General features: G+C 54.1%; 49 protein-coding genes and 1 riboswitch (2 of these 50 cut by a window edge). Of the genes, 36 read left to right on the plus strand and 13 right to left on the minus strand.

The window, feature by feature from the left end; translation table 11 throughout:
- From yidD to ACK2JC_RS13340, 7 genes are all read left to right on the plus strand, one after another.
- On the plus strand, positions 1-146 hold the 3' portion of the coding sequence (gene yidD / locus ACK2JC_RS13310) for a membrane protein insertion efficiency factor YidD (protein ID WP_007705129.1). It extends 70 nt beyond the left edge of the window; only the last 146 of its 216 coding nucleotides appear in the window; its start codon lies off the left edge, out of view; its stop codon occupies positions 144-146.
- A 44-nt stretch (positions 147-190) separates the two neighbouring features.
- Positions 191-1510, plus strand: a complete 1320-nt coding sequence (locus ACK2JC_RS13315) for a YidC/Oxa1 family membrane protein insertase (RefSeq protein ID WP_107436348.1) — start codon at positions 191-193, stop codon at positions 1508-1510.
- Positions 1511-1525: 15 nt separating this feature from the next.
- On the plus strand, positions 1526-2338 hold the full coding sequence (gene jag / locus ACK2JC_RS13320) for an RNA-binding cell elongation regulator Jag/EloR (RefSeq protein ID WP_320938172.1): 813 nt from the start codon (positions 1526-1528) through the stop codon (positions 2336-2338).
- A gap of 87 nt (positions 2339-2425) precedes the next feature.
- Positions 2426-3823: a tRNA uridine-5-carboxymethylaminomethyl(34) synthesis GTPase MnmE gene (mnmE, locus tag ACK2JC_RS13325; protein WP_320938171.1), complete on the plus strand. Its 1398-nt coding sequence runs from the start codon at positions 2426-2428 to the stop codon at positions 3821-3823.
- A gap of 67 nt (positions 3824-3890) precedes the next feature.
- Entirely contained in the window at positions 3891-5789 is a 1899-nt protein-coding gene (gene mnmG, locus ACK2JC_RS13330) for a tRNA uridine-5-carboxymethylaminomethyl(34) synthesis enzyme MnmG (protein WP_320938170.1), read from the plus strand.
- Complete coding sequence (gene rsmG, locus ACK2JC_RS13335) at positions 5786-6517, plus strand: 16S rRNA (guanine(527)-N(7))-methyltransferase RsmG (RefSeq protein ID WP_320938169.1); 732 nt, start codon at positions 5786-5788, stop codon at positions 6515-6517. Before mnmG ends, rsmG begins: the two co-directional genes overlap by 4 nt.
- 115 nt (positions 6518-6632) lie before the next feature.
- On the plus strand, positions 6633-7598 hold the full coding sequence (locus ACK2JC_RS13340) for a YeiH family protein (protein WP_411338498.1): 966 nt from the start codon (positions 6633-6635) through the stop codon (positions 7596-7598).
- Positions 7599-7895: 297 nt separating this feature from the next.
- Here the strand turns inward: ACK2JC_RS13340 and ACK2JC_RS13345 are convergent, their stop codons facing one another.
- Together ACK2JC_RS13345 and ACK2JC_RS13350 are read right to left on the minus strand one after the other, a co-directional pair.
- Positions 7896-8729 (minus strand): deoxyribonuclease IV, encoded by an 834-nt coding sequence (locus tag ACK2JC_RS13345; RefSeq protein ID WP_411338499.1) that lies wholly within the window; start codon positions 8727-8729, stop codon positions 7896-7898.
- Between the two features lie 104 nt (positions 8730-8833).
- On the minus strand, positions 8834-9784 hold the full coding sequence (locus tag ACK2JC_RS13350; protein WP_368271164.1) for an alpha/beta fold hydrolase: 951 nt from the start codon (positions 9782-9784) through the stop codon (positions 8834-8836).
- A 299-nt stretch (positions 9785-10083) separates the two neighbouring features.
- On the opposite strand from ACK2JC_RS13350, the gene ACK2JC_RS13355 reads away from it, so the two are divergent.
- From ACK2JC_RS13355 to ACK2JC_RS13365, 3 genes are all read left to right on the plus strand, one after another.
- Entirely contained in the window at positions 10084-10854 is a 771-nt protein-coding gene (locus tag ACK2JC_RS13355) for a ParA family protein (RefSeq protein ID WP_007705154.1), read from the plus strand.
- Positions 10854-11801: a ParB/RepB/Spo0J family partition protein gene (locus ACK2JC_RS13360; protein ID WP_107436337.1), complete on the plus strand. Its 948-nt coding sequence runs from the start codon at positions 10854-10856 to the stop codon at positions 11799-11801. Before ACK2JC_RS13355 ends, ACK2JC_RS13360 begins: the two co-directional genes overlap by 1 nt.
- Positions 11802-11941: 140 nt before the next feature.
- Complete coding sequence (locus ACK2JC_RS13365; protein WP_092362424.1) at positions 11942-12454, plus strand: DUF4446 family protein; 513 nt, start codon at positions 11942-11944, stop codon at positions 12452-12454.
- A gap of 1742 nt (positions 12455-14196) precedes the next feature.
- Here ACK2JC_RS13365 and ACK2JC_RS13370 read toward each other — a convergent pair.
- Positions 14197-14703 (minus strand): hypothetical protein, encoded by a 507-nt coding sequence (locus ACK2JC_RS13370; RefSeq protein ID WP_411338500.1) that lies wholly within the window; start codon positions 14701-14703, stop codon positions 14197-14199.
- Positions 14704-15043: 340 nt separating this feature from the next.
- On the opposite strand from ACK2JC_RS13370, the gene ACK2JC_RS13375 reads away from it, so the two are divergent.
- From ACK2JC_RS13375 to ACK2JC_RS13395, 5 genes are all read left to right on the plus strand, one after another.
- A complete protein-coding gene (locus ACK2JC_RS13375) occupies positions 15044-17518 on the plus strand; it encodes a hypothetical protein (protein WP_368271166.1) in 2475 nt (824 codons plus the stop codon).
- A gap of 258 nt (positions 17519-17776) precedes the next feature.
- Positions 17777-19069 carry a UDP-N-acetylglucosamine 1-carboxyvinyltransferase gene (locus tag ACK2JC_RS13380; protein WP_092362428.1) on the plus strand — a complete coding sequence of 431 codons (1293 nt, stop codon included), beginning with the start codon at positions 17777-17779 and terminating at the stop codon, positions 19067-19069.
- A 115-nt stretch (positions 19070-19184) separates the two neighbouring features.
- On the plus strand, positions 19185-20117 hold the full coding sequence (locus tag ACK2JC_RS13385; RefSeq protein ID WP_368271167.1) for a hypothetical protein: 933 nt from the start codon (positions 19185-19187) through the stop codon (positions 20115-20117).
- Positions 20107-21072 (plus strand): anthrax toxin lethal factor-related metalloendopeptidase, encoded by a 966-nt coding sequence (locus tag ACK2JC_RS13390; protein ID WP_320937661.1) that lies wholly within the window; start codon positions 20107-20109, stop codon positions 21070-21072. The genes ACK2JC_RS13385 and ACK2JC_RS13390 overlap by 11 nt, the downstream gene beginning before the upstream one ends.
- 144 nt (positions 21073-21216) lie before the next feature.
- A complete protein-coding gene (locus tag ACK2JC_RS13395) occupies positions 21217-23043 on the plus strand; it encodes a bifunctional UDP-sugar hydrolase/5'-nucleotidase (RefSeq protein WP_320937660.1) in 1827 nt (608 codons plus the stop codon).
- A gap of 160 nt (positions 23044-23203) precedes the next feature.
- On the opposite strand, the gene ACK2JC_RS13400 is transcribed toward ACK2JC_RS13395, so the two are convergent.
- Complete coding sequence (locus ACK2JC_RS13400) at positions 23204-24151, minus strand: LysR family transcriptional regulator (RefSeq protein WP_320937659.1); 948 nt, start codon at positions 24149-24151, stop codon at positions 23204-23206.
- A gap of 280 nt (positions 24152-24431) precedes the next feature.
- Between ACK2JC_RS13400 and ACK2JC_RS13405 the strand changes: the two genes are divergently transcribed.
- From ACK2JC_RS13405 to metK, 9 genes are all read left to right on the plus strand, one after another.
- Positions 24432-25265 carry an ABC transporter permease gene (locus tag ACK2JC_RS13405; RefSeq protein ID WP_007705675.1) on the plus strand — a complete coding sequence of 278 codons (834 nt, stop codon included), beginning with the start codon at positions 24432-24434 and terminating at the stop codon, positions 25263-25265.
- Entirely contained in the window at positions 25258-26040 is a 783-nt protein-coding gene (locus ACK2JC_RS13410; RefSeq protein WP_007705678.1) for an ABC transporter permease, read from the plus strand. The genes ACK2JC_RS13405 and ACK2JC_RS13410 overlap by 8 nt, the downstream gene beginning before the upstream one ends.
- A 15-nt stretch (positions 26041-26055) precedes the next feature.
- Positions 26056-27096, plus strand: coding sequence for an ABC transporter ATP-binding protein (locus tag ACK2JC_RS13415; protein WP_107435933.1), 1041 nt, complete (start codon positions 26056-26058; stop codon positions 27094-27096).
- 121 nt (positions 27097-27217) lie between these two features.
- Entirely contained in the window at positions 27218-28276 is a 1059-nt protein-coding gene (locus tag ACK2JC_RS13420; protein WP_320937658.1) for a PotD/PotF family extracellular solute-binding protein, read from the plus strand.
- Between the two features lie 12 nt (positions 28277-28288).
- Positions 28289-30163 (plus strand): adenine deaminase C-terminal domain-containing protein, encoded by a 1875-nt coding sequence (locus ACK2JC_RS13425; protein ID WP_320937657.1) that lies wholly within the window; start codon positions 28289-28291, stop codon positions 30161-30163.
- 18 nt (positions 30164-30181) lie between these two features.
- Complete coding sequence (locus tag ACK2JC_RS13430; protein WP_368271168.1) at positions 30182-31534, plus strand: amidohydrolase; 1353 nt, start codon at positions 30182-30184, stop codon at positions 31532-31534.
- An 87-nt stretch (positions 31535-31621) separates the two neighbouring features.
- Positions 31622-32500, plus strand: a complete 879-nt coding sequence (locus tag ACK2JC_RS13435) for an AraC family transcriptional regulator (RefSeq protein ID WP_320937655.1) — start codon at positions 31622-31624, stop codon at positions 32498-32500.
- A gap of 492 nt (positions 32501-32992) precedes the next feature.
- Positions 32993-33967 carry a transposase gene (locus tag ACK2JC_RS13440; RefSeq protein ID WP_320937654.1) on the plus strand — a complete coding sequence of 325 codons (975 nt, stop codon included), beginning with the start codon at positions 32993-32995 and terminating at the stop codon, positions 33965-33967.
- Between the two features lie 124 nt (positions 33968-34091).
- Positions 34092-34237: riboswitch (SAM riboswitch) on the plus strand.
- Positions 34238-34341: 104 nt separating this feature from the next.
- A complete protein-coding gene (gene metK, locus ACK2JC_RS13445) occupies positions 34342-35538 on the plus strand; it encodes a methionine adenosyltransferase (protein ID WP_092362448.1) in 1197 nt (398 codons plus the stop codon).
- A gap of 197 nt (positions 35539-35735) precedes the next feature.
- Here the strand turns inward: metK and ACK2JC_RS13450 are convergent, their stop codons facing one another.
- The 7 genes from ACK2JC_RS13450 to ACK2JC_RS13480 form a co-directional block, all read right to left on the minus strand.
- On the minus strand, positions 35736-36152 hold the full coding sequence (locus ACK2JC_RS13450) for a PTS sugar transporter subunit IIA (RefSeq protein WP_092362450.1): 417 nt from the start codon (positions 36150-36152) through the stop codon (positions 35736-35738).
- Between the two features lies 1 nt (position 36153).
- Positions 36154-36942 (minus strand): ChbG/HpnK family deacetylase, encoded by a 789-nt coding sequence (locus ACK2JC_RS13455; protein WP_107435937.1) that lies wholly within the window; start codon positions 36940-36942, stop codon positions 36154-36156.
- 14 nt (positions 36943-36956) lie between these two features.
- Positions 36957-37454 (minus strand): PTS system mannose/fructose/N-acetylgalactosamine-transporter subunit IIB, encoded by a 498-nt coding sequence (locus ACK2JC_RS13460; RefSeq protein WP_092362454.1) that lies wholly within the window; start codon positions 37452-37454, stop codon positions 36957-36959.
- 28 nt (positions 37455-37482) lie between these two features.
- Complete coding sequence (locus tag ACK2JC_RS13465; protein ID WP_092362456.1) at positions 37483-38673, minus strand: N-acetylglucosamine-6-phosphate deacetylase; 1191 nt, start codon at positions 38671-38673, stop codon at positions 37483-37485.
- A 17-nt stretch (positions 38674-38690) separates the two neighbouring features.
- Positions 38691-39506, minus strand: coding sequence for a PTS system mannose/fructose/sorbose family transporter subunit IID (locus ACK2JC_RS13470; protein WP_092362459.1), 816 nt, complete (start codon positions 39504-39506; stop codon positions 38691-38693).
- Positions 39506-40300 (minus strand): PTS mannose/fructose/sorbose/N-acetylgalactosamine transporter subunit IIC, encoded by a 795-nt coding sequence (locus ACK2JC_RS13475; RefSeq protein WP_092362461.1) that lies wholly within the window; start codon positions 40298-40300, stop codon positions 39506-39508. Before ACK2JC_RS13475 ends, ACK2JC_RS13470 begins: the two co-directional genes overlap by 1 nt.
- Before the next feature lie 135 nt (positions 40301-40435).
- A complete protein-coding gene (locus ACK2JC_RS13480; protein WP_411338501.1) occupies positions 40436-42436 on the minus strand; it encodes a BglG family transcription antiterminator in 2001 nt (666 codons plus the stop codon).
- 253 nt (positions 42437-42689) lie between these two features.
- On the opposite strand from ACK2JC_RS13480, the gene adhE reads away from it, so the two are divergent.
- The 10 genes from adhE (at position 42690) to ACK2JC_RS13530 (ending at position 53614) form a co-directional block, all read left to right on the plus strand.
- Positions 42690-45302 carry a bifunctional acetaldehyde-CoA/alcohol dehydrogenase gene (gene adhE / locus ACK2JC_RS13485; RefSeq protein ID WP_320937652.1) on the plus strand — a complete coding sequence of 871 codons (2613 nt, stop codon included), beginning with the start codon at positions 42690-42692 and terminating at the stop codon, positions 45300-45302.
- Positions 45303-45736: 434 nt separating this feature from the next.
- The gene (gene ulaG / locus ACK2JC_RS13490) at positions 45737-46795 is read left to right on the plus strand and encodes an L-ascorbate 6-phosphate lactonase (protein ID WP_368271170.1); all 1059 of its coding nucleotides are present in this window, start codon (positions 45737-45739) and stop codon (positions 46793-46795) included.
- A 27-nt stretch (positions 46796-46822) separates the two neighbouring features.
- Entirely contained in the window at positions 46823-47278 is a 456-nt protein-coding gene (locus ACK2JC_RS13495; protein WP_107435940.1) for a PTS sugar transporter subunit IIA, read from the plus strand.
- A gap of 78 nt (positions 47279-47356) precedes the next feature.
- A complete protein-coding gene (locus ACK2JC_RS13500) occupies positions 47357-48832 on the plus strand; it encodes a PTS ascorbate transporter subunit IIC (RefSeq protein WP_118754244.1) in 1476 nt (491 codons plus the stop codon).
- Positions 48833-48862: 30 nt separating this feature from the next.
- Positions 48863-49153 carry a PTS sugar transporter subunit IIB gene (locus tag ACK2JC_RS13505; protein WP_267903017.1) on the plus strand — a complete coding sequence of 97 codons (291 nt, stop codon included), beginning with the start codon at positions 48863-48865 and terminating at the stop codon, positions 49151-49153.
- 141 nt (positions 49154-49294) lie between these two features.
- Positions 49295-50083, plus strand: a complete 789-nt coding sequence (locus tag ACK2JC_RS13510) for a DeoR/GlpR family DNA-binding transcription regulator (protein ID WP_007705742.1) — start codon at positions 49295-49297, stop codon at positions 50081-50083.
- Positions 50084-50105: 22 nt separating this feature from the next.
- On the plus strand, positions 50106-51155 hold the full coding sequence (locus ACK2JC_RS13515; RefSeq protein ID WP_227169519.1) for a hypothetical protein: 1050 nt from the start codon (positions 50106-50108) through the stop codon (positions 51153-51155).
- Positions 51152-52045, plus strand: coding sequence for an HAD-IA family hydrolase (locus ACK2JC_RS13520; RefSeq protein ID WP_320937651.1), 894 nt, complete (start codon positions 51152-51154; stop codon positions 52043-52045). The genes ACK2JC_RS13515 and ACK2JC_RS13520 overlap by 4 nt, the downstream gene beginning before the upstream one ends.
- Before the next feature lie 15 nt (positions 52046-52060).
- The gene (locus ACK2JC_RS13525) at positions 52061-52909 is read left to right on the plus strand and encodes an L-ribulose-5-phosphate 3-epimerase (protein WP_320937650.1); all 849 of its coding nucleotides are present in this window, start codon (positions 52061-52063) and stop codon (positions 52907-52909) included.
- 15 nt (positions 52910-52924) lie between these two features.
- Positions 52925-53614: an L-ribulose-5-phosphate 4-epimerase gene (locus ACK2JC_RS13530; protein WP_320937649.1), complete on the plus strand. Its 690-nt coding sequence runs from the start codon at positions 52925-52927 to the stop codon at positions 53612-53614.
- 173 nt (positions 53615-53787) lie between these two features.
- Here the strand turns inward: ACK2JC_RS13530 and ACK2JC_RS13535 are convergent, their stop codons facing one another.
- A complete protein-coding gene (locus ACK2JC_RS13535; RefSeq protein ID WP_092362478.1) occupies positions 53788-54381 on the minus strand; it encodes a biotin transporter BioY in 594 nt (197 codons plus the stop codon).
- A gap of 433 nt (positions 54382-54814) precedes the next feature.
- Here ACK2JC_RS13535 and gdhA point away from each other — a divergent pair, with 433 nt between their 5' ends.
- Both gdhA and ACK2JC_RS13545 read left to right on the plus strand, forming a co-directional pair.
- Positions 54815-56149 carry an NADP-specific glutamate dehydrogenase gene (gene gdhA / locus ACK2JC_RS13540; RefSeq protein WP_092362480.1) on the plus strand — a complete coding sequence of 445 codons (1335 nt, stop codon included), beginning with the start codon at positions 54815-54817 and terminating at the stop codon, positions 56147-56149.
- Between the two features lie 251 nt (positions 56150-56400).
- Positions 56401-57036, plus strand: a complete 636-nt coding sequence (locus ACK2JC_RS13545; RefSeq protein WP_092362482.1) for a hypothetical protein — start codon at positions 56401-56403, stop codon at positions 57034-57036.
- Between the two features lie 10 nt (positions 57037-57046).
- Here the strand turns inward: ACK2JC_RS13545 and ACK2JC_RS13550 are convergent, their stop codons facing one another.
- On the minus strand, positions 57047-57671 hold the end of the coding sequence (locus ACK2JC_RS13550) for an MATE family efflux transporter (RefSeq protein ID WP_320937648.1). Its footprint extends 758 nt past the window's final position; 625 of the gene's 1383 nt are visible here — the last part of the coding sequence; its start codon lies beyond the right edge, outside the window; its stop codon occupies positions 57047-57049.

Below are 57671 nucleotides of genomic sequence, written 5' to 3' on the forward strand. Positions count from 1 at the left end.
CTCACTGTATTTACACACCGACATGCTCTCAATACGCCGTTGAGGCATTACAAAAGTACGGTGCGTTAAAGGGTACATGGTTGGCCTGCAAACGGATTTTGCGCTGTCATCCCTTTGCAGAAGGCGGTTATGATCCAGTTCCGTAGAAAAAGGGAGCCGCAAACAGGCGCGCTCGTAAGGAGGTAGCTCATTGAATAGTTTAGTTGGCGCAGTATTGTTGACAAAAACAGGTGGGGTTTTGGGACCGATTGGTGACATACTGGGGTGGATTATGGATTTGCTGTTCCGGTTCACCAGTATGTTTGGGATTGTGAATATCGGTCTGTGTATTATTTTATTTACGTTGGTGACGAAGCTTCTGATGATTCCGCTCACCATCAAACAGCAGAAGTCGTCCAAGCTGATGGCGGTTATGCAGCCGGAGCTGACGGCGATCCAGAAGAAGTATAAGGGCAAAGAGGGCGACCAGAAGGCCATGATGATGATGCAGACGGAGACTAAGGCCGTTTATGAGAAGTACGGTACTTCCATGACGGGCGGCTGCCTTCCGATGCTGATCCAGCTGCCGATCATCTTCGCGCTGTACCGCGTGATCTACAATATTCCCGCGTACGTGCATTCCGTGCGGGGCTATTATGAGATGGTGATCGCCAATCTTCCGGCAGGTTTCCAGACCAACCAGACCTTTATGGATCTGGCCAGCAGCAGTAAAATGCTGTCCGGAGCTGATTTTACGGATTTGAACAAGGTAATTGATTTATTATATACGTTTACCGGAAAACAGTGGGAGGTGCTGGTTGGCGCTTTCCCGCAGGTGGGACAGGCTGTTACCGAGTCCGGGGACAGCGTGGTAAGCGCCATTGAGCGGATGCAGACCTTCTTTGGCCTGAACATTGCATACACACCCATGCAGGTAATCGGCAATTTCTTCAGCCATGTGGACGGAACCACCGTGTTCGCGCTGATCGCGGCACTGGCGATCCCGCTGTTGGCAGGTGCCAGCCAGTGGTACAGCTCCAAGCTGATGATGGCGACCACCCAGAGCCCGCAGGGCGACGAGAACCCCGGCGCCAACATGATGAAATCCATGAACGTGATGATGCCCTTAATGTCCGTGTTTTTCTGCTTTACCTTTGCAACCGGTATCGGACTTTACTGGGTGGCGCAGAGTGTGTTTACCATTATCCAGCAGGTTGGAATCAACTCTTACTTAAAGAAGGTTGACATTGACGATCTGGTTCAGAAGAACGTTGAGAAGACCAACAAAAAGCGCGCTAAGCGCGGACTGCCTCCCACCCGCGTGGGCAACGTGGATGAGATGATGCAGAAGATGCAGGAAAAAGAGAGCCGCGAAGAGAATAAGAGAATGGAAAAAATTGCCAAAACCAAAGCGCTGGTGGAGGAGAACAAGAACTACTATAACGCGGATGCGAAAGCAGGCAGCCTGGCTTCCAAGGCGAACATGGTAGCGAAGTACAATGAGAAGCATGAAAAGGGCGGCAAAAAATAAGAGGGGGTTCTGAATATGGATATGTTAACATTTTCGGCTAAGACTGTAGACGAAGCGGTCACGAAAGCATTGATTGATCTTGGAACCACCAGTGATAAACTGGAATATGAGGTAATTGAGAAGGGAAGCGCCGGATTTTTAGGCATTGGCGCCAAGCCCGCGATTATCAGAGCCAGGAAGAAAGAGTCCATTCAGGACAACGCCGTCGATTTTCTCGCGCAGATCTTCGATGCGATGAACATGGAAGTGACCATCGCAGCAGCGTTCAACGAGGAAGAGAAGGAACTGTCCATCACCCTGGAGGGCGATGACATGGGGATCCTGATCGGCAAGAGAGGACAGACCCTGGATTCCTTACAGTATCTGGTCAGCCTGATTGTGAACAAGAACAGCGACGGTTACCTGAGAGTGAAGCTGGATACTGAGAATTACCGTGAGAAGCGCAAAAAAACGCTGGAGACGCTGGCAAAGAATATCGCATACAAGGTAAAGCGGACCAAACGTCCGGTGTCCCTGGAGCCGATGAATCCTTACGAGCGCAGAATCATCCACGCGGCTCTGCAGAACGACAAGTACGTTCTGACCAGAAGCGAGGGCGAGGAGCCTTTCCGCCATGTGGTGATCGCGCTGAAGAAGGAAGTTCCGGTAAAGCGCGAGCGCTATGACAAGGGCCGGACAAGCCGTTACGGCAAGAGCGGCGGCGGATACCGTTCCGAGCGGGAACACCGCTATGACCGCACCGAGAGTTATGGCAGGTCTGAGAACATGGCTGTGAAGGCGGCTGAGGTTTCCTCTGAGGAACCTGAGATTACGTCTGAGGAAGAGTAAGGTTTTAGATGATGGAAGAGGCTGTTGCAGAAGCGACGGCCTCTTTTGGGATAAACGGGCGTCTATTTTAGAGTGGGAGAGAAGATTATGAGGACGGATACCATAGCGGCCATCGCCACGGGCATGAGTAATTCCGGGATCGGGATTGTGCGGATCAGCGGCGGGGAGGCATTTGCGGTCATTGACCGCATCTTTCGGAATAAGGCCGGAAAACCGGTGAAGCTCAGCGATGAGCGGTCCCACACCGTACATTACGGGTTCATATACGATGGGGAACAGCGGGTGGACGAGGCACTGGTCGTTCTGATGAGGGGACCCAGGAGTTTTACGGCTGAGGATACCGTGGAGATCGACTGCCACGGAGGCGTGCTGATGGTGAAAAAGATTCTGGAAACCGTGATCCGCTATGGGGCCAGGACGGCAGAGCCGGGGGAATTTACGAAACGGGCGTTTTTGAACGGCCGCATCGATCTGTCCCAGGCGGAAGCGGTGGCGGATGTGATCAACGCGAAAAATGATTATGCGCTGAGAAATTCCGTGGGCCAGCTGAGCGGTTCGGTATCCAAAAAGATAAAGGAGCTGAGGGCCGGGATTCTCTACCAGATCGCGTTTATCGAGTCCGCGCTGGACGATCCGGAGCACATTTCCCTGGATGGATTTGCACAGAGGCTGTGCGCCCAGGTTGGGGAGATGACGGAGCAGGTGGAGAAGCTGATCCGCTCCGCAGACGACGGCAGGGTGATGACCGAGGGCGTGAAAACTGTGATTCTGGGCAAGCCCAACGCCGGAAAATCTTCTCTGATGAACGTGCTTATCGGGGAGGACCGGGCCATTGTGACGGAAATTGCCGGGACCACCAGGGATACGCTGGAAGAGCATATCTATCTTCAGGGAATCAGCCTGAACGTGGTGGACACCGCCGGAATCCGCGATACGGAGGACGTGGTGGAAAAGATCGGCGTGGACCGGGCCATGAAGGCGGCCAGGGAGGCGGATCTGCTGGTCTATGTGGTGGACGGCTCCACGCCGTTGGATGAAAATGACCGGGAGATCATGGATTTTATCCGGAGCAACAGCGGGCAGGGCGGGAAAAAGGCCATTGTGCTGTTGAATAAGACGGATCTTGAAACCTGCGTGGACGCGGATGTGCTGGAGCGGGAGACCGGATGTCCGGTGATTCCCATTTCCGCAAAGGAAGAGCAGGGGATCGGGGCTTTGGAGCAGGAGATCAAGCAGATGTTTTACCATGGCGCGCTTTCCTTTAACGACGAGGTGTATATCACCAGCGTTCGCCACAAGGAAGCGCTGGGGAAAGCAAGGGAAAGCCTGGAGATGGTAAAACGAAGCGTGGAGCAGGGGCTGCCTGAGGATTTTTACTCCATCGACCTGATGGACGCCTATGAACAGCTGGGGTTGATTATCGGGGAAGCGGTGGACGACGATGTGGTAAATGAGATATTTGCCAAATTTTGTATGGGAAAATAAATCCGGCGGGCTGCGGCGGGCAGAACGGCGCGGAATTTTTGGATCGAGAGTGAAAGAAGGACAGGTTATGCCATATTTGGAAGAGACGTATGATATTGTGGTGGTGGGAGCGGGCCACGCCGGATGCGAGGCGGCTTTGGCCTGCGCCAGGCTTGGAATGGAGACCATCATGTTTACGGTCAGCGTGGACAGCATCGCGCTGATGCCCTGCAATCCCAACGTGGGCGGCAGTTCCAAGGGCCATCTGGTGCGGGAGCTGGACGCTTTGGGCGGCGAGATGGGGAAGAACATCGACAAGACATTTATCCAGTCGAAGATGCTCAACGAGTCCAAGGGGCCCGCGGTTCATTCTCTGCGCGCGCAGGCGGACAAGCAGGAGTACAGCCGCCAGATGCGAAGAACCCTTGAAAATACGGAGCATCTGACGGTCCGGCAGGCGGAGGTGTCCGAACTTGTGGTGGAGGACGGGGGGATCCGAGGGGTGAAAACGTTCTCCGGGGCGGTGTACCGTGCCAAAGCGGTGGTGCTGTGTACCGGGACTTACCTGCGCGCCCGATGCATTTACGGGGATGTGAGCAATCCCACCGGGCCAAATGGGCTTCAGGCGGCCAATCATCTGACGGAGTCGCTGAGAGCCAACGGCGTCGAGATGTTCCGGTTCAAGACCGGAACCCCGGCCAGGGTGGACAAGCGGAGTATCGATTTTTCCAGGATGGAGGAGCAGTTCGGGGACAAGCGGGTGGTGCCGTTTTCATTTTCCACGGACCCGGAGAGCGTGCAGAAGGATCAGGTGTCCTGCTGGCTGACCTATACCAATGAGGAAACTCACCGGATTATCCGGGAGAACCTGGACCGTTCCCCGCTGTTTTCCGGGGCCATCGAGGGGACGGGACCCAGGTACTGTCCGTCCATTGAGGACAAAGTGGTTAAATTTCCCGACAAGGGGAGACATCAGGTGTTTGTGGAGCCGGAGGGCCTTTACACCAATGAGATGTATCTGGGCGGCATGAGCAGTTCTCTGCCGGAAGATGTGCAGTACGCCATGTACCGCACGGTTCCCGGGCTTGAGAAGGTGAAGATTGTGCGTAATGCCTACGCCATTGAGTACGATTGTATCAATTCCCTGCAACTAAAAGCCACGCTGGAGTTTAAGAAGATTGAAGGTTTGTTCTCAGGGGGACAGTTTAACGGCAGTTCTGGTTATGAGGAGGCCGCGGTTCAGGGATTTATGGCCGGTGTGAACGCGGCTATGAAGATTATGGGAAGGGAGCAGATCGTTCTGGACCGTTCCCAGGCGTATATCGGGGTCCTGATCGACGATCTGGTCACAAAGGAGAACCATGAACCCTACCGGATGATGACTTCCCGGGCGGAATACCGCCTGCTGCTGCGCCAGGATAACGCGGACCTGCGGCTGCGCGGGATCGGGCATGACATCGGCCTGGTGACCGATGAGGAGTATGAACGGCTGCTCACAAAGAGGCGGCAGATCGAGGAGGAGATCCGGCGGCTGGGGAAAGTGAATATCGGGGCAGGGGATGAGGTTCAGAAATTCCTTGAGGAGCATAACAGCACGCTGTTAAAGTCCGGAATTACCCTGGCCGAGCTGGTGAAGCGGCCGGAACTGAACTATGGGCTGTTAGTGTGTCTGGACCCGGACCGTCCGGAGCTTTCGGAGGATGTTCAGGAACAGGTGAATATTGAGATTAAATATGAGGGTTATATCAAGCGCCAGATGCAGCAGGTGGCCCAGTTTAAGAAGCTGGAGGGCAAAAAGCTGCCGGAAGCCTTTGATTATGGACAGGTGAAAAGCCTGCGCCGGGAGGCGGTTCAGAAGCTGAATCAGGTGCAGCCCGCCACAGTGGGACAGGCGTCCCGCATTTCCGGGGTTTCACCGGCGGATATCTCAGTGCTTCTGGTCCATTTGGAGCAGATGAAGGGAAAGGAATCGGGTAAGGAAGAATGACGGATCGTTTTGTAGATCAGATGAAGCGGGAGGCGGGAGAGCTAGGGATTGCCTTAAACGGGGGGCAGCTGGAGCAGTTTTTCCGCTATTACGAGCTTCTTGTGGAGCGGAACAAGGTGATGAATCTGACCGCGATCACAGAGGAGCAGGATGTGGTGACAAAGCATTTTACAGACAGCCTTTCCCTGGTGAAGCTGATGGGAACGGAGGCGCTTGCGGGTAAAACGCTGATGGATGTGGGAACCGGGGCCGGTTTTCCGGGGATTCCGTTAAAGATTGCGTTCCCGGAGCTGAAGGTGACGTTGCTGGACTCTCTGAATAAGCGGGTTCGGTTTCTGATGGATGTGTGCGAAGAATTGGGGTTGGAGAATATCACCGCAGTTCACGGCAGAGCGGAAGATTATGGAAGAAATTTACAATACAGGGAGCGATTCGACCTGTGCGTGTCCCGCGCGGTGGCGAATCTGGCTTCGCTGTCGGAATACTGCATGCCCTTTGTAAAGGTTGGGGGGGATTTTGTGCCCTACAAGTCCGGCGAGATCGAAGAGGAGCTGGAAGCGGGAAAGCGGGCGGTGAAAATTCTGGGCGGCGAGGTAGAACAGGTGGAGAAATTTACGCTTCCGGGGGCGGATGCGAGCCGATCCCTGATTCGCATCCGGAAAATGAAGGCTATTTCCGGTAGGTATCCGCGCAAAGCGGGGCTGCCCACAAAGGAACCGTTACGTTGATAATAAAATATTATAGATAAATAAAGAATAATAACTTTACGTTATCTACACTTCATGATATACTTGTCACCAGCTGAAACAGGCAAATTATGGTAAAAAAATGGAGGACAAGGAAATGGAACGAGTGAGAGAGCGTTGGCGAGGGGTGCTGCTGTGTTTTTGCATTGCAGTGCCCTGTTATTTTTTAGGCAAAGTTGTGCCGATTATTGGAGGACCGGTATTTGCAATTTTGGGTGCAATGGGACTGGGGACTTTGCTGCGGAGCAGGGGCAACCGGTTGGAGCGGGAACAGAGCGGCATTAAGTTTACCTCCAAGGTGATTTTGCAGGCTGCGGTAGTGCTGCTGGGATTTGGCATGAATCTGGGAAGCGTGCTGGAGACCGGAAAAGGATCGCTGCCGATTATAGTGAGTACAATTTCTATCTCGCTGATTGTGGCTTATGTTTTACAGAAGTTTTTGAAAGTCTCGCCTAAGATCGCAACATTGGTGGGTGTGGGATCATCCATCTGCGGCGGATCGGCGATTGCGGCGACTGCGCCGGTAATCGGTGCGGACGACGAGGAGATTGCCCAGGCAATATCCGTGATTTTCCTATTTAATGTGATTGCAGCCCTGGTATTTCCGGCACTTGGAAGCGCGCTGGGATTAAACGACGCACAATTTGGTATGTTTGCCGGAACGGCGATCAACGATACTTCCTCTGTGACAGCGGCGGCCGCGGCTTGGGATGGTATTCATGGAAGCAATACGCTGGATACGGCGGCTATCGTCAAGATGACCAGAACGCTGGCGATAATCCCCATCACCGTTGGGCTGGCTTTTGTGAGGGCGAAGAAAGAGGAGAGTGCGGAGAGCGTAAAATTGAGCAAGGTATTTCCGATGTTTGTGTTATACTTTGTGATCGCATCTGTGATTACCACGGTTTGCGGGCTTCCGGTTTGGCTGGTTGGGGGGCTGAAGGATGCCAGCAAGTTTTTAATCGTCATGGCGATGGCGGCCATCGGCGTGAATACAGACCTGGTGAAGTTGGTGACGACCGGGGGTGGGAATTTGTTGCTGGGGAGCAATTACCGGAGTTAGTTTATTGGGAATTTAATGATGGAATAGAATGTGGGAATGATAGAGAAATCCGATGGGTTTTCTCTATTTTTTTTGTGTTTGAGTGGGTGGGAGAGAAGAGTGGTGGGATGGGAGGATGTGTTTTTGGTGCATATTTAGGCTGGCCCGTTGAGGAGTGCTTTTCTTGATTTGAGGATTGGGGGTGGTGCTGATATTTGTCGGTGTATCTTAGGATGACAAATCAGGATTGGTATTGCTATGAATGACTCAAATCTGTATTGAAAACACGTTCTATCGGGCCAGCGTATGTTGAAGGGGTTATTCGATATAGGAGTCTCGCATCAGGGCAATTTCCGCTGCGTAGCCGTCCAGGTCATTTGGGGTTTCTAAATAGTAGGGAAGCTTGCGCAGAGCAGGGTGGTTGATGATGCGAATCAGAGCTTCTAAGGGAATATGGCCGGTAGTGAGGGTGGCGTGGCGGTCCTTGTGAGCGCCCAGTGGATTCTGGGTATTGTTCAGATGAATTGCCTTTAATCGGGAAAGGCCGATGGTTCGGTCAAATTCATCCAGCACTTCATCCAGATGGTTGGCAATATCATACCCGCCGTCCCAGATATGGCAGGTATCCAGGCAGACACCCATTTTCTGGTTGAGCTCCACGCGGTCCAGGATTTCGCGGAGTTCCTCAAAGCGTCCGCCTACCTCGCTTCCTTTTCCGGTCATTGTTTCCAGAAGAACCGTGGTGGTTTGGTCGGGGGTGAGAATCTCATTTAGCATCTGTGCGATATAGGTGATTCCCACTTCAACCCCCTGTTTTACATGGCTTCCCGGATGAAAGTTATACATATTTCCCGGAGTATACTCCATGCGGGCTAAATCGTCCGTCATGGTTCGTTTGGCAAAATCACGGATGTTTTCGTCTGCGGAACAGGCGTTTAGCGTGTAGGGGGCGTGGGCCAGGATCGGGGTGATGTCCTGGGCGTTTGCGGTGGCCTGGAATCGGGCCACATCCTGGGGATCAATGGCTTTTGCGTTGCCACCCCGCGGATTCCGGGTAAAAAATTGAAATGCGTTTGCCTTTATTTTCATCGCATCCTTGGCCATGGCTTCGTAGCCTTTGGAGGATGACAGATGGCAGCCAATTCTCAGCATAGGTTTGGTTCCTCGTCTTTCATTTGAGTTGATTTTCATTTAAAAATGGTTCGGATGAGAGATAGGTCAGCCGAACCATTGAATGTTTCACGTGAAACATTTTGTCAGGAAAAATAGGTTTGAATTGCCTTCAGTACCTCGCCCGGTTTTTCAAGTTGAGGTAAGTGTTTTGTGTTGGCGATCAGGGAATACTCGATAATTGGATTTATTTCCTTATATTCGTCAAAGCGTTCCTGAATCGATTCTTCCCCATCCCCACCCAAAAGGTAAATGCTGTTGTCAATTTTTTTCAGAGCATTGACAATGTTACATTTTGTGTAATGGCAGCGGACGCTGGCATAGACAGATTTGGGAGACTCACCTAAGTGAGCCGCTTCATGGTATGCGTCCAACATAGAAGTTCTGACCATGTAAGGATTGTAGAAACAGGTTGCCTTTAATTCTTCGGTCAACGACTTGCGGCTGGTGGCGATGTGATAGAGCAGTGTGCCGGCGATCGGCAAGTCAAGCATAAACTTGTAGAGCTTGGCATGTCTGCCCGAGACCTGACTGCATGCCAGAAGGCTGTCAGGATTGATAAACATCAGCCGGTCAAAGAGTTCGGGACTATTGCCGCAGGCCATGACCGCCAGAGCCGTAGAAGCGCCTGTTGCGATCACATCGGTACGGTGGCCGATTTCTGATTTGATAAAATCGGAGATCAGCTGTACGTAGAGGTAGTTGGTGTAAGTCAGGTTCGGTTTCTCCGAGCGGCCGCAGCCCAGCAGATCGATGGTGTACACCGTATAAGTTTCTGCCAGACGTCCGGCAATAGCCGTCCACTCGTAGCCGCTGCTGGAAGGGGTCAGGTCATGAACCAGCAAGAGAGGTTTTCCAGTTCCCGCTTTTGTATAATGAATATTTCCCAATCTCCATTTGTAGCAAAGAGATTCAGGATCACTGAGTACATTTTTAGATGTCGCACTGATTTTGACCGCTTTGTTGATCAGAGCGGTAGCAGTGGCAGCACCTGCGGAGAGTATGAGTAATGTAAGCAATTTATTTCTGGTTTTCATGTATCGACGCTCCTGACTGTTTATTCCGAAATACAGTGAATAAGTGTTCTTTCTTATTATAATACAAGCGGTTATTTTATACAACGGGGTAGTAAATTAATTTATTCTTAATGTTTCACGTGAAACATTTTTAAAAAATCCAACATTCTGCTATTTTCCAATAGGAAAATATGGTACGGTGTGTTATAATCACTGTTAGCGGAAAATATAGAGCAGTTCGCGGTTACTCTGTCCGCGTGTATAATCTGATCAATCGGCGATACATATTCTATATAGTCCTTTCAGAAAGGAAATCACAAATGGCAAGAATTATTGCAATTACGAATCAGAAGGGCGGGGTTGGTAAAACGACCACGGCTATTAATCTTTCGGCCTGTCTTGCGGAAGCCGGACAGCATGTTCTTTTGGTGGATTTTGATCCCCAGGGAAATGCCAGCAGTGGGCTGGGGCTGGAGCGTGAAGATATTGAAAATACAGTGTATGATCTGTTGACGGAGGAGGTCACGTTTGAGGAGTGCCGCATCGCGGAAATTCAGAAAAATCTGGATATTCTTCCTTCGGATATGAATCTGGCGGGAGCTGAGATTGAATTTCAGGAGATCGAGGACAAGGAAAAACTGTTGCGCAGTTATTTGGAGAAGATCAAGGATGATTACGACTTTATTCTGATTGATTGTCCTCCGTCCCTGAATATTCTGACCATCAACGCGCTAACGGCGGCTGATACGGTGTTGGTTCCCATCCAATGTGAGTATTATGCGCTGGAAGGGCTGGGACAGGTTTTAAAGACAGTGGATCTGGTGAAACGCAAACTGAATCCCGGCCTGGAATTGGAGGGGGTTGTGTTTACCATGTATGATGCGCGGACAAACCTTTCACTGGAGGTTGTTGAGAATGTTAAGAGCAATCTGAACAGGACAATTTATAAGACAATTATCCCGCGAAATGTCCGTCTGGCCGAAGCGCCCAGTCATGGAATGTCGATCAATCAGTATGATACAAGGTCTACTGGGGCGGAGAGCTACCGGATGTTGGCGGCGGAAGTTATGAGTAGAGGAGAAGATTTGTGATGGCAAAAAAGGGTTTAGGGAAAGGTCTTGGCGCCATTTTTGGTGAAGATATCATCAAGGAAAGTGAGAATGAAGCGGTTAAGGCCGCGGTCAGAAGAAAGAAAGCGGCAGCTGCGGAGGAAGGATCCGCCGAAACGGTGGAGGAGAATCCTACCGGCAGATTGATGGTCAAGGTTGCGCTGATCGAACCAAACAAGGAGCAGCCCCGCGTGGATTTCAATGAGGAACAGATGGCGGAACTGGCGGAATCAATCAAAAAGCGCGGTGTTCTTCAGCCTTTATTGGTTCAGAAAAAGGGCGCTTTCTACGAGATTATTGCCGGAGAAAGGCGCTGGAGAGCTGCCAAGATGGCCGGATTGAAGGAAGTTCCTGTAGTGGTGGGAGAGTACAGCCGTCAGGAGAGTATGGAGATTGCTCTGATCGAAAACGTACAGCGGGCGGATTTGAATCCCATTGAAGAAGGAAGAGCTTACCAGCAGTTGATTCAGGAGTTTGGGCTGAAGCAGGAGGAGATCGCAGAGCGGGTGGCTAAAAACAGGACCACGGTGGCCAATGCTATGCGGCTTTTGAAGCTGGACGAGGCGATTCAGGATTTGGTGATTAACAATATGATTTCCAGCGGACACGCCAGAGCGCTGCTGGGGCTGGATGACAAGGAACTGCAGTTGAAGGCAGCCAAGATGATCGTGGATGGCGGCCTCAGCGTCCGGGAAACAGAACGGCTGGTCAAGAGAATGGTCCGGGAGGCTGGGGAAGAGGAAAAACCCAAGAAGGAAGAGAACAGCCTCAACCTGATCTACCAGAACCTGGAAGAGAGAATGAAAACCATAATGGGGACTAAGGTTACGATCCACAACAAGGACAAGAACAAAGGGAGAGTTGAGATTGAGTATTACTCAGAGGCGGAGTTGGAACGGATTGTGGAGATGATTGAGTCAATCCGGTAAACAACGCAGCTGTTCAGCGATTTCGTGCAGGAGTTGGGTTTGACAATAGGAAGCGGACATGAAAGCGGCTGGACAGTCATTTGTATACAATATATGGGGATGGGAAATGAGACAAAAGACATAAAGGAGATTTGCGTACAATGGAAAACAGCATTTTGAACCTATTTCCGATTGATCCGGCATATATTATCATTGCCCTTTTGGTTTTGGTAGTCGTACTGCTGATTTTGGTAATAGTTGCTCTTGCAAAAATCGGGACGTTAAACCGTAAGTATGACTATTTTATGCAGGGAAAAGACGCGGAGACGCTGGAGGATGTGATTTTAGACCTGATTGATGAAATCCGCAGCCTGAAGGCCGAGGACCGCGCGAACAAAGACTCGATGCGAACCTTGAACCGGAATTCGCGTGCGTCTCTGCAAAAAGTAGGAATTGTGAAGTATAATGCGTTTAAAGGGATGGGTGGAAATCTCAGCAGTGTGGTTGCGCTGTTGGATTACACCAACAGTGGTTTTATTTTGAACTGTGTGCACAGCCGGGAAGGATGTTACATCTATGTGAAGGTCGTGGATATGGGACAAACTGAAATTGTGCTCGGAAATGAGGAGCAGGAGGCCCTTGAACAGGCCATGGGATACATTAAAAGAGGATAGGAAGAGATTGAATTTGGAAACGGCTGACCGGGAAGGTTGGCCGTTTTTAGATTTAGAGAAGCAAGATGAGTTTAAAATGTGTTTCACGTGAAAAGGAGGAAAACAGGGCAGAAATATAAAAAAACAGGGGCGAAAGCGGGATGGCGGGCATATGATGTAATGAGAGCATAAAAAAGGAGCAAACGGAATGCAGGATATGGAATATCTGATGAGCATGTATCCGTCCGGTGTAAAAAAACTTCAACGGTATGTGTCGGAAGCATGCGACCGGATGGAATACAAGAATAGTCCTATGTACGACGAATTTCCGGACCACATTGTGGTCAATCAGATGTGTGACTCAATCTGTGATACCGTCATCTCGGAGGAAGGGCTGGCTCAGATTCAGAGCTTTTGGTCCATGGCTGAGAAGGACCGGTCCGACGTGGAAGGGCTGGAGCTGAAACAAGAGATGAGCCGCCTGGAAGCAATCAGTACATTGCCCGAACATTATACGGATGATGCGAAAAATTCGCAGCCGGCAAAAGCGGACACGGATTATATTGAAAAAACGGGCGAAAACAGCGAGGAATTGATGGCAGCTGAGAGGAGGCCGGACGGGGAGGACGAGGAGCAGTTTCAAACGCAGGAGCTGCGCTGGGATCAGCCTATGTCAGGAACTCCGGGGCAGATGCCACAAAACCCTGCTTACATTGGGTCTGTAAACCCTACGGATGGAAATTTTGTCCGAGCCGCAGCGGGTGGAACCATGGGGCAAACCATGGGAATGATGCAGCCTGCGCAGGGGATACCCGTTGGACCTGGGGGAACCATGCCGGGGGCACAGCCTGAGATTGACATGGGAAGGCAGTACCGGACAATGACACAGCCTGCAAACAACGATGGAAACGCCAAGAAGGTCTGGGATTCAGGCTCGGCGCAGCGTATGCCGGGCGGGACAGAGGCAGGTATGAACCCAGGATGGAATGCGGGTGTGCCGCAGCCAATGCAGGTTGGGCCTGGAAGCAGCTCTGGTCCGGAGTGGAGTATGGGAGCAGTATCACAAACTCCAAACAATCCGAATAATTTAAATAATTCAACTAATAGAACAAATTTACTGTGGCCAGTTCAGGGGCCGATGGGAATAGGCGGTGATCTGAATCAAGGAATTCCAGCGCAGACGCCGCAGGGAGCGGGACAGTACCCAGGAATGATGTTTCAGGGGAATCTGAATCCGGCGAATTCCGGCGCAATTCCTCAGGGATTGGCGGGTGTTGGAAACGGACAAAATCCCGCAATGCCGTTCCAGCCGCAAATGGGTCAGGAAAATAGGGGATATCCATCTAATCTAACCGTTCCTCAGAACTTTGGGCAGATTTATAATGGTGGAAATATGGGAATGATGCCGATGAATTCCAATATTGGCCTGGGACCTGAGCTGTTGTCGCAGTCTTCCATAGGGCAGGAAAAAAACGTAAGTGGAGTGGGCAAAGAGCTGGAATTAATGAAAAACAGCGAGAGCGATCCGATAATGGATGAAAGAGCGCGTTTGAACGAGGTCCCAGATAATGGAAATAATGACGGCGCGGAAGAAGGCTTTGAAAAAAGTCGTGAACGCAATGCGATGAAGCAGGTTCAGGAAGCGGATATTTCAGGTTTGAATTCGAACACCGCACTGCGGACGCCGACAGTTGCCGGGGTGGAGTTGAATGCAGTGGGACGGACGGAAACGAGTTATGGAGGGAATTCTGGACGTATGCGGGCTAATATGGGGGCAATGCGCCCGCCGCAGCCCGGCAGACCGGAGCCGCCGATGGGGCCCGGGCCGGTGAGGCCGCCGCAGCCTGGTAGGCCGGAGCCGCCGATGGGACCTGGGCCGGTGAGGCCGCCGCAGCCCGGCAGACCGGAGCCGCCGATGGGGCCCGGGCCGGTGAGACCGCCGCAGCCGCCGCGCCCCCCGCAGCCGCCGCGCCCCCCGCAGCCGCCGCGCCCCCCGCAGCCGCCACGTCCGCCACAGCCGCCGCGTCCGCAGCAGCCGCGTCCGCAGCAGCCGCCACGCCCGCCGCAGCCCCCGCGCCCACAGCCGCCGCGTCCGCCGCAGCCTCCGCGCCCCCCGCAGCCGCCGCGTCCGCCACAGCCGCCGCGTCCCCCGCAGCCGCCGCGTCCGCCGCAGCCGCCGCGTCCGCCGCAGCCCCCGCGCCCACAGCCCCCGCGCCCCCCACAGCCGCCGCGCCCGCCGCAGCCTCCGCGTCCCCCATATCCGCAGCCACCGCGTCCTCCGCATCCCCAGCCGGATCGGCCGTCGTGGCTTCGGGATATGATTAAGGTTTTGCTTTTAAATGAATTTTTTCACCGCAGGTGTAATACCAGGAACTGTCTGGTATAGCCGGAAGAGGCGGTTTTGTGGCTGGGAGCGCTGAAATGCGGAGAAATTGGGCAAAATACAGAAATTAAATAAAATTTCGAAAAGATTAAGTTGTAGTTTTTGCGGTTATTATATAAAATAGAAATAGCCCTCGGGGGTATTTGTAAAAATATGGTAGAATTAGAAATCATGGGGTTTTCGTTGAAAACCCCATGTCACACATAAAAAAGGACCGTGCACAAACTATGAAACGAACGTTGAAAAAAATCGGCATTCTGGCAGTTGTATTTCTCATTGCAGCTGTCATCTATTTTATTGCCGCTCAGAATACCATGGAAAAAGAGAATACTGTATACACAGCAATGAATGAACCCACGCTTCCCGTGATTTATCCGGAAGTGAACGGGAAAGAGATCAACGCTATGCACGGCTATTTGCAGGATATGGAGAATCAGGCGGCCCGTGAGTCCATCACGGTGCTGCCTGAGGATCGTGCCCTGAAGCTTCGCATCAGCACCTACGGGAACACCATTTCCGGGATCAGTTACGAGGTCCGAAGCCTTTCCATGGACCGCCTGGTGGAACAGACTAAGCTGGAATCCTGGGACAATGGGGAGGACAGCGTGTCGGTTACGCTGCCCATTCAGAATCTGCTGGCTAAAAACCAGCCCTATCTCCTGACGCTTTTTGTGAGCACAGGGGAGAAGAATATCCGGTACTATACCCGCATCGTGTGGACGGACAACCGGTACGCGGCGGACATGCTTCAGCTGGCGGAGGATTTTTCGCGCAAGTCCCTGGATTACAATGAGGCCCGGGATTTGACCTCCTACCTCGAGACAAACGATAAGGAGGACAACAGCTCCCTGGGCCATGTGACGATCCGGGCCAGCTTTAACCATTTGACCTGGGATGGTCTGGATGTGGAGATGCTTGGCGAGCCGCAGATCACCATGAAAGAGCTGGACGGCATCATGGGCCAGGTACGGGTGAATTACCAGGTTACGGTGACCGGTGAGGACGGGCACAGCGATATCCTGGACGTGGAGGATAATTACTGTATGCGCTGGAACGAACAGCGTATTTACATGATGGACTATGAACGCACCGCCAACCAGCGTTTTTCCGTGAGCAGCAGAAGCCTGAACGGCAAGCGGATTCTGCTGGGAATCACCAATGACGACAGCGTGCACACCAAAAAGAGTCCCAATGCCCGCTATATTGCGTTTAAGTCCGGTCAGGAGCTGTGGTGCTACGACCAGAACGAGCGCCAGATCGTGAAGGTTTTCAGCTTTGAGAGCGAGCGGGACGACGGGGTCAGAAGCCGGTACGACAGCCACGACATCCGCATTCTCTCCGCCGCGGACAGCGGAAACGTAACATTTTTGGTCTACGGCTATATGAACCGGGGCGCTCATGAGGGCCGTGTCGGTGTGGCGCTCTATACCTTTGACGCGGACGGGGACACGATTCATGAGAAATTTTTTATACCCGCGGTCCGCTCCTATGAGCAGGTCAAGGCGGATGTGGAGAAACTTTCCTATCTCAGCGACAGCGGTATGATGTATCTTTTGCTGGACGGCACGGTTTACGGCATCGACCTGCGCAGCAACGAGTCCATGGTGGTGGCTCAGGGATTGATCGAGGGCAGCTATGGGGTCAGTCAGGACGGCAGCCGCCTGGCCTGGCAGGAAGGCAGCGATATTTACCGGTCGCCCAGACTGCACCTGATGGATTTAAATACGTCCCAGAAGCAGGAGATCGCGGGCGCGGTGGACGATTATGTCCGCGTGCTGGGATTTGTGGGCAATGATTTGATCTATGGGCTGGGAAAGACGGAGGATCTCTGGACTGTGAACGGGAGAATCCGGGACCTGCCGATGTACGCTATGTATATTGTGGGCTCCGACATGCAGGTGGTGAGCCAGTATGAAAAGGACGGGATTTATATTTCCGGCGTGAATGTGGAGGACGGCCGGATTCACATGCGGCAGCTGGCAAAGGTGTCGGACTGGGACTATGTGTTCCAGAACAACGATACCATTGTGTGCAATGAAAAATTCGGTGTGGACCCCTTAAACGGAATCGGATGGTTCGCATCCCAGGGTAGGGGAAAGCTTTATTTCGTCCAGGCGGATCAGGAGCTGCAGGAGACCAAGGTGCAGGCCCGCGCGCCGAAAACATTTTCCTATGAAAATACAGGCGCTTTGGAGCCGGTGAAGATGAGTCAGGCGGACACGCAGATGACGTTTAACGCTTATGCCCTGGGACATTATATCGGCTCCTCCCGGAATTTCAAGGAAGCGGTGGATATGGCCTATGAGCACATGGGAGTGGTGACGGATCAGGACCAGAATCTTGTCTGGGACCGCGTAAACCGGCAGCCGATTGTGAATATCAAGGATCCCATGGCAAAGGCCGGCAAATTGCTGCGCTATCTGAATGATTTTACGGTCAGCCAGGAGTATGAGGGCGGGCTTCTGATGGTGGACGCCAGGGAGTGCAGCCTGAGCCAGATGCTGTATTTTATTGACAAGGGGACGCCGGTGATCGCCTACACGGGGCCTGGCACCTATATACTGCTGTCCGGTTACGACCAGTACAATGTATCGCTCTATGACCCGGAAACCCAGGAGAGCTGGAAGATGGGAATGAACGATGCAACCGCATATTTTGAGTCTCTGCAGAATGATTTCATCTGTGGAAAGATTGTCCAATAATCGACAAAAACGGCCTGAAAACGAGGTTTGGCGGCCCATGGGGCGGTTAAAAACAAGCCTTTTGCTTTACAAATGGGATTCTTATGGTATAATCATAGGGAGATGTAAATAAAATATGAATATTTTTTGAAGAATTTCTTTAGATGATGGAACGGTTCATGTGATAAGTGTGAACGGTTACCAGACGATTTGGCGTGACCCGGGCAGACGGTGCGGGACTTTGGGCCGGATTGGATAATTGAGTATAGAGGTGTATCGATGGAACAATATGTGATCAAAGGCGGGAATCCGCTGGTGGGCGATGTGACCATAAGCGGAGCCAAGAATGCCGCGCTGGGGATTCTTGCGGCGTCCATAATGACAGATGACGATGTGTTGATTGACAATCTTCCGGACGTGAGAGATATCAATGTGCTTTTGGAGGCGATTGAGGAGATCGGAGCCAGGGTGGAGCGGATCGACCGCCACACGGTGAGGATCAACGGCAGCAATATTAAAGAGGTGGCGGTGGATGACGAGTACATCCGCAGAATCCGCGCATCCTATTATTTCATCGGAGCTCTGCTGGGCAAGTACAAGAGCGCTCAGGTGCCCCTTCCCGGGGGCTGCAACATCGGCAGCAGACCCATTGACCAGCATCTGAAGGGCTTCCGCGCTCTTGGCGCCGAGGTGAACATCGAGCGCGGGGCCGTGATCGCCCACGCTATCGACCTGGTTGCCGCTCATATTTATCTGGACGTTGTCTCCGTGGGAGCGACCATCAATATTATGATGGCGGCCGCTCTGGCCGAGGGGCAGACCATACTGGAGAATGCGGCCAAGGAGCCCCACGTGGTGGATGTGGCCAACTTCTTAAACAGTATGGGCGCCAATATCAAGGGCGCCGGAACGGATACCATTCGCATCCGCGGTGTAAACCGGCTGCACGGAACGGAGTATTCCATTATTCCCGACCAGATCGAGGCGGGAACTTTTATGTGCGCCGCTGCGGTTACCAGGGGCGACGTGATGGTGAAGAATGTGATTCCCAAGCATCTGGAGGCCATTACCGCCAAGCTGATGGAGATGGGATGCGAGGTAATTGAGTTTGACGACGAGGTGCGCGTGGTGGGTAAGCCCACACAGCGCCACACGGATATCAAGACCCTTCCCTACCCGGGATTTCCAACGGATATGCAGCCTCAGATGAGCGTGGCTTTGGCTCTGGCTAAGGGGACCAGCATGGTGACCGAGAGCATTTTCGAGAACCGGTTCAAGTATGTGGATGAGTTGGCGCGCATGGGCACCAACATTAAGGTTGAGGGAAATGTGGCCGTGATCGACGGCGTGACCCAGTTGACGGGCGCTCAGGTCAACGCGCCGGATCTGCGGGCGGGAGCGGCACTTGTGATCGCCGGGCTGGCTGCGGATGGATATACGGTGGTGGATGAGATCGGATATATCCAGCGTGGATACGAATGTTTTGAGGAAAAACTCCAGGGTCTGGGGGCCATGATCGAAAAGGTGGATAATGACCGCGAGGTACAGAAGTTTAAGATGAAGGTCGGATGAGAGACGGACAACATGAACGGGAACAGCAGGCTAATCCAGTATGCGGTTCCCGTTTTTTTGTTTGAATGTAATGGGCCGTAAACGGCGGATTGTTCCGGCGGAAGGGAAAACAGATATGAAAAAGAGCGTGATTTCAACGGGGATTGCCCTGGTGGTGCTGACTGCAGGAATCCAGTTCTGGGGCTATCACCAGGTAAAGACCGGAAACTTATACCAGGATCAGCTGCATGCTGCACAAAAAGAGATAGGGGAGCTTGAGGACGAGATTCAAACGGAACAATTCAGGATTCAGGAAATTGAAAATGATCTGGGACGCATTGGGGATGAGCTTACATTACATGAAAACGCTGCAAAGCTTGGGAAAGAGAAGGTTATAGGCCTTTTTGAAAGCAATGATCTGGTCGGACAGAATGTTATGTTATATCAGTACACCTCATGGTTGACAAGCCCCTGGATTTTAGATGTCGAGAAAATGGAAGAATTTGACTTTGATGCACTTCCGGCTATGGATGGTAATGAGATGGCATTTTCCGGAGGAATCCGTTTTGTCAGTGAGAGCGGAGACAGGGGGATTCTAAAGCTGGCTGGATTCTATTATGCCAATTACGTTGAGGAATGCAAGGTATATCCCTTTTCAGAGCTGAAGGGCTGGAAGGTGGTTTTTACAGATTCAGGGCTGGAGCAGTTGGAAGGGGATCCCTGTATGGGCGAGGAACATAGTTACTGTGTGTTAAATGAGGAAACTCAGACCGTTTATCTTTCAGGCCAGTCGGATTTTAACAGAGAAGCTCTGTTTCATGGGATATGTCATATTGTTGTGAAGGCGCACTCAGACGAAAAAGATTTCCAGGAGATGGGGGCGCGCTTGTACGGCCGCAGGTATGAATACGCCGGTGGGCTGGTCTCGCCAACCCTTCATTTAGCGGATCAGGATGAATTTATGGCGGAAATGATCCAGGGGGCAATCAACGAAGATTTTGCGCAAGCGATATTTGACTCCGATATGGAGACGTATACGTTTTTTAGGGGGGGATTGGATGAGCAGTAAGAGGGCATGGATCGAGAGGTTGATATTGGTGCTGCTTGCTGTTGCTGCGGCCGGGTCCTTTGCAGTTCATATGAAGAATGCCCGATTCGCCTCCCAGGCAGAGCGGGAATTTACAGAGGCAGCTCGCATCAGACAGGAGGTCGAGGAACAACTGTCCACGGTGAAGGGGCAGCGTAAGGCAATGGAAGGGGAACAGCTTCAACTGGAAGAACAGAGCGCTTTGCGGGCGCAGGAGGAGTATCATTGGGACGATATACTGACCTTCTATCAGGATGCGAAGATGAAAATCGAACTGCATGGTGAGAGTGGAAATGATATTATGAAGGGTCTGTCCACAATCCAGGAATCTGAACGCATGCAGCATTTGGTTCTGAAAATGGATGATTATGAAATCCAGGATGGGAAGATTGTTCTGGATAATGGGCTTACCATTATAAATAAAGGTGTGGATGACCGTTACATGCCTCTCTGTGTTTTATATCTCAATTATGTGCCTCAGCGTATATTGGACAAGATGGTGTCACAGGGATGGAAGATTTATTTGATACCGGGCGTGGTGGGGACAGGGACCTATAACGGGGAGGAGGAGAGCTACGCGGGGATAACATATTATGATGATTACAAAATCGAGATCGGAATAGAGGATGAAGATTATTACCCTATCAGGGGGGTATTACTGCATGAGATTGGACATGTGTTGGACTTTATAGAGGGATTTCCTTCTGAAAAAAGAGTATTTGATTCATGCTATAAAAAAGAAAAGGAATTATTTAAGGGAGCTTTAGACATTGAAAGTGAGGAGTATGCGTCCCGAGAAAGCCGTGAGTATTTTGCTGAAGCGATTCAACTGTACTGGCTTCAGGATGAGTATCTAAAATACAACTGCCCGGACACATACAATTTTTTGGAGGAACTAAACGCCAAATGGGCGGATGAGCCGGTCAACCAAAATTAAACAGGAAACGCGGAAATTTGTGACGAATTACATACACAATTTCCGCGTTTTATATTATACTGTCTGTATAGGACTGGCTGCGGACGGATCGCGGTCGGGTGTATGTTTCAATCATTTAAACAGTCTTGAAGGAGGAAGCGAAGTATGAAGTGTATGAAGAAACGAAGAATTTTTTCACTGTGGCTGGCGCTTTTGATGGTCATGTCCCTTACCCTCGGCAGTTCCTTTGCCGCCTTTGCCGCAGATCATGACATTGTGGTTCTGTATACCAATGATGTGCACTGCGGGGTGGACGACAACATCGGTTATGCCGGGCTGGCGCTCTACAAACAGGAGATGCAGCAGCAGACGCCCTATGTGACCCTGGTGGACGCTGGGGATGCCATTCAGGGAGCGCCCATCGGCACGATCTCGGACGGCGGGTATATTATCGAGATTATGAATAAAGTGGGCTATGATTTCGCCATTCCCGGAAACCATGAGTACGACTACGGGATGGCGCGGTTTATGGAGCTGGCGGGACAGCTGAGATGCGGCTACACATCCTGCAACTTTATGAATCTGGCCTCCGGGACCACAGTGTTTGAGCCGTACCGGATGTTTACATACGGGGATACCAAAGTGGCGTTTGTGGGAGCGACCACTCCGGAGAGTTTTACCAAGTCCACGCCGGCTTATTTCCAGGATGCCAAGGGTAATTATATTTACGGTTTCTGCGAGGATGAGAGCGGGCAGAGCCTGTACAATCAGATTCAGAACACGGTAAATACGGCCAGGGACGCGGGCGCGGATTACGTGATTCTGGTTGGGCATCTGGGGGAGAACGGCGTCACGGACCGCTGGACCTCCGACAACATTATCCGCAATACCAGGGGAATCGACGTGGTGATCGACGGGCATTCCCATGAGACGGTTCCGGAAAAGTCCGTGAAAAATGCGGACGGCAGGGATGTGCTGCTGACCCAGACCGGCACCAAGTTGAAGGATATCGGCAAGCTGACCATCCGCACGGACGGCTCCATTACCACGGAGCTTGTGACCGAGGTTCCGGCGCAGGATACGGCACGGGATTATATTGTACAGAAAAACGATTCTCTCAGCAAAATCGCCGCCAGGGAACTGGGCGACCAGAACCGCTGGATTGATATTTACAACCACAATCTGAATAAGCTGAGGGATCCCAACGCGCTGCCCGTGGGTCTTAGCATTGTGATTCCCGGCAGCTGTGTGGTGGAGGACGGGAAGGCTCTGGACTATGGAACCAACCAGCTGATCAAGGGGATTCAGGCCAAGTACAACGAGACACTGAAGGCGGTGATCGGTCACACGGATGTGGAGTTGACGGTGAACAACGCGGCCACAGGGGAGCGAGCGGTCAGAAGCGCTGAGACGAACCTGGGCGATCTGTCGGCTGACGCTTACCGGGTGATGCTGGGCGCGGACGTGGGGCTGTCCAACGGCGGCGGCGTGCGCACCGGGATCAAGGCCGGAAATATTACCTTTAACGACGCGCTGGCAGTGTTCCCCTTCGGAAATATGGGCTGCGTGGTGGAAGTGACCGGTCAGCAGTTGAAGGACGCGCTGGAAATGGCCGCCAGGAACTGCCCGGAGGAGAACGGCGGATTCCTGCAGGTGTCCGGTATGACGTACACCATCGATACTTCCGTGAAGTCCGGCGTGACCCTGGACGACAAGGGAAATTTCACCGGAGTCAGCGGCGCTTACCGGGTGACCGATATCACAGTGGGCGGCGAACCTCTGGATTTGTCGAAAACCTATACCGTGGCATCCCACAATTATATGCTCAAGTCCGGAGGCGACGGGATGGCGATGTTTAAGGGAAGCAACGTGATAAAGGACGAGGTGATGGTGGACGTGGATATCCTGGCCGGGTACATCAAGCGGCTGGGCGGAAACGTGGGCGCGGAGTACGCGAATCCCGCGGGACAGGGACGGATTACCATCAAGTGACAAGCGCTCCGGGGTGACGGAGCGGAGAGGGACGGGCGGCTGAGGATAGCGGCCTGGAAATAGAGAATTATAGAAAGGTTTGGGAATTTTGACCCGCTGCCAGCGGAATGTACTGCTGGCAGCGGGTTGTTTTTTTGTGCAGTATACTACTCCCGGTGTATTACGCCCCGGAACTGCCCTCCAAGGCGGAAGCCGTGCAGAAATCGCGCAATATGCCGATGTAGTCCCGGACATACTGGGGCTGGTAACGGTTTTTCTGCCAGGCTGCGATGGTGGTGGTCAGCACCTGTTGTTTTCCCACGGACAGGCAGAGGGAGCCGCGTCCACGCTCCGAAGCCACCTGGCGGTAATAGCTCTCCGGCGCAAAGGCGGCGCCGAGTCCGTCCATAGCCAGCTTGATGGACATTTCGCTGTTGCGGGTGTGCAGCAGGACCGGAGGATTCATCCCATACTCCTGAAACAGGTTTAGGGCGATTCCGCCCGTGTTCTGGTCCGGATAGAGCAGAATAAAGTTTTCATCGCGAAACAGTTCCAGATCGATCCATGGGTGATGAAAACCGGGTATTATCTGCGCTTTTTGGGCCAGGGAATGACCGGAGGGGAGAATCAGCACAATTTCTTCCTCGCGAAGGACCTGATAGTCCAATAATTTGGGAAACTCATGGACATTATAAATGGTAAGGTCGATGGAATGACTTTTCAGGCTGGCCTCCGCTACAAAGCTGGCTTCCTCCTTTATGTTGAACGTCACATATGGATAGCGGTTGTGAAACTGCATCAGCGTGGGCTGGATCAGGGTGCTGCCCAGCATGAGAGGAATCGCAATGTTCAGGCGCCCCCGTTCCCGGTGGGTGATGTCATCGTGCTCCCGGTTCCACTCGTCGCCGTACGCCACGATACGCTTGGCATAGTGCAGATAGCGCTCTCCCAGATAAGTGGGATAGTAGCCGCCGTCCCTTCGGTTAAACAGGGGAGCGCCCAGGTGGTCCTCCAGATTTTTTAAATACTTACTCAGGGAGGGCTGGGAGATGAACAGGGACTCGGCGGCTTTGCCGATACTTTTGTGTTTGGCGATGGCAAGGATGTAGCGGGCTTCTTTCAGTTCCATGAAAATACTCCTTTCTGCCGGGGGGTGGAATGTGGGCCGGGGTGTGGGTTATGGGCCGTTGCGTTAGCTGTCGTCAGAGCGCAGTTTCCGAATCAGTCCCGATTTTACAAAAATCCCCTTAATTTTGCAGAAACTGTAAATAAACAGTCTTAAATAGCTTTACTGCATAAAAAATATAGAATTTATATATTTGACGTCTATTATATTACTTTTTATAATAATAGTAAACAGTTAAATAAGGAAGATTAATAAATATTTAACAGCATGGAGTGTGAAAATCATGAAAAAGAGCAGTGCATGGATCATGCTGGTGCCCGGCCTGGTTATTCTGCTGGTGTGCCTTGCCATCCCCCTGTTGCGGGTGCTGGCGCCGAGTATTTTTTCCGAAGGTTACCCCTTTCAGTCCTATGTGGAATTTTTTAAGGATGAGTATTACCTGAAAATCTTCCTGCGCACCGTGAAGATTGCGGTGATCACCACAGCGGTCTGTATGGTGGGAGGAATTCCCACGGCGTACTTTATCAGCCGCTGCGACAAGAAATGGAGAGGTCTTTTGCTGGCCGCGTCTATTTTCCCCATGATGACCAACTCTGTGATCCGCAGCTTTGCCTGGATCAACATCCTGGGCAGCAATGGGATCATCAACAAGTTCCTGCTGGCTCTGGGGCTGGCGGACAAGCCCATGAAGCTGCTGTACACGGATTTCGCCATCATCATCGGCTCCATTTACCTGTTTCTCCCGCTGATGATCGTGACCGTGACCGGCGTGATGGAGAACATCGACGACGACATGATGGAGGCGGCCCAGAGCCTGGGCGCGGCCAGGATGGAAGCGTTTATGAAGGTGATATTTCCCATGAGCCTGCCGGGCATCATTGTGGGCGGAATCCTGGTGTTCACAGGCACGCTGACCGCTTACACCACGCCCCAGCTGCTGGGCGGAAACTCCAATATGGTGATGGCGACCCTGATCTACCAGCGGGCCATGTCCGTCAGCGACTGGACCGGGGCTTCGGTGATCGCATTTATTATGATCGTCGTGACGCTGGCCGTGATCAAGGGCTTTAACGCGCTGGCTGCGAGACTGGACAGAAGAGGTGAGAATTATGCGTAAAAATAAGCTGCTCACTGCGTTTGCAGTTTTGGTGTTTGCATTTTTGATGATCCCGCTGATCATTATCACGGTGACGGCCTTTGGGGGCGGCAGCGCCATCACGTTTCCCATTGACTCCTTTTCCACCAAGTGGTTTGCCAATGTGTTCGCCCTCAAATCCTTTCGCAGGTCCTTTCTGACCAGCCTTGAGGTGGCGTTTCTGGCGACCTTTATCGCGCTGCTGGTGGGCGTGCCTGCGGCTTACGCCCTGGCACGGTCCGGGCTTAAGGGAAAACAGATGTTAAAGTCCATTTTCCTGTCTCCGACCATTGTGCCGGGTATTGTGATCGGCTTTATTCTCTACCAGTTTTTGATCCTGAACCTGAGAATGCCCGTGTTCGTCAGCCTGCTGGCCGGACATTTCATGGTGACGCTGCCCTACGTGATCCGCGTGGTGGGCTCCTCCATGGAGCAGTTCGACTTCTCCGTCGAGGAGGCGGCCTGGAGCCTGGGATGTCCCAAGGGGGCGGCATTTTTCAAGGTGGTTCTGCCCAACGTGACCTCGGGCATCTCCTCCGCCTTTATGCTGGCGTTTATCAATTCCTTTAACAATATCCCGGTATCCATGTTTCTGTCCGGCCCGGGCGTCAGCACCTTCCCGTCCACGCTGATGAACTACATTGAATATAATTATGATCCGACGGTGTCGGCGGTATCCGTGCTGCTGATGGCGGCCACGGTGATTATCATGGTAATTGTTGACAGGACGCTGGGCATCGCGGCCCTGGCGAAATAAGAGGGGAGAATGAACATGGCCTTCATGAGTTTAAATCAGATTGATGTGAGTTATGATAAGAAGAAGCAGATTTTGAAGGGGCTGAACCTGAACGTGGAGAAGGGCGAGCTGGTGTCCCTTCTGGGGCCCAGCGGCTGCGGAAAGTCTACCACGCTGCGGGTGGTCGCCGGTTTTATCGATCCCCAGGGCGGTTCCTTTTTGCTGGACGGGGACGATATGACCAAAGTTCCGGTGCACAAGCGCAATTTTGGACTGGTGTTCCAGAGCTACGCCCTGTTCCCGCACTTAAGCGTGTACGACAACGTGGCCTTCGGCCTGCGGACCCGGAAAATGGACAAGGCCCTGATTGATCAGAAGGTGACGGATATTTTGGAGGTCTGCGGTCTGACGGAGTTTAAGGACCGTTTTCCCAAGCAGATGTCCGGCGGACAGCGGCAGAGGGTGGCGCTAGCCCGGGCTCTGGTGATTGAGCCAAAGCTGCTGCTTTTGGATGAGCCATTGTCCAACCTGGACGCCAAGCTGCGTTTGTCCATGCGGGTGGAGATCAAGCGTTTGCAGAAAAAGCTGGGGATCACCACGCTGTTTGTGACCCATGATCAGGAGGAGTGCTTTTCCATCTCCGACAAGGTGGCGGTGATGAACAACGGGGTGATCGAGCAGTTTGATTCCCCGGAGAATATTTACCGCCGGCCCGCAACGGAGTTTGTGGCCCGTTTTATCGGATTTGAGAATTTCCTGGAGTTTGAGCGGATAAAGACCAATACTTACCGGGCCGCTGACGGCAGCACCTTTGAGGTGGACATGGATTGTCAGGAGGAGCGCTACGCGGGTACGATCCGCCCGGACGATATCCGGCTGGCTGAGGACGGTCAGACCGGAAATGTGATCCAGGGCACGGTGGGCGTGCGAACCTTCCTGGGCAAAAGCTACCAGTACGAGGTGAACACTGCGGCGGGGCTGATTAAAGTGAATATGGAAACCTCCCATGTGTTCGGGGAGGGCGAGACCGTTCGGCTGTATCTGCCCAAGGATAAGCTGGTGCTGGTGCGGCGGTAATTGTTACGGTCTGCCGGAACGTGTAACGGTATGAATGGCACGGAGTTGAATTTTGGCGCGGCGTCCGAACCGGCGTCCGCCTTAATATAATGAAAAACATGAAAGAATGAGGAGAGCAGAGATGAAAAAAACACTTGTACTGGCGCTTTGCGCGACCATGGCGCTGACTGCCTGCGGCGGCGGGGCTTCCGCCGGAGATTCCCAGGCGAAGGGGGATTCCAAGCAGAAGCTGGTGCTGTCCACCTTCGGTCTGAGCGAGGACATTTCCACGGAGGAGGTGTACGCGCCCTTTGAGCAGGGGTTTAACTGTGAGATTCTCACCGAGACCGGCGGGGCCAACGACCGCTACACTAAGCTGTCCGCGGACAGCGAGACCTCTATCGACGTGATTGAGCTGTCTCAGGCTATGACGGCCAAGGGAATCGCGGAGGGACTGTTTGAGGACATCGATTTGAGCAAAATCGAGAACGCCAAGGATATGATTACCGCGGCCAAGACCATGGCGGACGCGGGTCAGGGCGTGGCTTACACCATCAACAGCATCGGAATTATGTACAATCCCAATGTGGTGGATTTCGAGATCAAGAGCTTCGACGATCTGTGGGATTCCCGGCTGGCGGGGATGGTGAGTATCCCGGAGATCACCACCACCTTCGGACCGGCTATGGTTTACATGGCCAGCGACCATGCGGGCGTGGATATCAAGAGCGACAACGGCGAGGCCGCATTTGCCGCCCTGGCGGAGCTCAAGCCCAACCTGGTTAAGACCTATGCCAAGTCCTCGGATCTGATCAACATGTTCACCTCCGGCGAGGTGGCGGTGGCGGTTGTGGGCGATTTCGGCGTGCCCACCATCCAGCAGGCCAACCCGGACCTGGTTTATGTAACTCCGGATGTAACCTATGCGAACTTTAATACCATCAGTATTACCAAAAACTGTAAAAATAAAGAGCTGGCTTACGCTTATCTGAATTACCGCCTGAGCGCCGAGCTGCAGACCAAGACCGGCAAGGCGTTAAACGAGGCTCCCACCAACAGCAAGGTGAGCTTTACCGAGGAGGAGTCTAAGAACATGACCTACGGCGAGAAGGCGGCTAATGCCAAGGTATTGGATTACTCCTTTGTGAACCCGCTGCTGAACGACTGGATCGACCGGTGGAACCGCACCATTAACAACTAAAGGAAGAATTTTATGAGAGCTGATTTCGTGATTAAAAACGCCTGGGTCTTTATGACGTACCGGCAGTGTTTTGAGAAACGGGATGTGGCGGTTGCAGGGGAGAGCTTTTATTGCGTTTCCCCTGCAATTTCATATCCGGGTGTGAACGTGGTGGACGGGACCGGGAAATACCTGATTCCGGGGCTCATTGATATCCACATGCATATTGAAAGTTCTATGACGTATCCACAGGAATTTTCCCGCATCACCTTACCCTACGGGGTGACCACGGTGGTGGCGGACGCCCATGAGATTGCCAATGTGTTCGGGCTGGAGGGAATACGGTGTTTTATGGAGCAGAAAACGCCACAGGATATATTTTACGCGATCCCATCCAGCGTTCCTGCTACCAATGAGACGCTGGAGACCGCGGGCGCGTCCATCGGCGAGGCGGAGGTGAGGCGCCTGGCGGAGGATGAACGGGTGCTCTGTCTGGGAGAGGTGATGAATTTTAAGGATCTGACCGCGGATGAGGACACGCTGATCAAGCGGTTGATCCGCTGCTGCCGGGAGTCCGGCGGAAACAAGCGCATCGAGGGCCATTGTCCGGCGCTGTCCGGGGAGGATCTGTGCCGGTTTATCTACGAGGGCGTGGACGCGGACCATACCCAGCAGACGCCGGAGTCCGTGGTGGAAAAGACGGATTTGGGAATGTTTCTGGAGCTGCAGTTAAAGTCCCTGACGGAGGACGTGGTGCGGGCGGTCTGTAATAACGAACTTTATGAGAACGTGGCCCTGGTGACGGACGATACCATGCCGGACCGGCTGTTAAAGGGACAGCTGAACCGGATCGTAGAGGCAGCGGTGAAAGCGGGAATGCCGGTGGAGAAAGCCATCTACTGCGCCACCTTTACTCCGGCCAGAAGGATGCATCTGGACGATCGGGGACTCATCGGGCCGGGAAAGCTGGCGGATTTTGTGGTGCTTAGGGATTTGGAGTCCTTTGAGCCGGAGGCGGTGTTTAAGAGCGGGAAATGCGTGTTCGAGGAAATGGACGCGGCGGGGGTGTGGAGCGGCGTGATGGGAGAGTGTGGCGCGGCGGAAGCCCGTGGTGTGGCGGAAGCCCGTGGCGCGGTGGAAGCCCGTGGTGTGGCGGAAGCCTGTGGTGTGGCGGAAGCCCGTGACATATCGGGAAACTGTAACGCGGCGTTTCCCCCGCTGTTCCCCGCTCACTTTTATCATTCCGTTCGCTGCAAAAAAGCGGAGCCCGGGGACTTTACCTTGCGGGTTGACGTTCCCTGCGCCGCGGTACGGGTGAATGTGATGAAGATCAGGACCTTCGGCACCTTCACGGAGCAGGTGGTCCGCACCCTTCCCGTTCAGGACGGGGAAATCTGCTGGCAGGGGTCCGGCCTGACTCTGGCGGCGCTTTTTGAGCGCTATGGGAAAAACGGAAACATTTCCTACGGTCTGGTGGAGGGCGCATTTACCGGCAGAGGCGCGGCGGCCACCACCTGGTCCCACGACAGCCACAATCTGCTGGTGCTGGGCACTTCCGCTAAGGACATGTGCGCGGCTCAAAACCGGGTTCTGGAGCTGCAGGGCGGATATGTGGCGGCAGAGGGCGGCCGGGTGACGGCAGAGGCAGGGCTGCCGGTGGGAGGAATTATAAGCGACGGGCCGGTGGAAGCGCTGGCAAAGCAGCTGGGCCGGGTGCGGGAAGCCATGAGGCGGCTGGGATATGAGAATAACAATGAGATCATGTCCATGAGCACGCTGTGCCTGCCGGTGTCTCCCAATCTGAAGCTGACGGATTTCGGCCTGCTGGAGGTTAAAACCCAGCGCCGCGTGGCACTGATTCAGGCGTTTTTGGATGAAAACGGATATGAAATCAAACATTTGGGATAGAGGGAGTATGATACTGCGATGAAGACGATAATCCGAAACGGGATAGTGGTGCCGATGAACCGGAACATGGATGTATGGCCGGACGGGTATGTGGTGTTTGAGGGGACAAAGATACTGGAAGCCGGGCCGGTGGACGGTCTGGACGCGGCCATAATCCGGCACGGCGGTGAAAATAACACCGGTTCGGATTTCCAGGTAATCGACGCCCGGCGGGCCATCGTCATGCCGGGAATGGTCAACACCCACTGCCATCTGGGAATGATCCCGTTCCGCGGCCTGGGGGACGACTGCAAGGACCGTTTGCGGGTGTTCCTGCTGCCGATGGAGGAACAGGCCATGGACTGCGAGCTGGCGGTGGCTTCCAGCCGGTACGCGGTGGCCGAGCTGCTCCTTGGCGGAGTTACAACCGTGCTTGACATGTATTATTTTGAGGATCAGGTGGCCCGGGTGATGGATGAGATGGGGATCCGGGGAATTGCCGGTGAGACGGTGATGGAGGAGGCCACCTGCGACGCTGAAAGCCCTCAGGAAGCGATTGCCAGAGGGGAGGCGATGATCCGGGCTTACCGTGATCATCCCCGTATAAAAGGCTGTCTGGCGCCTCACGGGACCACCACCTGCAGCCCGGACACCCTGCGCCGGGTTCACGATGTGGACCGTTTTTATAATGTTCCCTTCACGCTCCATGTGGCGGAGATGGACTATGAAATGATTCAGCTGAGGGATTCCTTTGGCCTGACTCCGGTGGAATATCTGCAAGAGCTGGGGGTGCTTGACGAAAATACCGTTTCCGCCCACAGCATCCGCCTGACGGATGAGGACATCCGCATTCTGAAGGAAGCAGGGGCGTCCATAGCCCACTGCATCGCCTCCAACACCAAGGCCGCCAAGGGAGTGGCTCCGGTGAGGGCCATGCACAGAGCCGGCGTGAACGTGGGGCTGGGCACGGATGGTCCCGCCAGCGGAAATACATTGGATCTGTTCAGTCAGATGCGCTTCTGCGCCAATTTCCATAAAAACGAGCTTCGGGACCGGAGCGCCTTTCCGGCTGCGGAAATCGTGAGAATGGCAACCAGGGAGGGAGCGGCCGCCCTGGGCCTGGGGGCTGTGACCGGATCCCTGGAACCGGGCAAGGAGGCGGACATCGTGCTGGTGGAGACGGATTCCCCCAACATGTTCCCGGTCTACGATCCCTACGCGGCTCTGGTGTACAGCGCGGGGGCCGCCAATGTGCGGGACGTGTATGTAGCCGGAAAATGCCTGGTCAGGGATAAGCGCCTGACCGGTGCGGATTTCGGGCGTATCCGCGGGGAACTGGCCCGGAAAATGGAGCGGACGGCATTTCGGGATATGAAAAATCTGCTGTGCTGAGACCGGTCCGGCGTGAGGTTGGCAAAAATCGTCGAGACGAATCGCTTCGGATCCTGTATGATGGGGGATGTCAGGAGGTGAACCGGGATGAAGGAACAAGCGGAGGCTGTGCAGCGGATGCAGGATTATATCGGGGAGCACAGAAACGAGGCCATTACTCTGGCCGATCTGGCGCGGGTCTCGCTGTTTTCGCCGTGGCATTCTTACCGGCTGTTTAAGCAGTGGACCGGTCTGACGCCCTCCGATTATATTCGGAGGCTGAGACTTTCCACTTCCGCCTTGAAGCTGCGGGACGGGCAGTGCCGCATCGCCGATGTGGCTTACGAGTATGGGTTTGGCAGCGTGGACGGATATCAGCGGGCGTTTTTGCGGGAATTCGGCTGCAATCCGCGGGAGTACGCGGCTAATCCGGTTCCCTTGTACCTGTTCACCCCCTATGGAGTCAAGTACAGGGAAATCAGAAAGGAGCCGAGGATGGCGGAGAAAGTTAGAACTGTTTTTATTCAGGTGATTGAGAAGCCGGCCCGCAAAGCGGTGATCCGGCGCGGAGTCCGGGCGGAGGATTATTTTGCCTACTGTGAGGAGGTGGGCTGCGACGTCTGGGGGCTACTTACCAGCATGAGGTCGCTCTGCGGGGAGCCGGTATGCCTCTGGCTGCCGGAGAAGCTGCGAAAGCCCGGGACGTCGGTGTACGTGCAGGGGGTGGAGGTCCCGGAGGATTACAGCGGTCCGGTGCCTGAGGAATTTGACGTAATCGATCTGCCGGCAGCGAAATATCTGATGTTTCAGGGGGAGCCCTTTGAGGGGGAGGATTACTGTCAGGCCATCGAGGCGGTCCAGTCCGCGGCAAAGGAGTATGATCCGTCGGTGATCGGATACCGGTGGGATCGGGAGAATCCGCGGATTCAGCTGGAACCGGTGGGAACCAGGGGATATATTGAGTTGTACGCCATTACGGAGGCGTAGCAGGAATACGAGGCGTGGACAGCCGGTTGTGGGCTGTCCGCGCCTTAGTGGATGGTATGGGCGTTGGCGGTGGAAACGGCCTCTTGCCCTCCGGCGGAGTTTATGTTAAGATAGGCATACACCGGCGCGTCTGTGCCGGTGACGGATCAATTCTTAGATCAATTCACAGGTTTCTGAAATTCTGGCATATCGCCGGTAATTCAAGACAGAGAAAAGGCAGTTGGATGTTACTGTTCAGAGGTAATATTCCGCGAGGTGTTTTTTGTGAGTGGAGCGCAGCAAAAGTCACAGAAAACCCGAGGATAGCGGCGCGAAACGGCATTTTTTCCGTTTCTGTGCATCGCGAAGCGTGTTACTGGGAACGGAGTGTACAGTAACAGTTGGATATGGGGGTCAGCGCTTATGGGCGGTGGAAATCTTGCATTTTCCGGAGATATTCCTTATAATACGGTTAAGAGTAGTCTCCCTGTTTCCGACTGCGAAAGGAGGAAAATGGGGGAAATCGATCTGGTTTTAAACCGCTATTTTGAGGACGGGGAGCGGTATGCGGATCTGATCAACGGGTACGCGTTTAACGGGGATCAGGTGGTGAGAAAAGAGGATGTGCAGGAGCTGGATCCCCGGGAGACCGGGAGGCTTGGCAGGCGTCCGGGAGTTCAGAAGTACCGGGACAGCATCCGCAGGATAGTGCTGGGCGCCAGGTTTGTGCTGATCGGGCTGGAACATCAGGATCAGGTCCACTATGCCATGCCGGTGCGGGTCATGCTGCAGGACGCGGCGGAGTATGACCGCCAGCTGCGCAGAATCCGAAGGGCAAACCGCCGCGTGGGGGGACTTACGGGCGCGGAATTCCTGGGAGGATTTACGCGCAGGGACCGCGTTTGCCCGGTGATTACGCTGGTCTTATACTATGGGAAAACGCCCTGGGACGGGGCGATGGATTTGCACGGTCTGATGGACTGCGCAGGTTACCCTGAGCCCATGCTCCGCCTGGTAAACAACTACCGCCTTCATGTATTGGAAGTGCGCCGTTTTGCAAATATCCGGCGTTTCCGCACGGACCTGTACCAGGTATTCGGATTTATCCAGCGTTCCGGGGATAAGGAGGCGGAGCGGCGGTTTACGGAGGAAAACCGCGTATATTTTGAAGGAATGGATGAGGAGGCGTTTGACGTGATAACAGCCATCACCGGTTCACGGGAATTGGAGCAGGTGAAGGAGCAGTATCGTGAGGAAGGAGGACGGATCAATATGTGCGAGGCGATTCGAGGGATGATTGAGGATGGGAGAATTGAGGGGCGTTTGGAAGGAAAGATTGAAGGGAAATATGAAGGAGCGCTGGAAAAGACCCGGACGGTAGCTCGCAATATGTATCTGCGCGGGATGTCTGCGGAGGATGCGGCGGCAATCTGCGAGATGGATACTGCGCAGATTGAGGTCTGGTACAGGGAGTGGGGGAATCGGTAGACTGCTGCGGGATACTTTTAAAACAATTTGTCCGCAATCCTGAAATTTAATGTTGACAGCCTTATGTAAATCGATTAATATAGGTTGAGTAACAAAACATACAACCGAATAAAGTTCGTAATATCCCTTATTCAGAGTGGTGGAGGTACAAAGGACCTGTGAAGCCACGGCAACCCCGGATGAGCGCCGAGTGCGCGAGAGAGCCGGAAGGTGCCAACCTGAGCGAGGAGCGGCTGAGAACAACCGGCGCGCTTGATCGAGCAATAAGAGGATTTGAAATCACCATTCAAGTCCGCTTTGCTTATTAGCGGACTTTCTTTTATGTGTGCAAAGCGTTACAGGACAACACTATTTTGTAAAGGAGAGAAACTTTCATGGAAAAACGTTTATTTACCTCTGAATCCGTAACCGAAGGCCATCCGGATAAAATGTGCGATGCCATTTCCGATGCCATCCTGGATGCCCTCTTAGAGCAGGATCCCATGAGCCGCGTGGCCTGCGAGACCGCCACCACCACCGGACTGGTTCTGGTGATGGGCGAGATCACCACCAGCGCCTATGTGGATATTCAGAAGATTGTCCGCGAGACGGTGCGGGAGATCGGCTATGACCGCGCGAAATACGGTTTTGACTGCGATACCTGCGGCGTAATCACCGCCATCGACGAGCAGTCCAAGGACATCGCTCTGGGCGTGGACAAGGCTCTGGAGGCCAAGGAGGCCGCTGAGTCCGACATGAGCGAGGAAGAGCTCAATTCCATCGGCGCGGGCGATCAGGGTATGATGTTCGGCTTTGCCACCAATGAGACGGAGGAGTACATGCCCTACTCCATTTCCATGGCTCACAGGCTGGCCAGACGCCTGACCGAGGTCCGCAAGAACGGCACCTTGAATTACCTCCGCCCCGACGGAAAGACTCAGGTTACCGTGGAGTACGACGAGAACGACAAACCGGTCCGCCTGGACGCAGTCGTGCTTTCCACCCAGCACGATGAGAATGTGTCCCAGGAGCAGATTCACGCGGATATCAAAAAGTATGTGTTCGATGAGATTATCCCCGCCCACATGGTGGACGAGAATACCAAGTTCTTCATCAACCCAACCGGCCGTTTTGTGATCGGAGGCCCCCAGGGTGACAGCGGTCTGACCGGCCGCAAGATCATCGTGGACAGCTACGGCGGCTACGCCCGTCACGGCGGCGGAGCGTTCTCCGGCAAGGACTGCACCAAGGTGGACCGCTCCGCGGCCTACGCCGCCCGCTATGTGGCCAAGAACATTGTGGCGGCGGGACTGGCTGACAAGTGCGAGATCCAGCTGTCCTACGCCATCGGCGTGGCCCATCCCACCTCCATCATGGTGGAGACCTTTGGCACCGGAAAGCTCAGCGACGACGCTCTGGTGCAGATTATCCGCTCCAAGTTCGACCTGCGCCCGGCCGGAATCATCAAGATGCTGGACCTGCGCAGACCCATCTACAAGCAGACTGCCGCTTACGGCCACTTTGGCCGCAACGACCTGGATCTGCCCTGGGAGAGACTGGATAAGGTGGAGCTGTTGAAGGCGTATCTGTAAAAAGTATAAGCGGAAACAGCGGGCAGACGAAATAGCCCGAAAATGAAAAACGGCCTCCCGCCGGTGATATAAAATATCACGGCGGAGGCTGTTTTTTATCGAATGCAGCAGTCCGTTGGCGCAGTCCGTAGGCGGTTGCTCCCGGAAATCACGGCCCGATGGTAAATTTCTTCCAACCTATTTCAGAACCATGTCCGTCAGAATAAATCCTCATCCCCTTCGCTCTGCTCTGCGTTGTCCAGTTCAACAATCTGAATCGCTTCCCGGCTCTGCCGCACCACGTCCTCGATTTCCTCTCGTGTGAGCTCCCGGTCCTGGATGACCAGACCGATCACCAGCGCCAGGTTGACGCCCGCGATCAGCGTGGTGTTCGGCCGGTTAAGGAATGTATACATAATACTGTTTACACTGCCGCCGTACATATCGGACAGCAGAATCACCTGATCGTCCCGTCCCACCTTCTGGTAGAAGGCGTTCAGGGCGTCCTCCAGTGAGCGTTCGTCCACATAGGCATCAAATACGGTTAGGCGGTCGCAGCCGCCCAGAAGCACACCGACAGAGCTTTTCAGGCCGCTGGCCAGATGACCGTGGGATGAAAGAAAAAATTGAACCATTTTAGTGTTCTCCTTCCTGTGAAATCAGATCCCGGTAGCTGATGAGCTCAATGGAGTTTTCGCGGATCCATTGTCTCATGGCAGGTCCGGTGACGGCTGCCAGATCCCGTGTGCGGATCATGGTGTAGGTGGACACGCCGAACAGGGCGTCGTCCACGTAGCCGCAGTGGGTGCCGATAAAGCCGATGGACTTTTTGGGAAATTCCCGGTCGCCCAAAATACATTCCATGGGGTCGGCTTTCATCTGATCCTCCAGGGTAAACGGCTTTTTGTTCCAGGAGGAGGCCAGACGTGAGACGTTGTATCTGGCCAACAGATCCCGCACCAGCGGGATGCCGTAGGTCTCCCCCATGATCTCCATGGCCCGCCATGTTGCCGGCGTGCTGTAGGAATGGCTGTGGAGGTATTCTGGTTTCTTTCCGGTGAGATCCATAAAACGCCGGATCTGGGCTTCCACCTCGATCAGACAGTCCCGGAGAATCACGTGGTCCTGGTTTCCGTCCGCCGCGTCCCTTGTCCGGTGCATACCCGAGGTCTTAAAGAAGCCGTCCTCCTGCACCAGGGAGGGGATTTGCGCCGGATCAGCGCAGGGCCGCCCTGCCACCAAATTAATGTCCTGGCCCAGGCATACATGGCGGTAGGGGCTGATCAGCCGGACGGCGAACTCCGCGGCCGGCATGTTGCTGAACAAGCCGGTGCAGGTGACGGCCCCGTCCCGGATTCCCTTTTCGATGCCACAGCTTACAGCCTCCGTAATGCCCAGATCGTCGGATTGTACGATTAATTTCATCCGCCAATTTCCTCCTAATCCAGGGGAATCAGCTTTTTCAAAGCGATTGCCGGCTCTTCCGGGGTGGTCTGATAAATGCAGTCCAGGCCGCAGCCCATGAGCTCCTTAAACTGTGCCACCTCATCTTCGTCACAGTACAGGTTGTTGTCAAAGCGGTTCCGCTCCCTGCCGGGCTTTTTCGGGGCTACCCGGCCATAGTTCCCAATATTGACAAATGGAATACCTTTGACAGCCCGGACCATTTTCAGCGCGTCCGCAGGGCTGTTCACCAATACCAGAACCTTTAACGGTTCGCATCTGGGATCATTTAAGGTGGCGATGGCCGCATCCAGGGTTTTGATCACGGTTTTGATTCCCGGAGGCGCGGCCATCTTTAAGGACTTCTGAATCATCACATTCTCCGCGGCGTGGTCATTGGCCACCACGATGCTGTCCACGCCGGTGTGGCGGGACCATTTGATGGCGATTTGACCGTGGATCAGGCGCTCGTCGATTCGGAATAATTTTATCATTTCAAATACCTCCTGTGCGGTTGTTTCTTTATGCGTTTTCCACCCGGCGTTTCATGGCCTCCGGGTTAAAGATACGCTCACCGGTGTCTGTCAGACGGTCAAATACGATTTTTCCGCCCACATAGGTCCGATGGCAGACAAACTGTTCGTCCACGAACATCAGGTCCGCCCGTTTTCCGGAGCGGATGGAGCCGGTTTTCTCCTGAATTCCCAGGAACCGGGCCGGATTAATGGAAGCCATCCTGAGAGCGGCTTCCAGAGGAACGCCCACATGATTTACCAACTGCCCGATATTGTACAACACCCATTTACCGCTGCCGCAGATGCGGCCATCAGAATTTAAGATCAGGCCCTTCTCGTCCGCGAACATTTTCCGGCCGTAGCGCATATAGGTCCCCGCGGGAAGGCCGGCGATGTAGTTGGAGTCCGAGATCAGGCAGAATTTTTCATAGGGCTGCAGCCGGAACATGATTTTTAACATGTCCGCGCAGATATGATTTAAGTCGGTAATCACCTCATAGTACAGGCCCTCCGACAGCAGCAGTGCGCCCAGTGCGCCCACGTCCCGGTGATGGATGCCCTGCATCCCGTTGCCTAAGTGAGTGGCGATGTCGAATCCCACATGTTCCAGGGCGTCATAGATCTCCCGGGAGTGGGCGGCCGTGTGGCAGCAGGCCACCTTAATACCCTGAGCGTGCAGGTAGCGGATCACATCATAAGCGCCCGGCAGCTCCGGAGCGATGGCCATCATGGCCATTTTACCGCCCGCTCTGGCGGTCAAGCGTTTTGTCTCCTCCACGTCCGGCAGAGGCCAGCTCATGCCCACCGTGTTTTCACCGCCCCGTGCCCAGAAGGGCCCCTCGCTGTGAATGCCGTAGATTGCGGCGCCCTCATAGTCCTGATCCATCACCCGGGCAACCGCCTCAAAGGCATCCTCCTTAGCGGTGGGCAGAATTCCGGTAACCCCTACCGAGGCCAGGGCTTTGGCGTAACCCCGCACGTCCTCGTCCTCACAGGGATCGGTCATGGACCAGCCGCCGAACCCGTGGTTGTGGATATCGATGATACCGGGATAGATGCCGAGCTCCCCGGCATCCTGGTAAGCCCCGTCGCAGTGATCGGAGATGTCCCGGATGTATCCGTCCTCAATGGTGATATACCCGTTTACCATTCCATTTTCCGTCAGAATCCGTTTTGATTTCCATGTGATTTTACTCATATCGCAAATACTCCCCTCTAAAAGATTCCGAAGAATGCCAGCACGATGGAAATGACAAGGATGCCGAATACCAGGGTGATGGGTTTATAGCCCTTTTTGATCAGCCGAACCATGCCGAATACCAGAAGAATGGACAGGATGCCCGGCATAATGGAATTGAAGATGTCTAAGACCACCACGGAAGTCTGCCCCACATTGATGGTCCAGGCCAGCTTCACGTTCACGGAGGATGCAACCATCGCGCCCACCATGGTGATACCCATGACGCCGGCGGCTTTGGTCAGCGCCTCCATGAGCCCTGATTCAAAGACGGAATCGATAAATGAGGTTCCATAGCGGTAGCCCATGCGCAGCAGATAATAGCGGGCCGCGAACTGGGAGAAGCCGTAGATCAGCACGAAGAGGATCACTCCCAGGAAATTGGCCTGGGCGCACAGTCCGATGGCGATGCCGGCCGCGATGACCCGCAGGCAGTTGAAGAAGAACGCATCGCCGATGCCCGCGGTGGGACCCATCAGAGCTACCTTGATATTCTCAATCACATCGTCGTCCACGCCGCCGGAAGTCTTTTTCTGTTTTTCCAGGGCGTAGGTGATTCCTGCGATCAGAGCGAAGAAAACAGCGTGGGTGTTGAAAAAACCGTTGTGCCGCTGCAGCGCTTCGGCCCGTTCCTTTTTATCCTCGTAGAGCTCTTCCAGAGCCGGTTCCATGGTCAGGGCAAATGCGTTCCCTTCCATCTTTACCATATTGAAACCTGAGAACACCAGACCGGAGTTCCAGAACATTTTCCGCAGGGTCTTTTTCTCCTGCGCTGTGTATGCAGACTTTGCCATCAGAACAAATCCTCCTCTCCCGCGGACTGCGCCGTTTTGTTTTCTGCCAGGCGCTTGATATCATTGAGTTTCTTTTCCATGCAGAAATAGGTGAAGGCCATCACGCCGGCGATGATTGCAATCGCAACAGTGGGCAGCTGCAGGTATTTCTGGAACACGTAGCCGATAAAGAAGAACCAGCCGATTTCCCGGTTCCAGATCATGGAGATCAGGATGGCGAAGCCGATACCGGTCATCATGGAGCTGGCGGCGGAGAGCCCGGACATGATAAAGGCCGGCATGCCGTTCATCACATGTTCCAGTCCCTGTACGCCGAAGGCGATAGCCGCAAACATGATAATGGTCTGAGGCAGACGGTCCAGGAACAGGCCGCAGCCGATGACCTGGGTGCGGAAGGCTTTCACGCGGCCGCTTCCAGCCAGGCGCTCCCAGTAGGGAGCCAGGGCCGCCAGGGCAGGCTTCCACATCTCGTTGGCCGATCCCATCAAGGTGCCGATGGGCATTGCCAGGGCCAGTCCGGTCTCAACGTCTGCGCCGGTGAGAATGGTGTAGGCCACGGCGATAATACTGCTGGCGCAGGCATCGGCCGGAATAGAACCGCCGATTGCGGAGATTCCCATAAAGATTGCCTCCAGGGAGGCGGCCATGATCATTCCGGTCCGTATGTCCCCCAGAAGCAGTCCGGTTAATGTTGCGGTCACGATCGGACGCTGAAATGTCTGCCACGACAGGAGACGGTCCACGCCCTGGACGATCAGCCAGACAAGCGCGCACAGCAAACCACTTTGTACCATAAAATAGTTCCCCCTTTTATTTAGTAAGATGTCTTTAATTATAGCCCGACGGGGAAAAAGTTCCATCCATACATATGCATTATGTCAGCTGAAAAACCTGTTTTTGCCCTTGGTGTAGTGCAAAAGTGTCAATGTTTACAGGCTGCTTCGGATAATTTCGGTTAAAGTATCCATGAGATGTTTTGATGAAAGGGAGGGAGTTAAATCCTCAAAACGGTCCGACAGGTAACGGACCGCGTGTTCCAGGTACCTCAGGACAAACGGGGAACCGTGAAAATCCACGGCGGTAAAGAGAACCGCTTTTACGTTATCCCCCTTGTACAGGATGGCTTTTTTCAGGAGATAGACTTCGAAAATCTGTTTCCCGGTGCGGCATGCGGGCACCAGTACGGTGAGGATCTGCCGATGGGTTCGTATGCGGTGATGTTCGCACAAATACGCGGCCAGCCTCTCCTTGCAGGCCAGATCCAGGCCCCACTGGTATGCAAGCAGTTGGAGAACGGCCTGAATCGAGTTTGCAGTGAAGTCTTTGTGCACCTGCACCACATCCCAACTGCACAGGGACAGTACGCTGGTGAGATCGTATCCCTTCAGAAGAATTTCCCGGTAAATGCGCTGGTAGTCCTGAATCTGCAGAATCGGATGAACTTCCGTGTAGGGCCAGGAGTAGCGGTAGGCGTAGGGGCGGAAGCTGCCGATCAGGCAGTCATAGTCCTCAAACGGATACTTCCGGGCCTCATAGAGCTCGCTGACCGTCAATTTTCCAATCCAGCCGGTGCCCATCCGGCGGCAGATTCCGTCCGCAATCGCCTGGGCGCTTCCCTTTCCGTTCCGGGCGCAGATCAGAATGCGCCTGGGAATATAGGGATAGGAGATGGAATCGATCAGCCCGTACAGACTCACGGCAAATAATTGAATACTGTATTCATTGATTTGCTTTCCGCAGATGCCGCAGAGGATTTCCGCCAGATCGTCCGCCAGCGCCATGGCGACCGGGGAATCCTGTATGGCGTTCTCCGACACGGAGTTGCCAACCAGGCGGCATTGGCTCAGGTTGAAATGCATCTGGATCAGGATGCGCAGTACGCCTGGAGTCAGCTTTTCCGCAAATTCCGGATCGATTTGCCGGATTGGGATGTTCCACCGGCTGCCCAGCTGCTCCAGAATCTCTTCGGACAGACGGGAAGCCTGGGGGTAGAAGGTGGGAAAACGTTCCGCCAGCCCGGTAACCCCGTCCCAATCCCCCCACAAAAGCAGCAGGAGAGCGATTGCAGTTACTTCGTCGTCATGAACGGCGAAATCGGGAAAATGTTCCAGCTCCGAAGCCAGGGTCCGGGCCAGTTCATATTCGCGGCAGCTTTGGATTTCTTTTTTCCACACGGTCCACTGGTCCCCTTGCAGCTCCAGACTGTGCCCGTCCTTCATCCGGTTTCGCAGTAAAAGGAGATAGTCCACCAGCCGGTTTACATAGATATCAAACACTTCGTTGTCCGAGGCGCGCAGGATTTCCAGGGTGGACCGGCGTATTTGGTCCTTGTCGTCCCGGTCCGCAAATGCCTGTTCGTAAGCGCTGTCCCGGAAGGTGACGACCCGCTTACGAAAATGATTCTCGTACAGCTCCAGAAGGCAGAGGCGCCGGTTAAATTCCCCTCCCGCCAGACGGATTCCCTTTCCCGACCTGGCGGGCAGGGAGAGATTGAAGGATCCGAGAAAGTCCCGCACGCCTGGCATCTCTTTTTTGATTGCGCTGGGGGACAGGTACAGCCGGTCAGCCAACTGTTCTAACCGGAAATATCCCTCCTCGTCCGCTCCCTCAAAGCGCATGACAGCTCTGGCGATGTGGTAGACCTGATTTTCCTTATGACCCTTGTCGATATTGCTGAACAGGATTTCCACCCGCTCCTTGGCCTGCTGGAAGCGGAGCGGATCCACCGCCTTCAGACAGTAGCCTTTGCCACGCACGGATTCCAGGGAGCCTCCGTTTTCCCGTGTGAAGATTTTAAGCTGTTCCATATCCCCCTTGACCGTGCGCTCAGAGAGTTGAAGCATCTGCGCCAGCTCGTTGGATTTTAGATATCCGCCGGTTTTTGACAGCAGATAAAACATTTTGGCGATGCGTCTATCCTCGGTTGCCATACAAACCCCGCTTTCTTATAATGAATGTGTACTGCCATTATCTCATAAAAACAAGCATTTTTCCACCAGCGGAAAGGCCGATGGCGAATGTACCCAATTCAGCCCGCAAAAAAATTAAAAATTCTATAATTTTTGTATTGACATTTTTTTAACAATACTTTATAATGCAAACAGTGAGATTGTTAATTAATTATCAATTAGCAATATATGAATTAAACCGAGCACAAACACAAGGAAAATGGAGGAAAAGGAAATGGCAAAGATGAAAGAACTGGTTGTTCCCGAAATCATTGACAGCGTAGACGGACTTGTTGCGAAGATGAACGCAATGCGCGAGGCGCAGAAGATTTTCGCGACCTACACTCAGGAGCAGGTCGATAAAATTTTCTTTGCGGCGGCCAGCGCGGCTGACAAGATGCGCCTTCCCCTGGCGAAGATGGCGGTTGAGGAGACCGGCATGGGCGTGGTAGAGGACAAGGTGATCAAAAACAACTATGCGGCCGAGTACATTTACAATGCATATAAAGACACCAAGACGGTTGGCGTGATCGAGGAGGATAAGGCCTACGGGATCAAGAAGATCGCAGAGCCCATCGGCCTGATCGCAGCGGTTATCCCCACCACCAACCCCACCAGCACCGCGATCTTCAAGTCCTTAATCTGCTTGAAGACCCGCAACGCCATCATCATTTCCCCACATCCCCGTGCGAAGAACTGCACCATCGAGGCTGCGAGAATCGTTCTGGAAGCGGCGGTTAAGGCCGGCGCTCCGGCGGGAATCATCGGCTGGATCGATGTTCCGTCCCTGGAGCTGACCAACGAGGTTATGAGAAATTCCGACCTGATCCTGGCCACCGGCGGTCCCGGCATGGTGAAGGCGGCTTACTCCTCCGGCAAACCCGCCCTGGGCGTTGGCGCCGGAAATACCCCGGTTATCATCGACGACACCGCGGATATCAAGATGGCCGTCAGCTCCATCATCCACTCCAAGACCTTCGACAACGGCATGATCTGCGCTTCCGAGCAGTCCGTGACCGTGATGGAGTCCATTTACAAAGAAGTCAGAAAAGAATTTGAATACAGAGGCTGCTATTTCCTGAAGCAGGGAGAGATCGACAAGGTCCGCAAGACCATCCTGGTGAACGGCGCGCTGAACGCCAAGATCGTTGGACAGCCCGCATACAAGATCGCCAAGCTGGCAGGCGTTGAGGTGCCCGAGGCCACCAAGATCCTTATCGGCGAGGTTGAGTCCGTGGACATCAGCGAGGAGTTCGCTCACGAGAAGCTGTCCCCCGTGCTGGCCATGTACAAGGCTAAAACCTTCGAGGAGGCCCTGGCTAAGGCGGAGCGCCTGGTGGCGGACGGCGGCTACGGCCATACCGCTTCCCTGTATGTGAATGTCAATGAAACCGAGAAGATCATGAAGCACGCAGAGCGCATGAAGACTTGCCGTATCGTGATCAACACTCCTTCCTCCCACGGCGGCATCGGCGACCTGTACAACTTCAAGCTGGCTCCGTCCCTGACCCTGGGCTGCGGCTCCTGGGGCGGCAACTCCGTTTCCGAGAACGTCGGCGTGAAGCACTTACTGAATGTGAAGACCGTTGCTGAGAGGAGAGAGAACATGCTGTGGTTCCGTGCACCTGAGAAGGTTTACTTTAAGAAGGGCTGCCTGCCGGTAGCGCTGCAAGAGCTGAAGGACGTGATGGGCAAGAAGAGAGCGTTCATCGTAACCGACTCCTTCCTGTACAAGAACGGTTATACCCATGCGATTACCGACCGTCTCACCGAGATGGGAATTACCTACACCGTATTCTCCGACGTGCAGCCCGACCCGACCCTGGCAAACGCACAGGCCGGCGCCAAGCTGATGAGAGATTTCGAGCCCGACGTGATCCTGGCAATGGGCGGCGGCTCCGCAATGGACGCCGGCAAGATCATGTGGGTGCTGTACGAGCATCCGGAAGTGGATTTCATGGATATGGCAATGCGGTTCATCGATATCCGCAAGCGCGTTTACACCTTCCCGAAGATGGGCGAGAAAGCGACCTTTATCGCGGTTCCCACCTCCTCCGGTACAGGTTCCGAGGTGACTCCCTTCGCCGTTATCACCGATCAGGAGACCGGCATCAAGTATCCGCTGGCTGACTACCAGCTGCTGCCCAACATGGCGATTGTGGATACGGACAATATGATGAGCCAGCCCAGAGGTCTGACCAGCGCTTCCGGCGTTGACGTACTGACCCACGCTCTGGAAGCCTACGCTTCCGTGATGGCCACCGACTACACCGACGGCCTGGCACTGAAGGCCATGAAGAACGTATTTGACTACCTGCCCACCGCTTACAATGAGCCGAGCAATGTGGACGCCCGCCAGAAGATGGCCGACGCCTCCTGCATGGCCGGTATGGCGTTTGCCAACGCATTCCTGGGCGTATGCCACTCCATGGCGCATAAACTGGGCGCGTTCCACCACCTGCCCCACGGCGTTGCAAACGCGCTGATGATCTCCCTGGTTGTGGAGTTCAACGCGGATGAGAACCCGCGCAAGATGGGAACCTTCTCCCAGTACCAGTATCCGCACACCCAGGCCAGATACGCGGAGTGCGCGCGCTTCTGCGGAATCAACGCCAAGGACGACGCCGAGGCTGTGAAGAAGCTGATCGAGAAGATCGAGGAGCTCAAGAAGGCCGTTGGTATCAAGTCCAGCATCAAGGAGTACGGTATCGACGAGCAGGACTTCTTAGACAGACTGGACGACATGGTCGAGCAGGCATTCGACGACCAGTGCACCGGCGCAAACCCGAGATACCCGCTGATGAGCGAGATCAAGGACATGTATTTAAAAGCTTACTACGGTAAATAATTTGATTCCCGTTTGGGAAATACCTTTATCCTTTGTGTTTGGGAGAGGCCGCCTGTTGTGTTACAGGCGGCTTCTTCGCATCTCTGCCCGGCGGCGTGCATTCCGCACCCGGTGGGATTTTTCTGTATTTCGTATTTTCACAACGGCCATATGGTTAAAATGCCTTTTGCTGCGTTAAAAAAATATTAGCACTATACAATTAATACAAATAACTGAACTTGTAACCAGAATGATCATATAAAACGAGCATAAAAACGATGATATAGTAAATTTATGGGGACATATTGACGAAACAATCATATAAATTACTAAATAATCATATAAAACACTTTAAATAATCATAAAGCTGTGATAATATGATTTCACAAGAGAACAACAAGATAAATATATGATTGTTATGATCGATTTGCGGTTAAAAAGGAGGAATAAGCAGAATGAGTAAGGTTGAAGAGCTCACAAGAGAAAAATGGGTTTTGGGCGCGTTCCCGGAGTGGGGGACCTGGCTGAACGAGGAGATCGACAACGAGGTGGTTCAGCCCGGCACCTTCGCGATGTGGTGGATCGGCTGCACGGGAATGTGGTTCAAGACGGAGAACGACACCAACATTGCCATTGATCTGTGGTTTGGGAACGGTAAGCGCACCCAGAAGAACAAGGAGATGGCGCCCTTCCACCAGATGCGCAACATGACCGGAGGAAGAAACACCCAGCCCAACCTGCGCGCCGCTCCGATTGTGTACGATCCCTTTGCGGTGACTAAGGTGGACGCAGTTCTCTCCACCCACTATCACAACGATCATATCGATCCGTTCTTTGCGGCCGCTGTGATGCAGAACTGTGCGGATGACGTGCCTTTCATCGGGCCGAAAGAAAGTGTTGAGAAATGGCTGAGCTACGGCGTTCCGGGAGACCGCTGCAGGGTGGTGAAGCCGGGGGATGTGGTGAAGGTGAAGGATTGTGAGATCGTGGTGCTGGATTCCTTTGACCGGACCTGCCTGGTGACCGTGGAGGAGGACGTGCGCGGCGTCTGCCCCACTAATATGGATGAGAAGGCTGTGAACTACCTGATCAAGACCCTGGCTGGAAATGTTTACCACAGCGGAGATTCCCACTACTCCACCTACTACGCCAAACACGGCAAGGACTACGACATCGACATCGCCCTGGGTTCCTACGGCGAGAACCCGGCGGGCTGCCAGGACAAGATGACCTCCGTGGACATTTTGAGAATGGCCGAGGCCCTGCGCTGTAAGGTTGTGATCCCGTTCCACTACGACGTATGGACCAACTTTAAGGCCGATCCCCAGGAGATCATGCTGCTCTATAACTACAAGAAGCACGTGCTGGATTACCAGTTCCATCCGTTCATCTGGGATGTGGGCGGCAAGTATGTGTGGCCTCTGGACCGGGATAAATTGCAGTACCACTACCGCAGAGGTTTTGAGGATTGCTTTACCGAGGAACCCAACGTTCCGTTCCGTTCCATTCTGTAACTGTTTGACTGTAGAGGGGTATTTAAGATGTTAAGAGAGTTCGTTGAGAAGAAACATTATAAATTTGCCACGGGCGCTGAAACCTGGCAGGAAGCCGTCCGAATGAGCTGTGAGAGTCTGGAGGCAGACGGTACGGTTAACGCCCAGTACGCGGAGGAGATTATCCGCTGCGTGGAAAAGTACGGCCCGTACATCATCATTATGCCGGATGTGGCGATGCCCCATTCCCAGGAGGGGTCGGCGAATGTAAACAAGACTGCGATCGGTTTTATGAAGCTGGAAAAGCCGGTGAGCTTTGATCCCGGTGATCCGGAGAAGGACGCCACACTGTTTTTCACCCTGGCGGCCAGCGATTCGGACCAGCATATGGCGAATATGGTAAAGCTGTCCGAGATGCTGATGACGGACGGGGTGGCGGATGCCCTGAAAGCTGCCCGCACACCGGAGGATCTCTTAGCAATACAGGAAAAGTACCTGGATTAACCATTTTGACGCATTCAGAAAATACTTCACGTTTCATCAGCCTTACGGTTGATGACGAGGTTGAATAGGGGGATTTATATGGATATTTTAATGAACATATGGTCATATTTTGCAACAAACATTCTGCAGCAGCCCGCGTTTATGATTGGCCTGATTGTTATCATTGGTTACATACTGCTCAAGAAGCCCTGGTACGATGTGCTGGGCGGCGGTATCAAGGCAATCGTTGGGTATATGATTCTGGCAGTTGGCTCCGGCGGGCTGGTCAGCAACTTCCGCCCCGTTCTGGTGGGACTGAAGGACCGTTTTAATCTGGACGCAATGGTAATCGATCCCTACTTCGGGCAGAACGCGGTTACCGCGGGCGTGGAAGAAGTGTTTGGGCAGAAATTTTCACAGGTTATGATGCTGCTTTTAATCGCATTCATCGTGAACATCCTGCTGGTGCGTTTCAGCAAGTACACCAAGCTGCGCGCCCTGTTTACCACCGGCCATGTGCAGGTGCAGCAGGCGTCCACCGCGTTCTGGCTGATCCTGTTCGCATGTCCCTTCCTGACCAACAATACGGCGATTCTGATCGTTATGGCGCTGATCCTGGGCTGCTACTGGGCCGTTGGCTCCAACCTGACCATCAAACCCACCCAGGAGCTGACGGACGGAGCGGGTTTCTGTATCGCACATCAGCAGATGTTCGGCGTGGCGTTCTTCTCATGGGTCGCGGACCGGATGAGCAAGAAGGGCAAAAAGAAATCCAAACGAATTGAAGATATCGAGCTTCCGGGCTTCATGTCCATTTTCAATGAAAACATGGTCTGCACCTCTCTGCTTATGCTGCTGTTCTTCGGCGGGATCCTGATGGTGCTGGGCAAGGATTATCTGATTACCGCCGGATTTATGAAAGAGGGACAGAGCTTCCTGTTCTATATTATTACGGTTTGTCTGAACTTTGCCGTTTATCTGGCGATCCTGCAGCTGGGCGTCCGTACCTTCGTGACCGAGCTGACCCAGTCCTTCCAGGGTATTGCGGATAAGCTGCTTCCCGGTTCCGTTCCCGGCGTGGACTGTGCGGTTACATACGGTTTTGGTTCCCCCAACGCAGTTCCCTTAGGCTTTTTGGCAGGCGCGGTGGGACAGTTCCTGGCCATCGGCGTTCTGATTCTGTTAAAGAGCCCGGTTCTGGTAATCGCCGGATTCGTGCCCGTATTCTTTGACAATGCCACCATCGCCGTGTATGCTAATAACAAGGGCGGCATGAAGGCCGCGCTGGTACTGCCTTTCATCTCCGGCCTGTGCCAGGTGTTTGGCTCCGCGTTTATCGCCTACTGGGTGGGAATGGCAGCCTACGGCGGTTATCTGGGAATGTTCGACTGGGCGATTCTGTGGCCGGCCATGACCGCAATTATGAAGTTCATCCCCTATGTGGGCATCGCCATCGTGGTGATCGGTCTGCTGGCAATTCCGCAGATCCAGTACCGCAAGGATAAAGAGGGGTATTTCCTGATGACTGAGGACTATGAGGCGTACAAGGCGTTAAAAGAGAAACAGAACAATTAATGAAGGGATTCTGAGGAGGTAAGGATCGATATGTTGAATATTATGGTATGTTGTGCAAATGGCGCAGGAACCAGTCTGATGATGAAAATGACCGCTGACAAGGTGGTAAAAGCGCTGAACATTAAGGTTGGAAAAATGCATCACTGCTCTCTCTCCGAGGGCAAGAGCGCCGCGACTCAGTATGATATCGTGTTCTGTCCCCTGAACTTCATCGATATGTTCAAGGACGCTGAGAAAAAGGGAACCAGGGTAATCGGCCTGAAAAATGTTCTGTCCAAGGACGAGATGGAGCAGAAGTTGAAAGAAAGCGGAATGATCTGACTGATACGGTAATGAGCACCCGCCGGCCCGCCAATTTGTTTGAGGCTGGGCCGGCGGGTGATTTAAGAATAACTGGCGAGGTCTTTTACGAACCGGGCGGTTGTGTTATAATGGGTGCAACATGAAAAGTGAGGTACACCTATGAAACGCGAACGGTCATTTGTCGAGAATCGACGTAAAAGCATACTGGAGACAGTTAACAACAATCCGGAAGTGAGAGTCGATCAGCTGGCGGAGCTTTTTAACGTTTCCCCCATCACCATACGCAGGGATCTGCAATTTTTGGAAGACCGGAAAAAGATCGTTCGGTTTTATGGAGGAGCTACGGCGAACAAGTCGGAAGAGCAGGCCCTGGACGAGATCAACATTTACCGGACCCTGATCGCCAAGTACACGGCCACCCTGATCGAGGACAAGGATATTCTGTTTATGAACACCAGCAGCAATGCCCTTCAGGTCCTGGAGTACGTGGAGGCCCAGAATGTGACGGTGATCACCAACAACGGCAAGGCGATTCATGCCAAACGCCAGCCCGGTGTGAATATTATTCTCACCGGAGGGGAAGTGCGCTACCCCAAGGCCTCCATGGTGGGAGACTATGCGGTGCGCAATATCCAGGCCATTCATCCAAAAAAATGTATAATAGGCTGTAAGAGCATATCCTACCGGAACGGAATCGCTTCCTCGCTGTTTAACGAGGCGAATATCAACGCGCTGATGCTGGAACAAACCATCGGCAGCCGTTATATTATCGCGGACCACAGCAAGGTGGGCGCGGTGAGCAATTTCCGCAACTGCGGCGTTGAGTCCATCACGGATCTGATCACCGACGAGCTTGCGCCCGAGGACGAGTTGGAGGCAATCCGGCGAAGGGGCGTAAAGGTCCACGTGGTGAGAAAGAAGGATTTCGATCTGGATTTTGGAATGTAGCCGCGAAAGGCAGTATTCAATCATGAAAATACAAAAAAAGGTAATTTCCAACCTGACAAAATGTTATTCCATCGCGCCGCTGTTCTACCAGGGCAGGGAACATTTCCTGGTGGCTGCGGAGAAGGTGGACCGCTGTCTCTTATTTGACGCTGACGGAACTGTGGAGGACACGGTGTGGAGCGAGCCGGGCGGCGTCATGACCATGGTGCAGGTGCCGGGCAGCGACGGCCAGTTTCTGGCCACCCACAGGTTTTACTCCCCCAACGACTCCAAAGAGGCGAAGATCGTGATCGCCACCCCGAAAGGGAAGGGGGACTGGGAGATCCGCACGCTGGTGGATCTGCCCTTTGTGCACCGCTTTGATATCCTGCAGAGGGGAGGCGTGCGCTACCTGATCGCCTGCGCCCTGAAATCCGGCCACGAGCACAAGGACGACTGGAGCCATCCGGGCAAGGTGTATGCCGCGGTGCTCCCCGAGGATCTGAGCGGGTTTGACCAGGATCACCAGCTGGAGCTTTCGGTGATTCGGGACGGCCTGGTAAAGAACCACGGCTATTACCGGGTGGAGGACGAGGGCGTGCAGACCTCTGTGATTTCCGCGGAGCAGGGCGTGTTCCAGTTTATTCCTCCGGCGCAGCCGGGAGGGGATTGGGAGATCCGAACCCTGCTTGAGACTCCGGCCAGCGATGCGGTGCTGCTGGACCTGGATGAGGACGGGGAGAAGGAGCTGGCTGTGCTGTCGCCCTTCCACGGGGACTGCATCAGCATTTACAAGAGAGAAAACGGAGCGTTTGTTAAGGTATACCAGTATGAGGAGAGCGCGCAGTTCGTGCACTCCATCTACGGCGGTATGCTCTGCGGTATCCCCCAGGTGGTGGTGGGACACCGGGGAGGCAAGCGGAATCTCATCGCATTTTCCTACGATACAGAAAAGGGACTTTATCGGAGCGAGCTGGTGGATGAGGACTGCGGTTCCGCCAATGTGTACCATTATGTGAAGGATGGAAAGGACGTTATCATATCCGCCAACCGGGAGATCGACGAGGTGGCGATGTATACGCTGGAGCCATGATTAAGACGATTATTTTTGACATTGACAATACAATGTACAGCTTCAAAACCGGGAATCAAGCCGGCATGGCGGCGCTCTGCGCGTACGCAAAGGAACAGTTCGGCATCACAGAAGGGGAGTTTCTGGATAAATTCAAAAAAGGTAAAAAACTGGCCGAGGACCGGGTCGGGACCGACACGGCGGCCATACACAACCGGTTGATCCGTATGCAGGTGATACTGGAGCTCATGGGGAAACCGTTGTTTCCCCATGCTTTGAATCTGTACCATTGTTACTGGGACGCGCTGCTTGCGTCGGCCAAACCGGAGCCGGGGCTTTTGGAGGCCATGGAGGCGCTTAAGGCCGCCGGGCTGACCCTGGGAGTGGGAACGGACATGACCGCCTATATTCAGTACAAAAAGCTGGAACGGCTGGGAGCGGCCCCCTATATTGATTTTATCACGACCAGCGAGGAGGTGGGCGCGGAGAAGCCCAATCCCCGGCTGTTTCTTGAATGCGTCAGGAAGGCGGGCGTTCCGGCAGGCGAATGCCTGTTTATCGGCGACAGCCTCGCAAAGGATGTGCGGGGAGCAATGGATGCCGGTCTGCAGGCGTTTTTGTATGCGCCGGGGAGCGCCCGGAAAGGGACCGGCGGAGAAACGGTGCCGGCGGCGGGCGCGTTAGCCCCGGCCCCGGCGGTTGCGGCGGGCGCATTGGCTCCGGCTCTGGCAGTTGCGGCGGGCGCGTTGGCCCCGGCCCCGGCGGTTGCGGCGGGCGCGTTGGCCCCGGCCCTGGCGGTTGCGGCGGGCGCGTTAGCTCCGGCCCCGGCAGTTCCGGCCGGTGTGACGGCGCTCACCAGCTTTTATGATCTGCCTAAGCTGGTGCGGGAAATGAACGCCCCAAACCGGTAGACAAGGAGGACGAATATGAAGAAAAGTTATACCCTGGGCCTTTATGAGAAGGCCATGCCGGGGACGCTTTCCTGGCGGGAAAAGCTGGAGGCGGCCCGGGATGCGGATTTTGATTTTGTGGAGATCAGCATAGACGAGACGGACCAGAAGCTGGCCCGGCTGGATATGAGCGCAGAGGAACGGCTGGAGCTGGTGCGCCTGATGGCGGAGACCGGGGTGCCCATCCGCACCATGTGCCTGTCCGGCCACCGGAAGTACCCCCTGGGCAGTTCCGACCCGGAGACCTGCCGTAGAGGCATGGAGATCATGGAGAAGGCCATCCGCCTGGCGGAGGATTTGGGAATCCGGATCATCCAGCTGGCCGGGTACGACGTGTACTATGATCCGTCCACGCCGGAGACGGTGGAGCGGTTTGGGAAGAATCTGGAAAAGGCCGTGCACATGGCGGCCAAGGCCGGTGTGACCATGGGCTTTGAGACCATGGAGACGGAGTTCATGAACACGGTGGAAAAGGCCATGAATTATGTGAACCGCGTGAACAGCACCTATCTGAACGTCTACCCGGATTTGGGAAATATTACCAACGCGGCCAAGACCTACGGGACTCAGGTGGCCGGCGACCTGCGCACCGGAACGGGCCATCTGGTCGCCATGCATTTGAAGGAGACGGTGCCAGGTAAATTCCGGGAGATTCCCTTTGGGACCGGCCATGTGGACTTTGAGGAAGGGATCGCGGTGGCCTGGGAGCTGGGCGTTCGGAAATTTGTGACGGAATTCTGGTACACCGGGAACACAGAGTGGAGAGCGGACCTGGCGGACGCCCGCGGCCGGATGGCTGCGATTCTGGACCGCCAGCCGGAATAGGGAGGAATGATCAAAATGCTGGAGCAATTAAAAAAAGAAGTATACGAGGCAAATATGCTGCTTCCCAGGTACAATCTGGTGACCTTCACCTGGGGAAATGTCAGCGGCATCGACCGTGAGAGCGGGCTGTTTGTGATCAAACCCAGCGGCGTGGACTACGATAAGCTGAGATCGGAGGACATGGTGGTGGTGGATCTGGACGGAAACCGGGTGGAGGGAGAGATGAACCCCTCCTCGGACACAGCCACCCATGTTGAGCTGTATAAGGCGTTTCCGAACATCGGAGGAATCGTGCACACCCATTCCCCCTGGGCTACCAGCTGGGCTCAGGCCGGCCGGGGAATCCCCTGCTACGGGACCACCCACGCGGATTATATGTATGGGGAAATCCCCTGCGTGCGGAATCTGACCAGGGAGGAGATCGAGGAGGCCTACGAGAAGAACACGGGCGTGCTGATTGCAGAGTATTTTAAGGATAAGGATTACGTGGCTATGCCTGCGGTTCTGTGCAAGAACCACGGCCCCTTCACCTGGGGGAAAAATGCCCACGAGGCAGTGCACAACGCCGTTGTGCTGGAAAACGTGGCGATGATGGCCTGCCGCTGCGAGATGGTGAATCCCCAGGTACAGCCCGCGCCCCAGGAGCTGCAGGACAAGCACTATCTGAGAAAGCACGGACCGAACGCGTATTACGGGCAGAAGTAGGAGCTGGCGGGGCCGCGCCAGCGGCCAAATGCGGCGGAATCTGGACAAATCAGAATTAGAATGAAGCAAAAAGCCGGTGTGAGTCTGGCGGTTTGATACCGCCGGGACCTACACCGGCCTTTTTGATATATACCACAATAATAGTGAAAAACGTCCGGTCTGCAAATCACCGGTCAGATAAATCCGCCCCTCACCAGCGTCCGGCGGATCTGCCGCCCTGCGATTACCGCGGCGATGGTTAATGCCGTGTCCTTGGGGATGAAGGCGGTGAAGGAGTAGGCCATGATCATGCCGAAGGACTTGTCGCCCGCCAGCAGGGCCCACTGAAGCCCCCCTGCGGCCTCCATGACCAGCATGCCGGTTACGGACAGTACGATGGAAAAAAACAGGCTCACGGGCGCGCTGGCGCTTTTTACGGGGATTGAAGCGCCGCAGAGAGCGGCCATCACTGGCCAGGCAAGAATATACCCTCCGGTCAGGCCGGTGATCACCCTCAGCCCGCCCTGGAAATTGGCGAACACCGGAAGCCCAACGGCTCCCAGCAATATGTAAACGATGGTGGAGAACAGGGCCCGCTTCCAACCCAGTACCACGCCGACCAGAGCCACGCCGAAGGCCTGAATGGTGATGGGCACGCCGGTGGGCATGGGCAGGGAAATCTGGGAGAAGGCGGCCAGCAGGGCGGCAAACATGCCGATCAGCACGATGTCGCGGGTGGACATGCGGGATTTGACGGTTTCATTGGTTTTGGCAGCGGTAGTGCTCATATGAGGTTCCTTTCCTATGGAAAATTATGGGTATAAAGGTGTGCCGGGCCCGCCAAACAGCGCAAGGGTTGATTACAGCACAGATTTAAAATATCACGTGCAACGCAAAATGTCAACCTATAAAATTTAATAGGTTGACATTTGGTTGAGGGCCTGATCCGATTTTCACCAAGTGTAAAAACCTGCGCAGACGGCAGACAGAGCGGAAAGGGTTAAAATAAGAGGACTTCTACGCTGGAATCGTTCAAACTGCGGATTTAAGGGCATTGTACCGTAAATTTCACGGTAAATAAACGAAATTAAGCAATTAATTCTGTTTACATATTTATTGACTTTAACAAGTTAACTTGTTATAATTTTTCCTAACGTGTGTGACGGATTGAAGAGTAGGCACGGAAGATACTGCATAACATATTACAAGGAGGGCTAGAGGATGTCTTATGTTGATGAGATTTACGAGAGAGTAGTGGCGCAGAATCCGGGTGAGCCGGAGTTCCACCAGGCCGTTAAGGAGGTTTTGGATTCCTTAAAGCTGGTGATTGACGCAAATGAGGACAAATACCGCAAGGCCGGAGTTCTGGAGCGCTTTGTGGAGCCGGAGCGGGTGATTTCCTTCCGCGTGCCGTGGGTGGACGACAATGGAAACGTGCAGGTGAACAAGGGATACCGCGTTCAGTTCAACAGCGCCATCGGACCCTACAAGGGCGGACTGCGTTTTCATCCCAGCGTCAACCAGGGCATCCTGAAATTCCTCGGTTTTGAGCAGACCCTGAAGAATTCCCTCACCGGCCTTCCCATGGGCGGCGGCAAGGGCGGTTCCAACTTCGATCCCAAGGGTAAATCCGACCGCGAGGTGATGGCGTTCTGCCAGAGCTTTATGACCGAGCTGTACCGTCACATTGGCAAGGACACGGATATCCCGGCCGGCGACATCGGCGTGGGCGGCAGAGAAGTGGGCTACCTGTACGGGCAGTACAAGAGAATCACCGGACTGTATGAGGGCGTGCTGACCGGCAAGGGCCTGACCTTCGGCGGCTCCCTGGCCAGAACCCAGGCTACGGGCTACGGCCTGATCTACATCTTAAATGAGATGTTAAAGCACAACGGCAAGGAGCTGGCAGGCAAGACCGTGCTGGTTTCCGGTTCCGGAAACGTGGCAATCTACGCCACCGAGAAGGTTCAGCAGCTGGGCGCCAAGGTGGTGGCCATGAGCGACTCCAACGGATACATCTACGATAAGGACGGCATCAAGCTGGATGTGGTGAAGGAGATCAAGGAAGTGAAGAGAGGACGCATTAAGGAGTATGTGGACGCAGTTCCCACCGCGGTTTACACCGAGGGCAAGGGAATCTGGACCATCCCCTGCGACATCGCCCTTCCCTGCGCGACCCAGAACGAGTTAAACGGCGAGGACGCGAAGACCCTGCTGGCAAACGGCTGCTTCGCCGTGGCCGAGGGCGCAAACATGCCTTCCACCCTGGAAGCCACCGAGCTGTTTGTGGAGAAAAAGATCCTGTTCATGCCCGGCAAGGCGGCCAACGCAGGCGGCGTAGCCACCTCCGGCCTGGAGCAGAGCCAGAACTCCCTGAGAATGTCCTGGAGCTTTGAGGAAGTGGATGAGAAGCTGCACGGCATCATGGTCAACATCTTCGCCAAGGCGGCTGACGCGGCCGAGCGCTACGGCGTGCCGGGCAACTATGTTGCAGGCGCCAACATCGCGGGCTTTGAGAAGGTTGTGGAAGCGATGATGGCACAGGGAATTGTGTAAATTGAACGGAACAATTCAGATCATAGAATCCATCAGGAAAATGCCCGGGGAGCGTTGCTGCTCTGCCGGGCGGTTTTTTTTGTCTGGACGATGCTTCGGGTACAGCCAGCGGGCCGCTATTCAAAGAAATTTAAGAAACACAACAGGATTTGTAAGATGATTGTGGGGTAAAAATGCATTAAACTGTAGGTAAGACACTGGGGAACAAAATGGTCCGGCGAAACGTATGACCGGGAAAGAAGGAGGAAATCATGAGAAAATTGCGAAACATATTGCTGCTTGCCGCAACGATTTCCCTGTTTACAGGGTTTAGCGCCTACGCGGAAAACTACTGGTGGGTGAACGCATTGGGAGAGTGGGGTTACAGTGCCAACGACGGCAATCTGCGGGACGGCTGGTACTGGATTGACGGAAACCGGGACGGCTCGGCGGAGTGCTACTATTTTCAGTTATACAGCCTGCTGACCGACACGGTGACGCCCGACGGCTGTCAGGTGAACGGACAGGGCGCGTGGACGGTGGACGGAATGGTCCAGACCCGCCGGACCGGCGAGACGGCAGGGGCGTATCGTTCCAGCTACGCCTATGATTTCGGCAAGGCGAACCCGGACACACCCAGGGGACGGATTCCGCTGGCGGAAAACGGCCAGGCCTTTGACAAGTCCGTGGGAAGAGCGGAGCAGCGGGGCTGGGTGGAGGACCAGGGCTGGCGTTATATCCGGGATAACGGCACCTATATCATAGGCGAATGGTCCTGGATCAACCACAAATGCTACTGCTTTGACGGGAACGGCGTGATGTATGCCGATACTGTCACACCGGACGGTTATCAGGTGAACGATCAGGGGCAGTGGGTAGTGGACGGGGTGGTGCAGACGGATCTTTAGAGACCGGGCCTCAGTCTACCCCCTGCATCCCCTTCATACCGCGCATCTCCCGCGTCATAAAGACCACCGCCAGCGCCGCGGCCGTCAGATCCGCCACCGGGGCGGAGTACATGACCCCGTCGATGCCGAAAAACATGGGCAGGATGATGATCAGCGGCAGCAGGAACAGTATCTGCCGGGTCAGGGAGATAAAGATTCCCTTTTTCGCCTTGCCGATGGAAGTGAAGAAGTTGGCCGTGATGGGCTGGATTCCGTTCAGGAAGGTGAAAAACAGGAAGATGCGGAAATACTGCTCCGCAAAGTGGTAGTATTCCTCGCTGCCGGACCCGAAGATGCGGATGATCTGACGGGGGAACAGCTGAAAGCATAGGAAGGAGCAGGTGGAAATGGTGGTGGCAATCACCGCCGCTTTTAAGTAAGACTCCCGCACCCGCTTGTATTTTGCAGCTCCGTAGTTGAAGCTGACAATGGGCTGAAGGCCCTGGGACAGCCCGATCACCAGGGAGAAGAAGATCATATTCACCTTGGTAATGATCCCGGCGCAGGCCAGCGGAATCTCGCTGCCGTAGTTGGACTGGGCTCCGTAGTAGCGCAGGATATTGTTCATCACAATCTGCACGATCATCATCGCCAGC

The sequence above is a fragment of the Enterocloster lavalensis genome (assembly GCF_046603895.1).
In the GTDB taxonomy this organism is placed as follows: Bacteria; Bacillota; Clostridia; order Lachnospirales; family Lachnospiraceae; genus Enterocloster; species Enterocloster lavalensis.

Coding starts and splice junctions, on each gene's coding strand:
- jag (WP_320938172.1), top strand. CDS start 1,526: ATGGATATGTTAACATTTTCGGCTAAGACTGTAGACGAAGCGGTCACG.
- mnmE (WP_320938171.1), top strand. CDS start 2,426: ATGAGGACGGATACCATAGCGGCCATCGCCACGGGCATGAGTAATTCC.
- mnmG (WP_320938170.1), top strand. CDS start 3,891: ATGCCATATTTGGAAGAGACGTATGATATTGTGGTGGTGGGAGCGGGC.
- rsmG (WP_320938169.1), top strand. CDS start 5,786: ATGACGGATCGTTTTGTAGATCAGATGAAGCGGGAGGCGGGAGAGCTA.
- ACK2JC_RS13340 (WP_411338498.1), top strand. CDS start 6,633: ATGGAACGAGTGAGAGAGCGTTGGCGAGGGGTGCTGCTGTGTTTTTGC.
- ACK2JC_RS13345 (WP_411338499.1), bottom strand. CDS start 8,729: ATGCTGAGAATTGGCTGCCATCTGTCATCCTCCAAAGGCTACGAAGCC.
- ACK2JC_RS13350 (WP_368271164.1), bottom strand. CDS start 9,784: ATGAAAACCAGAAATAAATTGCTTACATTACTCATACTCTCCGCAGGT.
- ACK2JC_RS13355 (WP_007705154.1), top strand. CDS start 10,084: ATGGCAAGAATTATTGCAATTACGAATCAGAAGGGCGGGGTTGGTAAA.
- ACK2JC_RS13360 (WP_107436337.1), top strand. CDS start 10,854: ATGGCAAAAAAGGGTTTAGGGAAAGGTCTTGGCGCCATTTTTGGTGAA.
- ACK2JC_RS13365 (WP_092362424.1), top strand. CDS start 11,942: ATGGAAAACAGCATTTTGAACCTATTTCCGATTGATCCGGCATATATT.
- ACK2JC_RS13375 (WP_368271166.1), top strand. CDS start 15,044: ATGAAACGAACGTTGAAAAAAATCGGCATTCTGGCAGTTGTATTTCTC.
- ACK2JC_RS13380 (WP_092362428.1), top strand. CDS start 17,777: ATGGAACAATATGTGATCAAAGGCGGGAATCCGCTGGTGGGCGATGTG.
- ACK2JC_RS13385 (WP_368271167.1), top strand. CDS start 19,185: ATGAAAAAGAGCGTGATTTCAACGGGGATTGCCCTGGTGGTGCTGACT.
- ACK2JC_RS13390 (WP_320937661.1), top strand. CDS start 20,107: ATGAGCAGTAAGAGGGCATGGATCGAGAGGTTGATATTGGTGCTGCTT.
- ACK2JC_RS13395 (WP_320937660.1), top strand. CDS start 21,217: ATGAAGTGTATGAAGAAACGAAGAATTTTTTCACTGTGGCTGGCGCTT.
- ACK2JC_RS13400 (WP_320937659.1), bottom strand. CDS start 24,151: ATGGAACTGAAAGAAGCCCGCTACATCCTTGCCATCGCCAAACACAAA.
- ACK2JC_RS13405 (WP_007705675.1), top strand. CDS start 24,432: ATGAAAAAGAGCAGTGCATGGATCATGCTGGTGCCCGGCCTGGTTATT.
- ACK2JC_RS13410 (WP_007705678.1), top strand. CDS start 25,258: ATGCGTAAAAATAAGCTGCTCACTGCGTTTGCAGTTTTGGTGTTTGCA.
- ACK2JC_RS13415 (WP_107435933.1), top strand. CDS start 26,056: ATGGCCTTCATGAGTTTAAATCAGATTGATGTGAGTTATGATAAGAAG.
- ACK2JC_RS13420 (WP_320937658.1), top strand. CDS start 27,218: ATGAAAAAAACACTTGTACTGGCGCTTTGCGCGACCATGGCGCTGACT.
- ACK2JC_RS13425 (WP_320937657.1), top strand. CDS start 28,289: ATGAGAGCTGATTTCGTGATTAAAAACGCCTGGGTCTTTATGACGTAC.
- ACK2JC_RS13430 (WP_368271168.1), top strand. CDS start 30,182: ATGAAGACGATAATCCGAAACGGGATAGTGGTGCCGATGAACCGGAAC.
- ACK2JC_RS13435 (WP_320937655.1), top strand. CDS start 31,622: ATGAAGGAACAAGCGGAGGCTGTGCAGCGGATGCAGGATTATATCGGG.
- ACK2JC_RS13440 (WP_320937654.1), top strand. CDS start 32,993: ATGGGGGAAATCGATCTGGTTTTAAACCGCTATTTTGAGGACGGGGAG.
- metK (WP_092362448.1), top strand. CDS start 34,342: ATGGAAAAACGTTTATTTACCTCTGAATCCGTAACCGAAGGCCATCCG.
- ACK2JC_RS13450 (WP_092362450.1), bottom strand. CDS start 36,152: ATGGTTCAATTTTTTCTTTCATCCCACGGTCATCTGGCCAGCGGCCTG.
- ACK2JC_RS13455 (WP_107435937.1), bottom strand. CDS start 36,942: ATGAAATTAATCGTACAATCCGACGATCTGGGCATTACGGAGGCTGTA.
- ACK2JC_RS13460 (WP_092362454.1), bottom strand. CDS start 37,454: ATGATAAAATTATTCCGAATCGACGAGCGCCTGATCCACGGTCAAATC.
- ACK2JC_RS13465 (WP_092362456.1), bottom strand. CDS start 38,673: ATGAGTAAAATCACATGGAAATCAAAACGGATTCTGACGGAAAATGGA.
- ACK2JC_RS13470 (WP_092362459.1), bottom strand. CDS start 39,506: ATGGCAAAGTCTGCATACACAGCGCAGGAGAAAAAGACCCTGCGGAAA.
- ACK2JC_RS13475 (WP_092362461.1), bottom strand. CDS start 40,300: ATGGTACAAAGTGGTTTGCTGTGCGCGCTTGTCTGGCTGATCGTCCAG.
- ACK2JC_RS13480 (WP_411338501.1), bottom strand. CDS start 42,436: ATGGCAACCGAGGATAGACGCATCGCCAAAATGTTTTATCTGCTGTCA.
- adhE (WP_320937652.1), top strand. CDS start 42,690: ATGGCAAAGATGAAAGAACTGGTTGTTCCCGAAATCATTGACAGCGTA.
- ulaG (WP_368271170.1), top strand. CDS start 45,737: ATGAGTAAGGTTGAAGAGCTCACAAGAGAAAAATGGGTTTTGGGCGCG.
- ACK2JC_RS13495 (WP_107435940.1), top strand. CDS start 46,823: ATGTTAAGAGAGTTCGTTGAGAAGAAACATTATAAATTTGCCACGGGC.
- ACK2JC_RS13500 (WP_118754244.1), top strand. CDS start 47,357: ATGGATATTTTAATGAACATATGGTCATATTTTGCAACAAACATTCTG.
- ACK2JC_RS13505 (WP_267903017.1), top strand. CDS start 48,863: ATGTTGAATATTATGGTATGTTGTGCAAATGGCGCAGGAACCAGTCTG.
- ACK2JC_RS13510 (WP_007705742.1), top strand. CDS start 49,295: ATGAAACGCGAACGGTCATTTGTCGAGAATCGACGTAAAAGCATACTG.
- ACK2JC_RS13515 (WP_227169519.1), top strand. CDS start 50,106: ATGAAAATACAAAAAAAGGTAATTTCCAACCTGACAAAATGTTATTCC.
- ACK2JC_RS13520 (WP_320937651.1), top strand. CDS start 51,152: ATGATTAAGACGATTATTTTTGACATTGACAATACAATGTACAGCTTC.
- ACK2JC_RS13525 (WP_320937650.1), top strand. CDS start 52,061: ATGAAGAAAAGTTATACCCTGGGCCTTTATGAGAAGGCCATGCCGGGG.
- ACK2JC_RS13530 (WP_320937649.1), top strand. CDS start 52,925: ATGCTGGAGCAATTAAAAAAAGAAGTATACGAGGCAAATATGCTGCTT.
- ACK2JC_RS13535 (WP_092362478.1), bottom strand. CDS start 54,381: ATGAGCACTACCGCTGCCAAAACCAATGAAACCGTCAAATCCCGCATG.
- gdhA (WP_092362480.1), top strand. CDS start 54,815: ATGTCTTATGTTGATGAGATTTACGAGAGAGTAGTGGCGCAGAATCCG.
- ACK2JC_RS13545 (WP_092362482.1), top strand. CDS start 56,401: ATGAGAAAATTGCGAAACATATTGCTGCTTGCCGCAACGATTTCCCTG.